Here is a 57671-nt window from a genome sequence, read left to right on the forward strand (position 1 = left end):
TATTAGGGTTGGTTTCGCTGCTGGACACTCAGCGGCGTTTCCAGTTTGTTTAATGAACCGCCGTATGCGGAACCGCATGTACGGTGGTGTGAGAGGGCGGTGAGGGCAACTTCACCCCCTACTCGATTGGGGTTCCGGGATGGTGCAGTGCGCGCTTACCTGATCGGCGAGAGCAGCCGGTTGTCGGTGACGAGGTTGCGCACGCCGTGCGCGTGGTCTTCCTTGAAGACATTGGCCGTGCACCAGGCGCCGACGGATTCGGCATTCACCTTCAGCACTTTCGGACGCACGCTCCACGAGACCTGCAAGGGCGAACCTTTTTCATTGTAGCTCGGGCCGGTGGTCGAACCCGCGTATTGGATGGGTTTGCCCGTGCGTTTGGGGATGCGCTTGGCCTGCTGGTAGCCGTTGACTTCGCCGAGCTCGGTAAGTGCGGCAAAATCGGCCGCTTTGGCGTCATTGACCAGCACCAGAACCTGGGCTTCGACGCGCAGCTGGGGATTGGCATCGGCTTCGCTGAGGCAAGCGTTCAGCGTCGGACCAGGCATCACTTGCGCCGTGCTGTGCACGTAGTGAAGTTCGATCGTATCGCCCACCTGGAGGCCGCCGTGCTCGCTGGAGCAGACCTCGGCGCTCAGCGGGGTGGCCTCGGAGGGCGTCAATTTGCCTGCGTATTTGAACCCCGCATCGGCCGGCACCGAGAATTCGCCGCCTTTGTGTTCGGCATTCTTATGGAAATGAATATTGCAGAGATTCATTCTGGACGCGGCCGGCGCCGTGGTGAACACGCGCAGATTGCTGCCGCCTTTGGCGCTCAGGTCGCGCGGCGCTTGGGGGCCGTAACCTTTGCCTTCGGTGGCCTTGGCCAGGGCCTCGTTCTGGGCTGCCACCGTGTCGCTCCCAACATGGTGGGCGTCTTGGGCATAGGCGCTCGCGCCTAGCGTGAGCGCTAACAGGTTCAAGGCGAATGGTATTTTCATTGAACGTACTCCAAGTTTGGCAGATGTAAAAAACTTAATTCTAACTGCTTTGAACTGGGCAGTCGATCAGTCGTTCGGGCGGCTGGGTTTATGGCCGTCTGCGCCGTATCAATGTCGAAGCCAGCAGCAGTTCTATGCTCGGTCGGTAATCCTTAAAGGAGACCCGACATGAAACACCAGCCGTTTGTTGCCAGCCTGACCGCCCAGCCTGTGTATGCGCTGGGCGATCCCATCGTCATTACCGTTGACATCGAAAACACCAGCGCCGAAGCCTGCCAGCTGCTGACCTGGGGAACGCCGCTGGAGCCCACCCTCAGCGGCGACTGCTTCGTTGTCGAGCGCGACGGCCAGACCATCCCCTACGACGGCCGCTACGTCAAGCGCGGCGATCCGCCGGCCAGCGCCTATACGCTGATCGGTGCCGGCGAACGCCAGAGCTTCAGCGTCGATATTTCCGAGGTGTACGCGATCGACCAGGCCGGGCAATACAAGGCGGCGCTGAACGCCGTGTTCTTCGATGCCTTCATGGTGGCCGGCAACGTCAAGGCGGGCGCGCGCAAGCGCCAGGCGCATGAGGCGCACGCGGCGCCGCCGGCCGAGGTGCAGTTCGAGGTGGTGGCCGGCGCCACACCCAAATCGACCTCCGGCCAGCTGGCGCGCAAGGCCGAGGCGCAACTGGCCAAGAACAATGCCAAGGCGCCCAGCTTCAACGGCGGCACGGCGACCCAGCAAGCCGACACCATCATCGCCCACGGCAATGCGCAGTATTTCGCGGCGCTGTCCTCAGCCCAACTTGCCGCCGGCCCGGCCAGCAGCAACAGCCTGTACCAGACCTGGTACGGCGCCTTCAACCAGGGCCGCTACGACAAGGTCACCGACGACTACAACAAGATCGCCAACACCCTGGCCAACGAACAGGTGACCTACGATTTCACCGGTCAGGGACACGGCAGCGACACTTGCCAGCCCGGCTATTTCGCCTTTACCTACAAGGGTTCGCGCACGGTCTGGCTGTGCAGCAGCTATCTGAGCGCGGCGCAGATCGGCACCGATTGCAAGTTCGGCACGCTGGTGCACGAGTGGAGCCACGCGGTGGCCAACACCGACGACATCCAGTACGGCGAGACGGCCTGCCTGGCGCTGGCCACCAGCGATCCCGGCAAGGCCGTCAACAACGCCGACAGCCACGAATATTTCGCCGAGCACCTGGCCCAGTCGGACTTCGGCAAGAGCTTCACCTTCATCACTGACCGCAGCACCTTCGGCAAGGACGAGATCGATACGATGCCGTCGCCGGCCGTGATCGACAAGGCGTTCTACGTCGTGGCCGACGGCTTCTGGCCGGACAAGCTGGGCATCACCGCGGGCACGCTGGGCAATTCGCCGACGGTGAAGCCCACCATCACCTTCAATCCGGCGGTGCCGGGCATGTCGGTCACGGTGACGTCGCTGGAGGCCGAGGATAGCAGCCTGCCGATCGCGCCGCAGCGCTTCACCTGGGTCTGCCGTATCACCTTCGCCGACAGCAGCGGCTTCCCCGCAAGCGCCGGCCAGACCCTGGCGGTCGATATGACGGCGACCCTGGGCGGCCTGAGCGCGAACGCCCAAATCCTGCTGATACGCGACCCCAATCCGTGGGAGGTGGACGGCCCGACGTCCTGGCTCAGCACCGACTTGCGCGTGTTCAAGATAGGCGATGGCGACGCCCGTTTCGGCGCCACCATCAGCGGCGATGCCAATGCCTACATCAAGCAAGTGCTGGCCAACCTGAATGCCGGCACGGCCGGCGAGAGCTTCGACAACCTGTCCACCGACGCCACGCTGGAGCTGTCGCAAAAAGTCAACGGCACGGCCATGTTCAACTTCGCCATTGCCCGCGTCCACTATCGCGGTTCGACCAACATCAGCAATGTGCGCACCTTCTTCCGGCTGTTCCCGGCCAGCACCACCTCGACCGAGTTCGACGCCGGCACCACCTACCGCCGCGCCACCAATGGCAGTGAGGCGATCCCCTTGCTGGGGCTGAGCGGCGGCGGCGACTTGCTGACGATACCGTGCTTTGCCGAGGCGCGCGTCGACTCGTCCAACACCGCGCTGACGGAACAGCACGATCCGGCCAATGTGCGCAGCATGAACGGCAGCGGCGGCGAGGTGTTCGCCTACTTCGGCTGCTGGCTCGACATCAACCAGACCCAGGCGCAGTTCCCGACCCATCCATCGCCCGCCAACGGGGCGTGGGGCTCGGGCCGCAAGAGCATCCAGCAGCTGGTGCGCAACGCCCACCAGTGCCTGGTGGCGGAAATCGCCTTCGATGCCGATCCGGTGCCGGCCGGCATCTCGCCGGCGGCGTCGGACAAGCTGGCGCAGCGCAATCTGTCCATCATCGAATCGCCCAATCCGGGCTACGCGTCGTCGCGGCGGATATTGGGAACGTTCGAGCTGCGCCCGGCCAGGGGCGCCGAGCAGTTGCCGGACCGCCAGCCCGACGAGCTGCTGATCGAGTGGGGCAACCTGCCCAGGGACAGCATCGCCAGCATCTACATACCGGAGGTGGCGGCCAGCCAGATCGTCGCGCTGGCCGGCGCGCGCTACGTCAACCACGGCCTCACCTTGCTCGATGAGCAGACGATCCAGTTGAAGATCGGCGGCATTTCCTACGTGCCGCTGCCGCCGGGCGCCGCGTTCGGCCTGACCGGCTTGCTGTCGGTGCAACTGCCCGACACCATACACAAGGGCGAGCTGTACACGGTGATCGTGCGCCAGGTCAGCGACACTTTTGCCTTGCCGCCGGTGGTGATCGGCATCCGCGGCGAAGCGCGCGCCGCGGCGGCGCGGGAGCAGGCGCTGGACGTGATCCGCTGGCGCCGCGTGGTCGGCAGCTACCAGTTGACGATACCGGTGCGCACCAAGGAAGTGATCGTGGGCGCCGAATCGCGGCTGCTGTCGGTGTTGCGCTGGATACTTGAGGCGGTGCCGGCCGGCGACCGCTGGCAACCGGTGTTCAGCCGCTACGTCGCGCTGATCGGCGACCGCGTCGGCGGACTGGGCGGCGATCCGGACCACATCAAGCCATCGCCCGACGGCTCCGGCGGCGAGGCGGGCGGCGGCCAGCACGGGCATCCGCCCGGACACGGCCACGGCCACGAGCACACGCACCGCTACCACGGCAAGGTTAGCGGCCTGATCTATGATTGCTTCGGCGACTTCGCCGGCTTCCTGCTGGATACCTGCGGCAAGGAACGGGAGTTCTGCTCCCACGAACAGCAGATCGAAGCGTTGGCGCGCTGCGCCTGGCGCGAGCGGATGGCGATCACGGTGGTGGCGTGCTCTTCCCATCCGCAGCGGCCGGTGAGCATCATCCTGCAGCGGGCGCCTAAAATCTGCGGACAGGAGGCGTAATCCGGGCGTTGTAGTCAGTCCTGCAAAAAGGCCCAGGCTGCGCAGCTTGGGCTTTTTTGTTTTTGCGGCCGGGCTGGATGTACTATGTTGCTTTCCTCGCCTGGATGGATGGCGCAGTTCCGGTGGGCGGGCGCAACGATGCCAAGGAATTCCAGATGAAGCTCATCGCCTTCGATAAGCTGCTGATCGCCGCCTGCTGCGCGATGCTGGCCCTGTATCCCGTGGTCGCCCGGGCGACGTGGCACAGCAGCAGCGACGTGCATGCCGTGCTGGAATTCGCTTCGTCGCTGGTGGCCGTCACGGCCGGCGTGATGGTGCTGTTGCATTTCCTGACGACGGGGCGCTGGTTCTTCCTGTTCATCTCGGTTGGCTTTGTGCAGGTCGGCGCGGAAGAGTTTGTCCATGCGCTGTTTTCCTTCGACCGCCTGTGGCCGGCCAATTTGCCGACCGCGAGACTGGCGATATCGACCACCTGGCTGGCGGGGCGGTCGGTTTTCGTATTGGCCCTGATCCTGGCGTTTTGCTGCGGTCGTCGCGAAGTGGCGCCGGCCACGCGGCGCGGCGATGCACTGCGCTTCAATTTTGCCGGCTTCCTGTTGTCGGCGTTGCTGGCCTATGCGATCTTCGGGGCGCAGCACTTGTCGTCGTCCCTGCGGCTGGGACAGCCATTGAAGCAGGCATGGGAGGCGGGCATTGCCGGCCTGTTCCTGCTGGTCTTCGTGCTCTATTACCGGCGGCATGCGCGGTTGCGGTCGTACAGTCCGCTGATGCTGAGCATCCTGGCCTGTATCGCCGTGCAAGTGATGCTGCATCTGTATTTTTCCGGCGCGCGGGAGTTTTACGATGCCCGCTGGGATACAGCGCATTTGTTGAAATTGCTCGGCTATTTTTTTCCGATCTTCGGCGTCTGGGGCGAGACGATCGCGACGCATCGGCTGGCGCGACAGCAATACGAGGCGCTGTGCAAGGAAATGGCCGAGCGCCGCCGCTCCGAGGCGGAACTGGCCACCTACCGCGAACACCTGGAGGAGCTGGTTGCCGAGCGTACCGCCGAACTGGAGCAGACCTTGAGCAATTTGCGCAGCGCGCAGGATCAGCTGCTGCAGGCTGAAAAATTGTCGGCGCTGGGTTCGATGGTGGCGGGCGTGTCGCACGAGCTCAACACGCCGCTGGGCAATGCCCAGATGGCGGTCACCACGTTGATTGGCCGCATCGCCGACATCCATGCCAGCTACGCGGGCGGGGGCTTGAAGAAGACCCAGGTCGACCACTTTTTCGACGAGGGCCGCAAGCTGTCCGAACTCGCGCGGCGTTCGATCGAGCGCTCGCTCGAGCTGGTGACGTCGTTCAAGCAGGTCGCCGTCGACCAGACCGACGAACAGCGCCGCGCCTTCGACCTGGCCACGGTGGTGTGCGCAACCATCGACGCGCTGCGTCCCAGTTATCAAGACCAGCCCTGGGAGTTCGCGGTCGACGTGGCGCCAGGCATCGCCATGGACAGTTATCCGGGCCCGCTTGAACAAATCATTTTGAGCCTGGTGCAGAACAGCATCCGTCATGGCTTCGAAGGGCGCGATCGCGGTTGTATCCGCATAGCGGCCCAGGTCGGCGCCGATGCCGGCGCCGCCCATGTCGTGCTGAGCCTGTCCGACGACGGCAACGGCATCGCGCCGGAACATGTCGGGCGCATATTCGATCCCTTCTTCACCACCACCCTGGGACGGGGCGGCTCGGGCATCGGCTTGAACATTACGCACCGGATCGCCACGACCCTGCTGGGCGGAACGATTTGCGTGCATTCGCCGGAGCGGCGCGGCGCCACCTTCACGCTGCGCATACCGCAGCGTGCGCCGGCGTTGTTGTAGCTAAATTGGCATGGTTCCCGTGTTATATTCTGGACACTGAATTTGTCCGGAGGAAGATGATGTCGAGAAAATGGCTGCTGGGAATGGGCGTGGCGATCAGTTGGATGGTGGCTGTGCGCGCTGAGACGCCCTTGCCGGTGCAGGAGCGCCTGACGCACGTGGCGCCCGATACCTGGCGCGCCGATTACCGGTTTTCGCAGCCGGTGACGTCACTCCAGTTTGTACCGGTGGCCGACTTCCGCAAGTCCGCCTGGAAGGTGTTGACGCCCGGCGTGACGCTGACCACCGGCGGCGAGCATGACACGCTGGCCGCCGCCAGCGGCAAACCGCTGCGGCAGCTCAGCATGGAAATCTCCACCTTCGATCGACTGCTGGAGAAGCAATACGTCGCCATGGACCGTTTCTCCGATGGCGGGCGCCTGATCTACCTGGGCTTCCTGCAAGGCGAGGCCCGGCAGGGCAAGCTGGTGCGCGATATCGCGGCCAACTTCACGCTGGCAGGGCTCGGCAAGGAAACCGTGCTGGTGCCCGCCACCCCGGCCGCGCCGTCCAACAGCGCCACGCCGTATGCCTACTTCGGCCCGCAGTCGCCGGTCACCGCCGGCGATGCGCAGGTGCTGCTCGACCCCGGCCTGTCCGCCTGGGCCAGGGAAACGCTGCTCGACACCACGGCCAAGATGTCCACCTACTACCGCGCGGCGTACCGGCAACCGCTGCGCCAGCCTTTGCTGTTGCTGGCGGCCGTCAGCGATACCGCCTCGCCGGGCCTGTCGATCAAGGGCGGCGTGGTCGGTGCGCAGATCGTCTACCGCTTCGGCGGCACCGCGCTGCTGACCGCCGAAAGTCCCAAGAAGCGGGAGATGGTGGCCAAGGTCGTGGCGCATGAAATGGCGCATCTGTGGCAGAACAATGCGCGCCGCGGCGGTACCAGCGAGCTCTCGCCGCCGTGGGTGCACGAGGGCGGCGCCGAAGCGATGGCGCTGGATGGGTTGCTGCGCACCGGCATCTGGAGCGAGGAGCAGGGCCAGGCGTTCACCGCCGCCACGCTGGACGAGTGCGCGAAGCTGGAACACAGCTTCGACAGCTATCGCGGCATCTACGCCTGCGGCTTCGAGCGCTACCACCAGCTGAAGGTCGACATTGTGCCGCTGTGGCGCGACATGATCGGCGCCGCCGACAGCAAGGGCGAAATCTACAGCGAGGCGATGATCAACTCGCTTGTCGAGCGCGCGGGTAAAGCCGCGCCTTGATGTGCGTCAAAGGAGGGGATGGGGCGCTTCTTATCATGGTAGTCCAACCACTTGAAGGAGGCTGCCATGGCTAACAGTTTGATGCGTATCGATCCTTTCCGCGAGCTTGCCCGTTTCGATCCCTTCCGCGACATGGACGACATGTTCCGCGACTTCGCGCCGGCGGCGTGGCGCGGCGCCGACGTGGTGCCGCGCATGCGCATGGATGTGAGCGAGACCGACAAAGAGTATCTGGTCAAGGCCGAAATCCCGGGCGTGCAGAAGGAGGACATCAAGGTGGCCGTCAACGGCAACCAGGTGTCGCTGAGCGCCGAGATCAAGGACGAACAGCAGGCCGGCGCCAACAAGACCGGCGCCCTGCGCAGCGAACGCTACTACGGACAATTGCAGCGCAGCTTCACCTTGCCGCAGGACGTGGATGACGACCAGGCCGAGGCGCGCTACGAGAACGGCGTGCTGCACCTGACCCTGCCGAAAAAAGTCGGCACCGGCGGCAAGCAGCTGTCCATCCAGTAATCAGTGCGAGGGGGCGTTGCAGGCCGGGTCGGCGTCCCAGCGGCCCGAGCAGATGCGCGAGCGGCACAGCATGCCTTCGATTAGCCCCAGCTGCTTGCAGCGCGCCAGCAGCTGCGCCGTGCTGTCGCCTTCCTGGCGCTCGACCACGTCGCGGCTGCGCTCCGGCAGCACGGCGGCCGGCTTGTTTGAGTGCGCGACCAAAGCCGCGAGCAGGGCGACGTCGGTGTCGCCGGGAGCCGCTGCGGTTGCGGCGACGGCGGGACGCGCCACTGGCAGGCGCGCCGCGGGCGCGGCGGCGGTGCTGGCGGCGCCTGCCTGCCTGTGTGCCGGGCCCGCCGCGTGTGGCGCTTCGGAGCTTGCCAGCGTGTGCGGGGGCGGCGCGGTCGCCGTGGATGGCGGATGAGACGCCGGCGCCGGCGTGGGGACCGGCCGGGTGATCGATTCATTGACGATCGCCGCCGCCTGCACGGCCGGTGGGCTGGCCGCGGCTTGCGGCTCCACGGCCTCGATGGGCCGCCGCTCGAAATGCGTGCGCACGCTGCTGCGGCTGTGCGCGAATGAGCTGGGGGTGAGCGTGTCATCGTGCACCAGCCAGGCGACCATGCAGATGGTCAGCACCAGCAGGCCCAGGCCGATGGTCCAGCCATCGATGGTCCAGCCGCTGGTGCGGGCTGGCTTGGACGCTGTCTTCGGACCATGTTCCAGATGCGCCAGTATGCGTTTGCCGCCGTCCGCCGCGACGCGGTTGGAACTCATCAGGTCGGGTTTTTGCTTCGACGTATCCACGGTATTTCCTCCGAATTTGATCTGGTCTTTCACGCCGCTTGCTGGAGCGCCTACGATGAAGCGTTCTCGCACCTCAGTGTCCGATCTGTGGCGCGACCTTGCTTTGACGGAGCGCACCATGTTTCTCTTTTCAGTCTTGCTGTTTTTCATCTTGGCTTGCGTGGGTGCATGGCTGGCGCTGTTTCCCGCCGGACGCGACGTGGTGGCGCAGTCGATGTCAGCGATCGGCCGGCGCATCGAACACGGGCTGCGCGGTGGCTACCGGCAGGGCACGCAACAGGCGGCGCTGGCGGGGCGCAGCGCCGGCGGCGGCGTGCTGCGCGCGCTGAGGTTCTTGCAGCGCCGCTATCTGCTGGTGCTGTCGGCCGCGGTGCTGCTGACCGTGCCGCCAATGCTGGCGCTGGTGCTCAGCGGACGCAATATGCTGGGCGGCTACGACGGCGACAGCCACGCCGTCAACGACCAGGTCGCGGATCTGCTGAAGGGCGAGCAGCTGGCGGCGCCGGCGCCGTTGCCGCCGCCGGTCTTCACGACGGCGGAGGTGACGCTGGTGCGGCCGCTGCTCGACGGCGCCAACCGCAACTGGCAGCTGCTCGATCCCGACTTCGCCCAGCGTCTGCTGCTGGTGTTCAGGATCATGAAAGAGAACCACGGCTACGACATGGCGATCCTGGAGGGCTACCGCAGCCCGGAGCGGCAGAACGCGCTGGCCGCCGCCGGCCCCAGCGTGACCAACGCCAAGGCCTTCCAGAGCTATCACCAGTTCGGCCTGGCGGCGGACTGCGCCTTCCTGCGCGATGGCAAGTTGCTGATCTCCGAAAAAGACCCGTGGGCGATGCGCGGCTACCGCCTGTACGGCGAGGCGGCGGAAGCGGTCGGCCTGCGCTGGGGCGGCCGCTGGACCATGATGGACTTCGGTCATACGGAGTTGCGGGTGGCCGGCACCGTGCGCAAATAGCCGGGCGTGGGGCGATGATTGTGCTGCCTCAAGTAATCCCTGCTTTGTTGGTGGCAACATTGATCGGTCCGCTTGCTGCTCAGGCGCTGTCGTTCAAGCCGGCCCACACCTATGATGCGAAGAATCTGGATCTTCCTCACCGATACCCGCCACCTGACCATCATCGGCCTGACCGCGATGGCGGCCCTGTTCTACCTCGGCGCGCAAGTGCTGGAGCTGGCCCTGATCTGGGCGCTGGCGGCCACCGCGCTGATGCTGCTGCTGGCCGGCCTGGTCTGGCTGTGGCGGCGCCGGCGCGCCCGTCGCGAATCCGAACAGCTGGGCGCGGCCATCGGCGCCCAGGCCGCCGCCGAGACGCCGCCGCAGGACCAATCCGGCGCCGAGGTCAAACTCATCCGCGACGACATGCTGAAGGCGATCGACACCATCCGCGGCTCGAAGATGGGCCTGGTGTCCGGCACGCGCGCCTTGTACGAGCTGCCGTGGTACATGATCATCGGCAACCCGGCGGCCGGCAAGAGCACGGCCATCACCAACTCCGGCCTGCAGTTCCCCTTCGCCGACGGCAAGATCGTGCAGGGCGTGGGCGGTACCCGCAACTGCGACTGGTTCTTCACCACCGACGGCATCCTGCTCGACACGGCGGGCCGCTACTCGGTGCAGGATGAGCACCGCGCCGAATGGTTCGGCTTCCTGGACCTGCTGAAGAAGTACCGCCGCCGCGCGCCCATCAACGGCATCCTGATCGCGGTCAGCATCGCCGAATTGCGCGGCGACGATCCCGAGCTCGGCATCAAGCTGGCGCGCAGCCTGCGCAAGCGGGTGCAGGATCTGATCGAGCGGCTGGAGGTGTTCGCGCCGGTGTACGTGGTGTTCACCAAGGCCGACCTGATCGCCGGCTTCGGCGAGTTCTTCGCGCGCGCCGAACGCGCCGAGCGCGAACGCGTGTGGGGCGCGACCATGCCCTACAAGCGCAACAGCGGCAGCCAGCAGATGATGACCTTCTTCGACCACAGCTTCGATGAGCTGTGCGCCGGCCTGAAGGAACTGAGCCTGGCCAATATGGGCCAGCAGCGGCGCGACCGCATGGAACCCGGCGTGTTCACCTTTCCGCTAGAGTTTGCGACGATACGCGCGCCGCTGCGTAGCTTCCTCGCCACGCTGTTCGAGGAAAACCCGTTCCAGTTCAAGCCCGTGTTTCGCGGCTATTACTTCACCAGCGCCTTGCAGGAGGGCGTGGCGGTCAGCGAACAGTCGCAGCGGCTGGCCAAGCGCTTCGAGCTGTCGCTGCCGGACGCGCCCCCAATCGCCGGCAGCGGACAGTCGGGCTTCTTCCTGCTGAATTTATTCCGCAAGGTGATCTTCGCCGACAAGGACCTGGTATCGCAGTACGCCAGCAAGCATAAGGTCAAGCTGACTTACGCGGCGTTCTTTGCGGCGGCGGTGTTGCTGGGTGTGTCTCTGGGCGGCTGGAGCTGGTCGTATCTGGGCAACCGGCAGCTGGTCAGCAATGTGCAGGCGGACCTGGACAAGGTGATCAAGCTGCAGGCCAAGCGGCTCGATCTGCAATCGCGGCTGGAGGCGCTGGAGATCCTGCAGGACCGCATCGAGCAGCTGGACAAATACCGTGAAGACCGTCCCTGGTCGCTGCGTATGGGCCTGTATCAAGGCGAACTGCTGGAGCGCAAACTGCGCGAGGAGTACTTCGCCGGCGTGCGGGAAGTGATGCTCAAGCCGGTCGTCGCCAATCTGGAAACGCTGCTGTCGGAGATGAACGCCCATGCCGACCAGTTGCAGGCGCCCGGCGCGCCGCCAGCCGCCGGCTCGCCACCCGCCGCCGCACCGGGACGCCAGTTCCAGGAAGCCTCCGCCGTCAACGTCGAAGACGCCTACAACGCCTTGAAGAGCTATCTGATGCTGGCCGATACCGCGCGCGCCGAACCTGGTCACCTGAACGACCAGCTGACCCGCTACTGGCGCGGCTGGCTGGAAAACAACCGCGGCGCCATGCCGCGTGAGCAGATGATACACAGCGCCGAACGGCTGATGACCTTCTACCTCGCGCAGATCGCCGACCCATCCTGGCCGCGCATCGAGCAGAAGCTGGCGCTGGTCGACCAGGCGCGCGAGAACATGCGCCGCGTGGTGCGCGGCATGCCGGCCAGGGAGCGCGTCTACGCCGACATCCGCGCCCGCGCCAACACGCGCTTCCCGGCGATGACGGTGGCGCGCATGGTGGGCGAGCAGGATCAGGCGCTGGTCACCGGCAGCTATGCCATCGCCGGCGCCTACACCCGCGAGGCTTGGGAGAAGTATGTGCAGGACGCCTTCCGCGAAGCGGCCACGCACGAACTGCAAAGCGCGGACTGGGTCCTGAAAACCGCCGCCCGCGATGACCTGACCTTGGAGGGCAGCCCCGAACAAATCCAGAAGGGGCTGACCGATTTGTACAAGGCCGACTACGCGCGCGAATGGCAGAAGTTCGTCCAGGGCGTCACCATCGCCAACCTGAATGGCTTCGATGCGGCGGTCACCGCGATGAACCGCCTGGGTGATCCGCAATCGTCGCCCATCGCCAAGCTGCTGACCACCATCCACCAGCAAACGTCGTGGGACAATCCCGCCATCATGAGCACCGAGTTGAAGGAGGCGCAGACCGGCTTCGTCAACTGGGTCACGAACAGCGTGCTGCGGCGCGGGCCTTCGCAGGTGAACGTCAACGTGCAGCTGGAGCAGACCCGCAGCGACAAGCCGATGGGGCCTATCGGCCGCGAGTTCGCCGGCGTCGGCAAGCTGGTGGCGCCCAAGGACAAGGATGCGTCGCTGATGCGCTCCTACATGGAGGCGCTATCCAAGCTGCGCAGCCGCCTGAACCAGCTAAAGAACCAGGGCGATCCCGGCCCCGGCGCGCGCCAGTTCATGCAGCAGACGTTGGAAGGCGGCGGCTCGGAACTGGCGGACGCGCTGCGCTACGTCGACGAGCAGATGCTGACCGGGATGGGCGACGCGCAGAAGCAGGCCATCCGTCCCATCCTGGTGCGGCCGTTGATGCAGACTTTCGCCGTGCTGGTCGGCCCGGCCGAGGCGGAGATCAACAAGACCTGGCTGGCGCAGGTCTACGAGCCGTTCCAGCAATCGCTGGCCAACAAGTATCCGTTCTCGCCCAACGCCCGCATCGAGGCCGCCAACGCCGAAATCGCCCAGTTCTTCGGGCCGGACGGCTTGATCGCCAAGTTCGCCACCGGCGCCATGGGGCCGCTGGTGCTGCGGCGCGGCGACGTGCTGGCGCCGCGCACCTGGGCCGACATGGGCATCACGCTGTCGCCGCAGACCGTGGCGCGCTTCCCCGGCTGGATCGCACCGATAGGCGCCGGCGGCGTCGCCTCGTCGTCGGCGGCCGCGCAGACCATCTTCCAGATCCAGCCGATGCCGGCGCCAGGCACGCTGGAATACACGGTCGACATCGACGGCCAGCAACTACGCTATCGCAACACGCCGGCGCAATGGGCCAACATGGTACATCCCAGTCCGCAGGGGGCGCCTGGCGCGCGCATCACGGCGGTGGCCTTCGATGGCCGCAGCGTGGAGGTGTTCAATGAGCCTGGCCAGTTCGGCCTGAAGCGCATGATCGACGCGGCGGCCAAGCAAAAGCGCGACGGCGGCGTGTTTGAGCTGCGCTGGACCAGCGGCGCGATCACGGTGGCGATGGGCCTGAAAATCGTCAGCAGCCCTGACAGCAGCGGCGCGGCGCCGCAGGAGCAGGGCTTCCGCGGCATGAAGCTGCCGGAAACGATAGTCGGAGCCGCGCCATGAAGCGGCCGCCGCAAACCGCGCGCATCGGCTACTTCGGTAAACTGCCCACGCGCGCCGACTTTATCAAGGCCGCCGACAACCTGGCGCTAGCCAATTTGTTGGATGGCTGGCTGGCCGAGGTCATGAACCTGCTCAGCATCGATCCCCGCTGGAAACTCAACTACGACGCTATGCAGCCGCTGGATTTCGCCTTTGTCGGCACGCGCAGCAAGCGCGCGATCGCCGGCCACCTGCGGGCCAGCAGCGACCTGTCGCAGCGGCGCTATCCCTTCCTCAGCATGAGCGCCATCGAGATCGACGACCCGCGCAGCTTTGTCGCGCGCAGCCCGCTGGTACTGGCGCCGTTGTGGGAGCTGTTGGAGCCCTTGGCCGACGACGTGTTCGACGCAGCGGAGCCGGAAGCCGGCTTGCAGGCGATCGCCGCCAGCACCGTCGATATCGATCCTGCCGCCGCCGACCATCAGCAGCTGTTCATGGACTTCCTCGATCGCCACAGTGTCGCCGGCCTGGAGGCGATGCTGGGCCGGGCGTCGGTGCGGCGGATGATACTGGCGATCGGCCTGTTGTTGCAGCCGGTGCGCCGTTGTGGCGCTGCGCGGCTGGATAAGAGCCTGGTGCTGCCCTTGCCACCGGCCCCGCGCCAGCGCTACCTGGTGGCGGCGTTCTGGCTCGATCTGATCACGCCGTTTTTGCAGCAGGCCGACTTCGAGTTAAGCCTGTTCTTCGGCGAGCAGCGCGAACAACAGGTGCTGGTGGTCGGCTTTGGTGGCGCCGCGCCGGAGACGTTGCAGGCAGTGATCGATCCGCTGTATGCGGCCGAACAGCAGATCACCTTCGAGTACGCGGGCTGGGTCGATGAACTCATCTCCGGCGACGCCAATGTGCAGAAGCTGTCGGCCTATCTGGACCAGGGCCAGTTGTCGCTGCGCTCGGCCCACGCGCTGTTCCACGAAACCTTTGCCTGATAAGGAGCCAAGCGATGCGCCAGCGTATCCACTGGCCGGCGGTGATGCCGGCTTTGCTGTCCACCTCACTCCATTGCGCCGCGCAGGCGCCGCAGCCGGTCACGCCCAGGCCGGGGCAGATACTGGTCAGCGGCGCCGTGCCCGATGAGTCGAGCAAGGCTGCCATGCTCCAGCGCCTGCGCGATCTGTATGGCGCCGACCGCGTGGTCGACCAACTCGCGATCTCGCCGGTGTCGCTGCCGCCCAACTGGAACGGCTACGTGCAGAAGCTGATCCAGCCTAACCTGAAGCTGATCAGCAAGGGCGAGTTGAAAATCGACGGCACCAACGTCACCGTGCGTGGTGAGGTGGCCAACGAGGCGCAGCGCCAGCAGATCGCCAGCGACATCGCCACCAGCCTCAATCCCAGCTACACCGTCAACAACGGCTTGCGCGTCAGCGCGGCGGAGCAGAACCTGCTGGATGAGACGCTGGCCAAGCGCATCATCGAATTCGAGAGCGGCAAGGCGACGCTGACCGTGTCCGGCAAGGGTATCCTGGACGAGATGGCGGCCGCGCTGCAAAAGGTCAAGGGCAAGAAGGTAGAGGTGATCGGCCACACCGACAACGTCGGCCTGCGGGAGAGTAACCTCGCGCTCAGCCAGGCGCGCGCCGAAGCCGTGCGCACCTACCTCGCCGGCAAGGGCATTCCGGCGGAGATGGTCACGGTGTCAGGGCAGGGGCCGGACCGCCCGGTGGCCGAGAACAGCAACGCGGAAGGACGCGCGCGCAATCGCCGCATCGAGTTCCGCGTTGCCCAGTGAAGTTCACGGCAGGGTGATGGTAACGTAGGCTGGGCGCGGCGCCAGCTTCACCAGGTCGCTGTAGCCGGCCAGCGTGTTCTGCGTCGAATGCGACAGCGACGACGACAGCCCGATGTAGGCGCTCAATCCGATCAGCGCGAACACCGCCGACATCGCCCACAGCGGCGTATTGCTGCGCAGTTTGTGGACGATCTGGTCCGGCCGTTCGGCCTGCGGCGCGAAGCCCTTGCTCTTGCCCTGGATGTGGGCGATCTCGTCGCCCACCCGCGCCGTCATGTAGGCCAGCTTGTCGCCGGAATCGAGCGCATACTTGCCGCGAAAGCCGATCAGCAGGCACATATGGAACACCTGGAGGGCCGGCAGGCGCGCACCGCCGCCGCTGCGCAAAGCCTCAAGGCGGTCGAAGAAATGCTCGCCGGCCAGCTGGTCGCCAAAGATCACCAGCTGCAGCGGGCGCCGTTCCCAGGCGGTGCGGATCGGGAAGGATGACGACAGAATGATCTCGTCCAGCGCCGCGCAGAAGGCGTATTTGGCGGCGTCGATGTCCTCGCCCTGGGCGCGCAGCTTGCGCGCCTCGCGATCGAATTCCGCCAGGTAGGCGGTGATCGTGTCGAGGAAGTGCGCCTCTCCCGGCGGCACGCTGCCGTTCTTCAGCATGAACAGCAGGTAGAAGCCTTCCTGGAGCAGGTCCACCAGCGTCTGTACGTGGCCATAGCCTGGCTGCTGCTGGCGGCGCTGGCCTCCCATCAGCGTGGGAATGGCGCGGCGTTCGACCTGGGGCGTCATGCTGTCACCGCGATCAGGCCAAGGCGCAGGTCGCGTATGCCTGCCGGGACGTAGATTGAAATCGACTGCGCCTTCAACATCTGCTCATACAGCATGCCTTTGCCTTCCAATGCGAAGTAGTAGGTGTCCGGCTGCACCGGAATCGCCGCCGGGACCTGCGGCGCGTGCGTGATTTTCACGCCGGGCATGGCGGACAGCACGCATTTTTCCACGTCGTCGGGCGCTCCGACCTTGACACGCAGCGGCACGATTTCCACCAGCTCCAGCGCCGACAGCGATGCGCTGACCGCCAGGTACAGCGTGGTGCGCTGGTCGATCTTGCCGGAGTCGAGCTTGCCCAGGTGGTAGCTGGGTTTGTCCTCGGACAGCGCGATCGAGAAGTACTTGGTCGAGATGACCGTGTCCAGCAGGTCGCGGATGATGTGATCCAGTCCGGAGAAGCACTGCGCCAGGTCGTCATGGCGGTAGCCGGGCAGGTGCGTCAGCGAATACTGTTTGGAGTACGTCATCATGGCGCCGGCCAGGCCAAGCAGTCCCTCGAACAACCGTTCCGGATGCAGGTCGGGATTGCGGACGTAGTGCATCAGCGCCGCGGCGGACGTGCTGACCGTGTGCAGCAGCCAAAAAGATGAAACGTCGCCCGAGCGGAACTCGATCACGTTGCGGCTAGGCTCGCGCATGTGGCCTTGCAACGATTGCACCTTGGCCTGCAAGGCGTCCATCAAGCGGTCCAGCAGCGCCTTCAGGCCTGGCGCGCTGGCGATCGAAATCGCCGGCGGAATGAACTGCGGATCGGGCTCGAAGCCGCCTGTGACCACGCGCCGCAAACGAATAACGGGAATGCAGTCGAAGGCGCCCAGCGGCTCCTGGTCCGACACCAGTCGCGCGGATTTTTTCAGATAGCTGACATCGGTGCCGACAGCCCGCGTGTACAGGTCCGCCGTTTCACGCGTGGTTTGGCGATAGCGCGCGCCGTTTTGCTGTTCCTCGGTCGCGGCGTTGCCGCCGCCGGGCGATAGCGTGGGCAGGGCGATGTAGAAGGTCAGCTCCTGCAAGGCCGCCGGCAGCGTGGACAGATCGATGTCCACCGGCAGGGGATCGCTGGCCGGCGCATCGACGATTTCGCCATCGTGGAAAATCGCCGACAGCGACTGCAAGCGCAGGCGGTCGGTCTTCAGCGCATCCAGGTCCCACTCGATTTTTCGCACGCCCCACAGATAGGGATGCAGCGCGCGGGCGGTCTGCTGCAAGCGCGCTTCGTGATACTGGTCCTGCTGCTGGAAGTGCTGCGGCCGCAGGAACAAGCCCTCACCCCAAAGAACCTTGGACGGAATACTCATGCTGTCTCCAATCTTATTGACAACGAACAGAGGCCAACGCCTTGCCGGCCTCGCTGGAAGCTGCCGCGCCGGCGCCCACGCTCATCGCGCATGCATGCAGGCCGACAGTGATGCCGGATTTTTCCGCATCGCTGGCGGCGAAAGCCAGCCGCCAGCGCTGTTCGGCGGGGGAACGGAACAATGCCACCACGCCGATGAAGTAGGCTTCACGCGTGACCTTCTCGACGATCTCGTAACGCTGGCCGGGAATCAGCATCACCTCTTTGACCTCCAGCAGATCGTTGCCGAGCAAGTCGCGTTCTTCCTGGGTGCTGAGGAAGCCGTTGAACGGCATCTGCTGAAACGCAACCGTCTGCCGCAACTTGTAGATGCGCGCCGCCAGCGCCAAAGGCTGGGAACCCGCGCCGGCATTGAGGTTCTGGCTCGCGTGCAAACGGATCGCCACGCTGCGCGGTGGTTTTTGCGCATCCGGCAGTTCGGGTGGTTTGCGGATGCCGGCGATCTCCAGCGCCGCGCTGGCGATGGAGCCTGCGGCGCAGCCCTGCAACGCCAGCAACCCTGCGATCACGATAGTCTTCTGCGCGTTCATATTTTCTCCAAGCGATTCCGCCATTAGAGCGAAATGCGCGCCGCTGAAAGTTGAGGCGGCGCAAGCTAAGCCGAAAAGAAACAGTCATTGAGTAAGCGCAATGGCGGGCATCAGCATTCGGGAATAATGGGACCCTTCATGACCGCATACGCAAGAGGAGACATTGATGATCACTCCAAGAACGTGGTTGCCCTGCATGGCGAGCTTGTTGCTGCTATCGGCATGCGCGACGGACGGCGACTCGGTCCGCAGCGACAAGCTGCAAGCTTCGACTCTGGAGCATGCGCTGGCCGAAGCGGATACCGCCCTGGCGTCCGGCCAGAGCGACAAAGCCCAAAGTATCCTGAAGAGTGCTGCGACCAGCTACCCGGCCGACAAGACGCCCTGGCTGCATATGGCGCAGATCAAATTTGACCGCGCCAGCTATGGCGAAGCGATCATGAATGCGCTGGAAGCCTTGCAGCGTGATCCCAACGACAAACTCGGTAACAGCATCGTCGCCGTCAGCGGCCTGCGTCTCTCCACCAAGGCGCTGGCGGACTTGAGCCAGCAAAATAATCTCAGTGGATCGTTGCGCTCGGAAGCGCAGGACCTGGCCAAGCTGCTGCGCAGCAGCCTGGGTGAGGATGTGCTGGTGCCCACCGCGAGCAGCACCGGACGCAGGGCGGCTCCTGTGACCACTTTCGGCAAGAGGACCACCGCCGCGCCGGCGACACCGCAACCCAAGGCGAGCAATCAATCCAACAGCAGCGACCCTTTCGGCGGCTTGAAGTAAGTCCGTCGCCCGCGTTTTCCTTTTCGATGGAGTGTGTATGGCTAACGGAGACAGTGTACAGAAGCGCCTGACCAAGGTGCGTCCGCCACGGGTGCAGATGACGTATGACGTGGAAATCGGCGACGCGATGGAAAACAAGGAGTTGCCATTTGTCGTTGGCGTGGTGGGTGATTTTGGCGGCAACTCGGAGGTGGAAAAGAAGCGCCTGAAGGACCGCAAGTTCGTCAGCATCGACAGCGGGAATTTCGACGAAGTGCTGAGCGGCGTTGAACCTGTGGCGCGCTTCCAGGTGCCCAATCAACTCAGTGGCGACGACACCAGTTTCAATGTGGAGCTGCGTTTCAAGGCGATGTCGGATTTTCGTCCCGAGTCCGTGGTGCAGCAGGTCGAGCCGCTCAACAAGCTGCTGGAAGCGCGCAGCAAGCTGGCCGACCTGCGCAATAAACTGGCCGGCAACGACAAGCTGGAAGACATCCTGAGCGATGTCCTGACCAACACCGACAAGCTGGCCAGCTTGAAATCTGCCAAGGGAGGCTGACATGTCCGCACAAATGAACCCGGTGCAGGAAGCCGCGCCTGCGGTGGAAGGCGCCAGCTTGCTGGACCAGATCGTAGAGCAAAGCAAGGTCGCCAAGTCCAATGTGGAGCATGCGCGCGCCAAGGACATCATCTCGGAACTGGTCAGCCAGGTGCTCGATGGCACGGTGGTGGTGTCCAATAATCTGTCCGCCACGCTCGATGCGCGCGTGGCGGAACTGGATCGCCTGATTTCCAGTCAGCTGAGCGCCATCATGCACGCACCGGCTTTCCAGAAGCTGGAACAAAGCTGGACCGGCCTGCATTACCTGGTCAAGAACTCCGCCACCGGCCAGGGCCTGAAGATCCGTATGCTCAACGCCACCAAGCGCGAGCTGGTGAAGGATTTCCAGTCCGCGCTGGAGTTCGATCAGAGCGCGATGTTCAAGAAGGTCTACGAAGAGGAATTCGGCACCTTCGGCGGCGCGCCCTACGCTGCGCTGTTGGGGGATTTCGAGATCTCGCGCCAGCCGGAGGACATGTATTTCATCGAGCAGATGTCGCACGTCGCCGCCGCCTCGCATGCGCCGTTCATCGCCTCGGCCGCGCCGGAGCTGTTTGGCCTGGAGAGTTACGGCGACCTGGCCAAGCCGCGCGATCTGTCCAAAGTGTTCGATACAGTGGAATACGCCAAGTGGAAGGCCTTCCGTGAATCGGAGGACTCGCGTTACGTCGGCCTGGCGCTGCCGCGCTTCCTGGGCCGGCTGCCATTCAACCCGGTCGACGGCACCACGGTAGAAGGCTTCAACTTCGTCGAGGAAGTGGACGGCAGCGACCATCAGAAGTACCTGTGGTGTAACGCCGCCTACGCCTTCGGCGCCAAGCTGACCAAGGCCTTCGACGATTTCGGCTGGTGCGCCGCGATCCGCGGCGTCGAAGGCGGCGGCCTGGTGGACGACCTGCCCACCCACACCTTCAAGACCGACGAGGGCGAGGTCGCGCTCAAATGCCCGACCGAAGTCGCGATCACCGACCGCCGCGAGAAGGAGCTGAGCGACCTGGGTTTCATTTCGCTGGTCCACTGCAAGAACACTGCCTACGCAGCCTTCTTCGGCGCGCAGTCGGCGCAGAAAGCCAAGAAGTACAACTCGGAAGCGGCCAACGCGAACGCCGTGCTGTCCTCCCAGCTGCAATACATCTTCGCCGTCTCGCGCATCGCGCACTACATGAAGGCCATGATGCGCGACAAAATCGGCAGCTTCGCCGCCGCCTCCAACGTCGAGGACTTCCTCAACCGCTGGCTGATGAAGTACGTCCTGCTGGACGACAACGCCAGCCAGGAGCAGAAGGCCCAGTTCCCGCTGCGCGAAGCGTCGGTGCAGGTGCACGAGGTGGCGGGGCGGCCGGGCGTGTACCGCGCCGTGTCCTTCCTGCGACCGCATTTCCAGCTCGATGAGCTGTCCGTTTCCCTCCGTCTGGTCGCGGAGCTGCCGCAGTCGACCAACAACTGATGTTCACTATAACCTGAGACAGGAGCATGCAATGGCAATCGACGTCTATCTGTACATTGATGGTATCAAGGGCGAGTCCAACGACGACCGGCACAAGGACTGGATCGAGTGCAAATCGGTCAGCTTCGGTGTGGAGCAGCCGAAATCAGCCACCGCCTCCACCGGCGGCGGCCACACGGCGGAGCGCTGCGAGCATCGCGACATCGTGCTCTCCAAGCTGGCCGATTTGTCTTCGCCCATCCTGCTGCAAACCTGCTCGGCGGGCCGCACCATCCCCAAGGCCAAGTTCGAGTTCATGCGCGCCGACGCCCAGGGCGAACGCGTGAAGTACTTCGAGATCGAGATCGAAAATGTGCTGATCGGCGCCGTTTCGCCGGCCGTTGAGGAAGGCGACATCCTGACCGAAGACGTGGCGCTGAAATTCTCGAAGGTCAAGTGGAAATACACCCAGCAGAAAATCAGCGGTGGCGCCGGCGGCAACACCTCCGGCGGCTGGGACCTGGCCAGCAACCGCATCGTCTGAACCTTGTTCCCCTGCGCCTGCGGTGGATCGTGCGGCGATCCGTCGTGGTGCGCGTTTTGTGGCCAGGCCGGCCTGGCCTGGCCTTTTTTTGAAAGCATGCGATGAATGGCTTTACTCCCGGCCTGTTCGACCGTTTGCTGGACCCGCAGGGCAGCCATGCCCGCAACGGCGCGGGCATGTCGCTGGAGCAGTGGAAGGACGCCGTGGCGCGCGACCTCGAGGACTTGCTCAACACCCGCTGCGCGCTATCCGAGCACCTGCGGGACGCCTATCCCGAATGCGCCAGTTCCATCGTCAACTATGGACTGATCGACTTTGCCGGCATGTGCCTGAGCAGCAGCGAGGACCGGTCCCGCATTTGCGCCTGCCTCAAGGCCGCCATTGAACGCCATGAACCCAGGCTGCGCAACGTGCAGGCGCACCTGGAACGCGAGATCGGCTCGATCAACCGCGTCAGCTTCGCCATCAGCGCGACGCTGGCCGGACTGCCGATGCGCGAGGCGGTCAATTTCGACGCTGTCCTGCAACCCTCATCGCTGCATTATTCAATCAACCGCAGCACCCGCGGAGCATGAGCATGAATCTCAACCTGAAAACCCTGATCGGCAAGCTCAATGACACCACCCGTCTGGCCGCCACGCGCGCCGCCAGCATCTGCGTGGCGCTGGGCCAGTATGAAGTGGAGGTAGAACACCTGTTGCTCGCCTTGCTGGAGCAGGAGCGCTGCGATGTGGCGCTGATCGCCCGCCAGTGCGGCGTCAGCACCGAGGCGCTGGAGGCGGACCTGCACCATGAAGTCAGCCAGTTCAAGACCGGCAGCACCCGCACACCGGTGTTCTCGCGCCAGCTGCCGCTGCTGCTGGAGCACGCGTGGCTGATCGCATCGCTGGCCACGCCGCAACCGGACCGCATCCGCAGCGCCCACCTGCTGGTCGCTTTGCTGACGGAGCCGGAACTGTCGCAGCTGGCCCTGCGCGCCTCGCCGCTGTTCGGACAGATTCCCATCGATGAGGTCAAGCACAAGCTGGAGAAATACACCCATGGCTCGCAGGAAGAAACGGCCGCAGCCAACGCAGCCACCACCACCCCGCTTGCCGACCTGGCGCCGCAAGGCGGCCCGCGCACGCCGGCGCTCGATCAATACACCACCAGCCTGACGCAGTTGGCGCGCAGCGGCAAGCTCGATCCCGTCATCGGCCGCGAGGCCGAGATACGGCAGGCCATCGACATCCTGATGCGCCGCCGCCAGAACAATCCTATCCTCACTGGCGAGGCGGGCGTCGGCAAGACGGCCGTGGTGGAAGGACTGGCGCTGCGCATAGCCGCCGGCGACGTGCCGGACGTGCTGAAAGGCGTGGAGATCCGCACGCTGGACATGGGTCTGTTGCAGGCCGGCGCCAGCGTCAAGGGCGAATTTGAAAACCGGCTGAAGAACGTCATCGACGAGGTCAAGCAAAGTCCGCACGCCATCATCCTGTTCATCGACGAAGCCCACACGATGATAGGCGCGGGCGGCCAGGCGGGCCAGAACGACGCGGCCAACTTGCTCAAGCCGGCGTTGGCGCGGGGCGAGTTGCGCACCATCGCGGCGACCACCTGGAGCGAGTACAAGAAGTACTTCGAGAAGGATGCCGCGCTGGCCCGGCGCTTCCAGGTGGTCAAGGTCGATGAGCCGAGCGAGGAAATCGCCAGCGCCATGCTGCGTGCCATGACGCCGCTGATGGAACGCCATTTCGGCATCCGCATCCGCGACGAGGCCGTGACCGAGGCGGTGCGGCTGTCGCATCGCTACATCAGTGGCCGCCAGCTGCCGGACAAGGCGGTCAGCGTGCTCGATACCGCCTGCGCCCGGGTCGCGCTGGCGCAAAGCGGAACGCCGGCCCTGCTGGAGAACGCTGCCAGGCGCATGGAACGCCTATGCGTTGAAATCGCCGCCCTGAAGCGCGAAGACGACAGCCATGCGCACGCGCCGCGCCTGCGCCAGCTGGACGAAGCACATGCCGCTCTCAAAGTGGAACATGCGCAGCACGGCGAGCGCTGGCAACGCGAGCAATCGATCGTCGCCGCCATCGCGCGCGAGCGCGCAGCCGCGAACGGCGCGGCGGATACGCAGGCGCTGCGCGCGGAGCTGGCGGCGCTGCAAGGCGAAACGCCGATGGTGCCGGTCGACGTGGACGCCGCCACCGTTGCCGCCATCGTCTCCGGCTGGACCGGCATCCCGCTGGGGAAAATGGTCAAGGACGAAATCCGCACCGTGCTCAAACTGCAGGATGCGCTACAGGCGCGCATTCTCGGCCAGGACCACGCCATCGCTGCCGTGGCTCAGCGCGTGCGCACCGCGCGCGCCAACCTGGACGACCCCAATAAGCCCAAGGGCGTATTCCTGTTCGTCGGCCCGTCCGGCGTCGGCAAGACCGAAACGGCGCTGGCGCTGGCGGACCTGCTGTACGGCGGCGAACGCAAACTCCTCACCATCAACATGAGCGAGTACCAGGAAGCGCACAGCGTCTCCGGCTTGAAGGGTTCACCGCCGGGCTACGTCGGCTACGGGCAGGGCGGCGTGCTGACCGAAGCAGTGCGACGCAATCCCTACAGCGTAGTGCTGCTGGACGAAATCGAAAAGGCCCACCCCGACGTGACCGAGCTGTTTTTCCAGGTCTTCGACAAGGGCGTGATGGACGACGCGGAGGGGCGCGAGATCGACTTCCGCAACACCATCATCATCGCCACTTCCAACGCCGGCTCGGCCGCCATCATGCAGGCTTGCCTGAACCAGGAGACGCCGCCGACCGAAACCGCGCTGGAGGAACTGCTGCGGCCCCACCTGGTCAAGCATTTCAAGCCGGCCTTCCTGGGCCGCCTGAAAGTGGTGCCGTACTACCCGATACCCGACGCGGTGCTGGTGCAGATCATCGCGCTCAAGCTGGAGCGCATCGGCCAGCGCATCCGCGATCACCACCACGCGGAGTTCAGCTACGACCAGGCGCTGGTCGAAGCGGTGCTGGCGCGCTGCACCGAGGTCGATTCCGGCGCCCGCAATGTCGACCATATCCTCAACGGCAGCCTGCTGCCGGAGATCGCCGAGGCGGTGCTGCAGCGGATGTCGGAAGGCGCCGCCATCGGCAAGATCAAGGTCGGCGCCAGCAAGCAAGGCCAGTTCAAATACACCATCAGATAGCCCGGAGGCGGACCATGTTCAGCATCGCTCAACTGCTACAACCCATCAGCGCAGCACAGCCCTGCGGCGAGGACGTCGGCTTCAGCGCGGAGGTGGACCAGATCGCGCAGGCCCGCATGCACGACGACCCCACGCTGGATCAGGGCGAATGGATCGCCGCCCTGAAGGAGGCCGATTGGCCGCTGGTCGCCAGCCGCAGCGCCAGCATGATCGCCAGCCGCAGCAAGGATATGCGGCTGGCGGTGTGGCTGGCCGAGGCCTGCGCCAAGACGCGCGGCCTGCGCGGCCTGGGCGACGGCTATGCGGTGCTGAGCGGGTTGTGCGAACACTATTGGGACGGCATGTACCCGGTCGACGACGACGGCGACTATGAACAGCGCATCGGCAACCTGTTTTGGCTCCTGGCCCGCACGCCGTTGCTGGTCAAGGAAACCCCGCTGACGGAAGGCGCGGCGCTGCTGCAGGACGCGGAGTACTGCCTCGCCATGCTGACTGGCCTGGAAGCCATCGTCGACCAGCGCCTGGGCGCGGACGGCCCAGGCTTCAGCGCCGCCAAGGACTGCTTGCAGGCTGTGATCCGGAGCGTGGCTCCGGCGGGCAGTCTGCCTGCACTGGCGGCCCAGGGCGACACCTCGGCCGGCCAGGTAACCATGGTTGCCAGCGGAACGCCGCAGGACCGTCGCCAGGCGCTGGCGCAGCTGCGGGTGGTGGCCGATTTCTTCCGCCGCACGGAGCCGCACAGCCCCGTCGCCTACCTGGCCGACAAAGCCGCAAGCTGGGGCGACATGCCGCTGCACGTGTGGCTGCGCGCCGTGATCAAGGACCCGGCCGCGATCTCCAGCGTCGAGGAGCTGTTGGGCGCGCAAACCGCCGGCGACTGAGTAATATCCTTGAGGAAATATTTCCTTTGAGGCTATAGTTTTCCCCAAATTGGTGCTAGAGTGGATTGAAAGGCCCATCCATCTCCATTTTGAGGACTGCTATGAACAACCTGAAAATCGGCACACGCCTCGGTTTCGGCTTTTCACTCATCCTGTTGATGCTGACGGCGATGACCATCATCGGCATCCTTCGACTGAGCAGTGCCAGCGCGCTGACCGACCACATGATCAACGAGAAGATCCGCGACGAGCGGCTGATCGCGGAGTGGGGCAAGATCATCGAAGTGAACGCCGCCCGCACCACCGGCGCCTGGATGGTCGCCGATCCGGCCGACCAGAAAAAGTTGGAAGGCATGATGGCCGAGTCCTCCGGCCGGGCGACCAAGATCCAGGACCAGATCGGCGCCGGCATCGAGGACGAGGAGCTCAAGCCCTTGTTCAAGAAGGTGCTTGATACGCGCAAGACCTACACCGAGATCCGCAAGGCCGTCTTCGCCGCCAAGAATGCCGGCGATCTCGAAAAGGGCAGGAGCCTCTACGAAGGCGACATGGCGCAAAGCCGCGTGCTCTATCTGGACGCGCTGAAAAAATTCGCCGACAAGCAGTCCGACTTGCTGGACCAGGCGGCCGTCGAGATCCAACAGCAGTACACCAGCGGCCGCACCTTGCTGGTGCTACTGGGCTTGGCCGCGATAGTCATGGGCGTGTTCGCCGCGTGGTGGATCACGCGCACCATCACCCATCCAATCAACGAAGCGGTGAAGGTGGCGGAGACGGTATCGTCGGGTGACCTGACCAGCGACATCCAGGTGAGCAGCAGCGATGAAACCGGCCAGCTGATGAACGCCCTCAAGACCATGAACACAAGCCTGGTCAACATCGTCGGCCAGGTGCGCAATGGCACCGACCTGATGGCCCACGCCTCCACCGAGATCGCCGCCGGCAACCACGACCTGTCATCGCGCACCGAGCAGCAAGCGAGCTCCTTACAGGAAACCGCATCCTCGATGGAGGAGCTGACATCGACCGTGCGCTTCAACGCCGAGAACGCGCGCGAGGCCAACAAGCTGGCCGTCACCGCGTCGGAAATCGCCAGCCGTGGCGGCGCCGTGGTGGGGGAAGTGGTCAGCACCATGGGCTCGATCAACGACTCGTCGCGCAAGATCGTCGACATCATTTCGGTCATCGACAGCATCGCCTTCCAGACCAATATCCTGGCCTTGAACGCGGCGGTGGAAGCTGCACGCGCCGGCGAGCAGGGACGCGGCTTTGCGGTGGTGGCATCCGAAGTGCGCAACCTGGCGCAGCGCTCGGCCGCCGCCGCCAAGGACATCAAAGGCTTGATCGACGATTCGGTGCTGAAGGTGGCGCAGGGTTCGGACCTGGTCGACAAGGCCGGCCAGACCATGAGCGAAATCGTCGTTAGCATCGGACGGGTCACGCAGATCATGACGCAGATCAGCCACGCCAGCGAAGAACAGAGCATCGGCATCGCGCAGGTGAACGACGCGATCACGCAGATGGACCAGGTAACGCAGCAGAACGCGGCGCTGGTGGAGGAGGCCGCAGCGGCGGCTGAGTCGATGCAGGAGCAATCGGCCAAGCTGGCCGACGTGGTCAGCGTATTCAAGCTCGATGCGTCGCAGATGGCGATACAAGCCCGTGCCTTGCCACCCGCACGGCCGCGCGATGCGCTACGGCCCCTGCGTCCGGCGCCGGCGGTGAAGGCTCCGGCCCGCAAGGCGCTGGCCGCGGCGCCCAAGCGTGCGGCAGTCGCTTCCGCCAAGGACGGCGACTGGGAAGAGTTCTAAGCGCGGTCCGCGCCTTCGGTACAATGGCGGCCTATGACGACCAGTACCGACGGCGGCGCCGCACCATCCATTCCACGTTCCACGCGCGCGCTCTGCGCTGCCTGCCTGCGTCCGCGGCAGACCTGCATCTGCCGCTGGGTTGCGGCGCTGCCGAACCAGGTTGAGGTGCTGATTCTTCAGCACCCGATAGAAGTGAACAATGCCAAGGGCAGCGCGCGCCTGCTGCATTTGAGCCTGGCCAGCAGCCGCCTGGAAGTGGGGGAGGCCTTCGAGCCGGAGCGCTTGCAGGCGCTGTTGTCGCAGGAGCGACGCAGCGTGCTGCTGTATCCCGACACGGCAGCCGATGAGTCGCTGGGCCTGGCCGCAGCGCAGCCGTTCGATGCGGACTGGTTGCGCGAACCGCAGCTTCTGCGGCTGGTGGTGCTGGACGGGACCTGGCGCAAAAGCCGCAAGATGCTGTACCTGAATCCTGCGCTGCAAAGCTTGCCGCGCCTGCCGCTGCGGGACACGCCGCCGTCGCACTACCTGATCCGCAAGGCGCACTTGCCTGACCAGCTGTCCACGCTGGAGGCCACGGTCTACGCGCTGGCCCAATTGGAAAACGATATAAACAAATTCAATCCGCTGATCGACGCCTTCGACGGCTTCGTGGCGCAGCAAGCTGGCTACGTTGCGCAGCCGCCGTCAGGCGATCAGCTTTAAGCCCGGCGGCAGGGCTTCGCCCAGCATGCGTTTTTCGTCGGCCTGATCGAGCTGCACCACCTCGTGCACCATCGCGCTCCAGTTGGCCGGCGCGCCAACGGCTGCAAGGCGCCGCAGGATTTCCGCCCGCAGCGTTGCGCCGATATCGCGGGTACGGTCGCCCGTCATGCGCGCCAGGTGGGTTGCGGCGAAACCGGCCGGCTCCACCTTCTTCCAGTCCAGTGACAGGATCGTGGCCAGCCATTGTTCGACGACGGCTGTTTCCACAACATCGTGCGCGCTGCCGTGGAAGGGCTGGCGCGCACCGACCCGGCTCAAGCCCCACAGGAAGCGCGCCTGCACCGCTTCGGCTTTGCCAACTTCGGCGGCGCCGCCACGGGTTTTGTTGGACGCGGCTTTGACGGCGGCCTTGGTCGCCGCTTCCAATTGACCCAGCATCCACGCGCCGATTTCGGCCTTGTAGTTGCCGGGTATGCGCTCCAGCGATGCACCCAGGCGCAGCATGTCTTCCTCGCTGCCGTTGACCAGCGTTTGCGGACGGCGTCCGCGTTCCTGTGCGTCGGCTTGCACGTTGAAGGCAAAATCGTCCAGCACGCGCAACTGCGCTTCCACACTCAGGCCGCCGGCTACTCGGCGCCATAACGTCCACCATTCGGCGCAGACCTGGCTGTCCTTGTGGTGCTGGATGCCGGTGTCGAACATGGCCCATAGCTGCTCGATGCGCCATTCGTCCAGCGTGTAGCCGAAGCCGGGGCGCAGGCAGTAACCGCCCAGGTTCAGCCACGCGCGTTCGTGTTCGGACGAGCGACGGCGGCCTTTGGCACGCTGCATCAGTGCGTCGAACAGGCGGCGCAGCAGCGGCGTGGCCCAGCTCTCGCGGCCGCCCAGCAGGTGTTCGAGCTGCGTGCGCAGCTGCTTGACTTCCTTGATGTCGACCTGCTGCGCGCGACTGCCGAAGATGCGGTCGATCTTGTCGATCGCGGCGTCGAAACCGGCCGGCATCGGCGCTTCCTTCGGCGCTGCTGCATCGGCTTCTCCATCATCGACGGCGGATTCGCCGCGCAGCTGGAACTCCAGCAACCAGCGCTGGGCGCCTTCGATGGCGACGCAGTGCACATCCAGCGTGCCGACTTCGCTCAGCGTGGCGGCCAGCTGCACCGGGATTTCCTTGCGGGTGTCGACGCTGCTGCTGTCGCGCAGCACGGTGGCGATCGGCGGCAGCTGGATGTATTCGTCGGCTTGCAGTTCGACCAGTTCGCCGGCTTGCGGCGGCGCGGCTTCGGATATTGACGAAGCCAGGTGGAAGCGTACCGGCCGGCCGAGGCGCAGCGCGAAGGTGCGGTCGGCCAGCAGGATCTCGCGGTTCTCGACGCTGCCGCGCGGCAGGATGCAGATTGCACGGCGCGGCTTGTCTTGGCGCGCTTCGTCGTCGAGCAGCAGGAAGTAGCTGCGCGGCGAACCACCGCCGATCACCGGCGCTTGTCCGGCCTGGCCCAGCGCGTAGGCGACGCCGCCGCGCGCCACCGCCACATCCGGATTGTCGTTGTGGAGAACCTGCAGCGGCTGTCCGCGCCAGTTGGCCAGCGTGGCCTCAAGGCGGCGGGCCAGCGCGTTGGCGCGGAACACTCCGCCGTTGAGCAGCAGCGTGTCGGGGATAGGGATGGCGGCGCTATCGTCCGCCGCGATGCCCAGCGCCTCGCGCGCGGCCGCCGCGTGCTGGCGCAGGAAGCTGGCGAGGTGGCGCGTGATCGCTGCGTCGCTGGCGTAGGGCAGGCCGAATTCGACGATGGCGCCACGGCCGCGCCGCGCGGGTTCCTGCGTTTCATTGAGAGGGAAGAAGCCATCCACCACCAACGCTGCGACTTCCTCGCGCGTCAGGTCGGCCGAGCGCGAACCGCCGATCAGGCGCGAGCCAGGGCCGAGCAGGGTGACGGTGGTGCGCTCCGGCGCATCGGCCGCCAACAGCAGCTCCTTCGCAGCCCTGCAGCGTTCGGCCAGTTGCGACAGGCTGCTGGCGGACAAACGTGCCGTAGCGCCGCCGGCATTCGACGCCATGCGCGACTCAACCAGATGCGCCAGCGCCAGGTCCATATTGTCGCCGCCGAGTATCAGGTGGTTGCCCACGCCGATGCGGCTGATTTGCGGTTGGCCTTCGATCATCTCGACTTTGATCAGACTGAAGTCGGTGGTGCCGCCGCCGACGTCGCACACCAGCACCAGGCGCGTGTCCGCCAGGTCCGTGGACAGCGTCGCGCGCTGGCGGAACAGCCAATCGTAGAAAGCTGCCTGCGGTTCCTCCAGCAAGCGCAGGCCAGGCAGGCCGGCCAAGCGCGCCGCCTCCAGCGTCAGCGCGCGCGCGACTTCGTCAAAGGACGCGGGTATCGTCAGCACCAGCTGTTGGTGTTCCAAAGGATGCGCAGGGAAGCGGGCGTTCCACGCCGCCCGCACATGCGCCAGGTACGACGCGCTGGCGGCCACCGGCGACACCTTGGCCACGTCGGCTTCCGCGCCCCACGGCAGTATCGGCGCCATGCGGTCCACCTGGGGATGCGACAACCAGCTCTTGGCGCTGGAGACCAGCCGCCCCGGCACCTGTGCGCCCAGCTTGCGCGCCAGGCGGCCGACCACCACTTGCGATAGGCCCGCGACATCGGCCGAGGACCACGGAAGTTGCAGGTCGCCGTCAGCCAGTTCGCCCTGCGCCGGGTGATAGCGCAGCGAAGGCAGCAGCGCACCGGCGCCGACTTCGCCGGGCGCCACCAACTGCTCGATCTCGAACAGGTGGATCTGCGTGCTGCCCGGCTCGGAATAAGCCAGCACCGTGTTGGTGGTGCCGAGATCGATGCTGACGACGTATTGACTCATGCTCAGGCGGCGCGTACGTCGAACTCCACCTTCCAGCGCTGGCCGTCGTTGGATACCGCCTGCAGCTCCAGCGTGCCCGACTCGGTCGCCATTGCGTGCAAGCGAACCTGCACCACGTCGCTGGTCTGGCGGCCTTCCGGCGACAGCGTCGCCTGAATCTCGTTCAACTCGATCAACTCATCGGCGCTCCAGAAGTCCAGCAGGTCGCCGATCTGGTCCTGGCGGCGCACCGACGAACCGAAGAAGCGGAACTGCACCGGCTCGCCGACCACCAGGCCGAACTCCTGGTTCGGCAGTTCGATCTCGCTGCCTTCCTCCATGCCGAACGGCGCCACGCACAGCGCCTGGATCGGCGGCTCCATGCCGGGGATGGCCGGCATCGAGGATTCGATCGCCACGTAATAGGAACGCGCCGTGCCGCCGCGAATTCGCACACCGCTACCGCGACGCACGTAGCTGTAGTAAGCCGCGCCGCGCGCCACCGCCAGGTCCAGGTCCGCGCCGTCCAGCATGCGCGCAGGCTCGGAGCCCTCCAGGTACAGCCAGTCGTTGATGGCGCCCATGATGCGCTGCGACAGCAACTCCGACTTGAACACGCCGCCGTTGAACAGCACCGCCGTCGGATGCAGGAAGGTCGCGTCGGCGGTTTGCTTGCCGACGTAGCCTTCCAGTTCGCTGGTCGCGTCCAGCTGGCGCGCCAGGAAGGCGGCCAGATGGCGCGTGATGCCCGCGTCCTGCGCATACGGCAGGCCAAGCTGCATCAGGCCCGAGCGCGTGCGCACCGCCGGACGTGCCGACGCTTCCACCTGCGGGAAGAAACCGTCGAGGATGAAGGTGGTCACTTCGTCGCGTGTCAGTTCGGTGCGGATCGAACCGCCGATCAGTTTCGAACCACGGCTCGGTACCACGATAGGCCAGGTGTCGACGCTGGCATCGGCCAGCAGCTTTTCCTTGGCGCTGCGGCAGCCGTAGGTCAGCGCGCGCATTTGCCAGGCGTCGAGCTGGGTGCCGTTGGCGGCCAGCTTGCGCGCCACCAGATGCGCCAGCGCCAGGTCCATATTGTCGCCGCCGAGCAGAATGTGGTCGCCCACCGCGATGCGGTGCGGTTCCAGCACGCCGTCGCGTTCCAGCACGGCGATCAGCGAGAAGTCGCTGGTGCCGCCGCCGACGTCCACCACCAGGATGATGTCGCCCGGCTTGACTTCCTTGCGCCAGCGGCCTTCGCTGCCCTGAATCCAGCTGTACAAGGCCGCTTGCGGCTCTTCCAGCAAAGTGAGGTTGGTGTAGCCGGCGGCGCGTGCCGCGTCGGCCGTCAATTCACGCGCGCCTGGGTCGAACGATGCGGGGATCGTCACCGTCACCGCCTGCTCGCCGAACGGCGCGTCAGGGTAGGCCTGCTCCCACGCCTTGCGCAGGTGCGTCAGGTAGCGGGTCGAGGCTTCCAGCGGCGAGACGCGCGACACTTCTTCCGGTGCGTCGTTCGGCAGCAGGGCGGAGCGGCGGTCGACGCCAGGATGGCTCAACCAGCTCTTGGCGCTGGAGACCAGGCGGATAGGCGTGGTGGCGCCACGGCTGCGCGCCATCTCGCCGGCGATGGCGGTCAGCTCTTCCGGCGACTGCTGCCATGGCAGGCTCAATTCGCCCGGCGCCAGTTCGTCCGCGTGCGGCAGGTAGAGGAAGGACGGCAGCAGCGGCAGTTCTTCCACCGTGCCCGGTGCGGTCAGCTGTGGAATGGCCAGTACGGCGTGCTGGGTCTTCTCGCCATCGCTGGCGGCCAGGTCCACATAGGACAGCGCGCTGTGCGTGGTGCCAAGGTCGATGCCGATGGCGTAGCGTGGATCGCTCATAATTCCACCTCCGCCGGCGCCAGGATGGCGGCATCGTGTGCTTCGGCCAGTTTCGGCAGGCGCACGTTGGAGGCGCGCCAGCCGCGATGGCTCAAGGCGCCGCGGAACGGCGCGCTGCCGACTACATTGCCGGTCAGGCGCACGGCGCTGGCGTCGAAGCCTTCTTCCAGCACCACGCGGCTGCCTTCGGCCTCGCTGCGCACCGCTTCGATGGTGAAGTGCTCGCGCAGCACTTTGCTGCAGCCTTCATGCACCACGCGCGCGGCGGCGCCGATGTCGGCGTCGGAATAGGCGCTCAGGTTCTCCTGCGTGAAGTCGATCAGGCGCGCTTCGCGCTGGAACAGGCTCAGAAGCTGCAAGGCGGCGTCCGGCGTGGCCACGCGCAGCGTCTGCGCTGGCGCTGGGGCAGGTGCTGGCGTTGCCACGGGAGCGGCGGCCGGCTGCGGCGCGTCGTCGATGCGGGTCAGGCGGGCGGCGTAGTCAGCGTCGGACAGGGCGCGGAAAAACGCGCCGATGGCGATGGAGATCCTGCTAAAAAACGACGGCAATGGTTGGGTCGAATTGTTCATATTGTTTGCTCGTATCGGGTGAGCCGGGACGCCGCATCGGCGACATCCTGGCGAGGTGTGGGTTGGGGGCGCGCGTGGCGCGGGGAAATTCCATCCCCCGGAACCCCGCATGATACCAGCTTGACCACTTGGTTCCCAAGAAGGCAAGCATGCACCTTTGATATTTCGCTTGATATCGTCATTTCAAGGGCATAGAATACTGTACATGTATACAGTAGTTTGGTGCCGCGATGTCTGACGATGAAAATAATCAAGAGCATGTGATGCTGCCGCCGCCGTCGCTGAAGGCGCAAAAAGGCCGTGGCGCGGTGTCGAACCTGCAAGGCCGGTTCGAGGTCCACGCCCGCGAGGCGTATGACGACGGCTGGGAGCGCGAAGAGGAGGAAGCCGCGCCCTGGAAGACGCAAGTCACGGACGAGCTCTGCAAATCCATCCTGAGCCGCAACGCCTCGCCGGACTTGCCGTTCAGCGTCTCGCTCAATCCCTACCGTGGTTGCGAGCACGGCTGTATTTATTGCTTCGCGCGGCCCACGCACAGCTATCTCGGCCTGTCGCCAGGCATGGACTTCGAGAGCAAGATCTTCGCCAAGGTCAACGCGCCGGAAGTGCTGCGGCGCGAACTGGCCAAGGCTGGCTACGAGCCGTCGTCGATCGCGCTGGGCGTCAACACCGACGCTTACCAGCCCTGCGAGCGCGAGCGCAAGCTCACGCGCCGCGTGCTGGAGGTGCTGCAGGAATGCCAGCACCCGGTCGGCCTGATCACCAAGTCCTCGCTGATCGAGCGCGATATCGACATCCTGTCGGCGATGGCGGCAAGGCAGCAGGCCGGCGTCGCCATCACGCTCACCACGCTGGACCCGGCCATCGCGCGCACGCTGGAGCCGCGCGCCGCCGCGCCGGCCCGCCGCCTGCGCACGATACGCACGCTGACCGACGCCGGCATCCCGGTCGCGGTCAGCGTCGCGCCCATCATTCCCTTCGTCACCGAGCCCGATCTGGAGCGCATCCTGGAGGCGGTGAAGGAGGCCGGCGCCGTCAGCGCGCACTACACGGTGCTGCGCCTGCCGTGGGAAGTGGCGCCGCTGTTCCACCAATGGCTGCAAGCGCATTTCCCGGAGCGGGCCCAGCGCGTGATGAACCGCGTGCGCGAAATGCGCGGCGGCAAAGACTACGACAGCAACTTCGGCGCCCGCATGAAGGGCGAGGGCGTGTGGGCCGAGCTGATACGCCAGCGCTTCAAGATCGCCACCGAACGCCTCGGGCTGACCGGGCGCGGCAGCCGCTTCCACAACATGGACGCGTCGCAGTTCACGCGTCCGCTGGTGGTGCCGCCGCTGGGCACGCGGGCCAAGGCGGCGGCCGATGCCGGTCAGCTGGACTTATTTTGAGGAGGCCACCACACCGATGTTGACGGACAGTTCGACATCTTCCGCGAACGGCAGGGACATGAACCCGGATGCAGGCGAGCGCACCAGCGCCATGTAGTCCGGATTCATGTCGGCGTTGTCCGCGATGACGAGCGCGCCCGGCCGCAACCGGCTGCGCACCAGGCCGAGGATCTCGGGGTAGAGCGCCTTGGCGCCGTCGAGCAGCAGCAGGTCGATCTGTTCCGGCAGATCGTTGGCCAGCGTTTCCAGCGCATCGCCGGCGCGGATGTCCACCAGGTCGAGCAGGCCGCCTTGCTGCAGGTGGTCGCGCGCCCGCGCCACCTTGGACGGCTCGAACTCGCTGGTGATCAGGTGGCCGCCGCCGTTGTCGCGCAAGGCAGCCGCCAGGTACAAGGTCGAGACGCCAAACGACGTCCCGAACTCGACGATGTTGCGGACACGGCAGCTGCGCGCCAGCATGTACAGCAGTTCGCCGGTCTGGCGCGACACCGGCAGCGGCACGTCCTTCAGTCGGTGGTAGAGGTTGAGGTATTCGGTCTTGCTGCGCAACAGGCGATCGCGCTCGTCCTTGGACAGTTCGGCGACGGCGGGAATCGCGGCGATCTGCACGGCGTCGGCTTCGTCAAACAGGCGGTCGAGCAGCGATGCCACGGGATGATTGGTCAGGGTTGTCATGGTGATTCCTTTCGAATGAAGAATGGATATAATATGAAGAATCCTTCATGTTTCATATTCGCATTCGGAACCACTCCCATGGCAGACCCCGCAAAAGCCGCTATCTCCTCGCGCAGGAAGCCCAAACAGGCGCGCTCGGCCGACCTGGTTTCTGCGATTCTCGAAGCGGCTATTCAGGTTTTGGCGAAGGAGGGCGTGCGCCGCTTCACCACCACGCGGGTGGCGGAGCGTGCCGGCGTGAGCGTGGGATCGGTGTACCAGTACTTTCCGAACAAGGCGTCCATCCTGTTCAGGCTGCAGGCGGATGAGTGGCGGGAAACGACGGAGATGCTGGTCAACATCCTGCAAGACACGCAGAAGCCACCGCTGGAACGGCTGCGCCTGCTAGTCCATGCCTTCCTGCGCTCGGAGTGCGACGAGGCCGAGGTTCGGACCGCGCTCAACGATGCGGCCCCGTTCTACCGCGACACGCCCGAAGCGCATGAGACGCGCTCGACCGCCGACCGCATCATCGAGGTCTTCATGCACGAGGCCCTGCCAACAGCGCCGGCCAGCGTGCGCACACTGGCCGGCGATCTGGTCATGACGACCTTCAGCTCGGTTGGCAAACAGTTCTCCGAAACGCCGCGCACGGAGCAGGAGATACATAGCTACTCGGAAGCGCTGGCCGACATGCTGTGCTCCTACCTCGCCAGCCTGAACTAGCGGTTTCAAACCCCATCCAGCACAAAGCCGGCAGCCTGGAAATCCCCTTCCAACACGACATCGATCCCGCGCCCCATCCAGTAAGCGCCGCTGGCACGTTGCGGCGTCTGCGCTGTCGCGCTGCCGGAAATCGCCCGGAGCGCATAGTTCCGCTGCGGATCGAGCCCGCGCAGCTGGATGCGCGGCTGCGGATCGCGCCTGCCGCTGGAGTGCAGGAACGCGAACAGCACGGCCTGCTTGCCATCCTGCGCCACGGACAGCGTGGCCGAGCGCGCCGCTCCGCGCTGCGGCGACACCAGACGGTACAGGTTCCCCCGCTGCACCGTCGAGCGGATCGTCTTGTATTCCGCGACCAGGCGCTTCGCTTTCGTGAAATCCTCTTCCTGCCAGTGATTCAGATTGGCGCCGATACCCAGCGCACCCTGCATCGACGACAGGAAGCGGTATTCCAGCGACGTGACGCGCTTGTTGAGGTAGTTCGGCGCATCGGTCACCCAGGCCATCATGATCCCCGGCGCATAGGCGTGGCTGAAGCCGTCCTGGATCAGCAGCCGGTCGAAGGGATCGGTATTGTCGGATGTCCACACCTGGTCGGTCAGCGCCATGATGCCGAGGTCCACGCGACCGCCCCCGCTGGCGCAGGATTCGATCTCGAGCTTCGGGTGGCGCCGGCGCAGTTCGGCCAGCAGCTTGTACAGGTTCTCCACGTAGCTGACATACAGCTTCTGCTGCTCGCCGGGAGCCGCCTCCGGCCAGCCAGGCTCCGACCACGCGCGGTTGTGGTCCCACTTGAGGAAGGCGATGTCATGCTCCACGAGGAGCTTGTCGAGCACGGTCAACAAGTGCTCGTACACATCCTTGCGCGCCAGGTTCAGCACCAGCTGGTTGCGTGCCTCGCTGCGCGGCCGGCCCTTGAAGTTGATGACCCAGTCCGGGTGGGCGCGATACAAATCGCTGTCCGGATTGACCATCTCCGGCTCCACCCACAGCCCGAACTCCATGCCGAGCGCATTGACCCGCCTGATCAACGGCGCCAGTCCGTTCGGGAATTTTTGCCGGTTGACGACCCAGTCGCCCAGGCCGGCCTTGTCGCTGTTGCGTGCGCCGAACCAGCCATCGTCGACAACGAAACGTTCGACGCCGATGCTTGCCGCCTTCTCGGCCAGCGCCACCTGTCCCGCTTCGTCGACGGCGAAAGTGGTCGCTTCCCACGAATTGTAGAGAATGGGACGCAGCCGCGGCTGCGGCGCGCCAGGCAGGATGCGTTCGCGCTGGTAGCGGTGGAACAGGCGCGACGCGCCGCCGAAGCCGCCCTCCGAATACCCGACGTGAAACACGGGCGAGGCCAGGCTCTCCCCCGGCTTCAGGCGATAGGCGAAGTCGAAAGGATTGTAGCCGGCGGTCGTACGGACGCCGCCCAGCGCATCCATATCCACATGGATGCGCCAGGAGCCGCTCCATCCCAGCGCACCGAACCACACGGGGCCGGATTCCTCTTCCGTGCCGGCATGGCTGATCGCGATCCAGGGATTGGCCTGGTGGGAGGTAACGCCCTTGCGGCTTTCAATCACGATGGAGCCCGGCTCGATCGGGCGCGTCTGCAAGGCAAATTCGCCGCCCCAGCGTCCCGTGAGGTAGGAAAGGCGGTAGTCATCCCTGTATGGCAGGCTGATGCTCGCAGCCGCCAGCTGGTCGAGCTGGATCCAGCTGGCCGTGCGGTTTTCCACCACGGCCGAGCGGGCCAGGATGCCTGTCGTCGCATCCATTGCATACGTGAGGGTCACGTGCACGGCGCGGCTGGCGTCTTTCATCCGCACCACGATGCGGTCCTTGTCGAGCTGGTGGTTCACGTAGCGCAAGACGAGGTCGCGCACGCCGTCCGGGAACGTCACCTTCAGGGCCGGTTCCACGGTCAGGCCGCCGCCAAAGCCCGGATATTCAAACGGCGTGATCGTGACCGGCATTTCATTCGAGGAGTTTTCGGGCACTGGCACAGGCGCCGCCAGCCTGTCCGCGCCCGACAAGGCGCTGCCCCAGTACATCGACTGCAACTGCCCGTCGCTGTTGACGCCGAACGCGTAGGTGACGCCCGCGCCATCGAGCCGGAAGACCCTGGTGGCTTCGTCCGCGGAAGGCTGGGCCTTGACGGAGCCATCGAGCGCGATACCGGCGAGGCCGCCGAGCAGTTGCATGCAGAGGGTGCGGCGGCGCTGGTCGATATGGCTCATAGGGTGTGGACTCGCGATCGTTATGGTTGGTGGTTGTTCAGCGCGGCCAGATGGCGTTCGATCTCGAACACATGCTGGTCATGACGGCCCAGTTCGCGCAGCGCGTGGGCCAGATGGTTGAGGTAGTCGCTGTTCGGCCCGCTGGGCCCGGTGGAGCGGGCGATATGCTGCGCAATCTCCTGCTCGGAGGCGGCGCCGAGGAAGGCCGTGTTGTCCGGCGTGGCGATGTAGACCAGGCCGTCGACGCTGTCGCCGTCATCAAACGCGATGGCGATCGCCAGCCGCAGGTAGCCGTTCTTCTCGCGATGATCGAGGTGCGCGAACACTTCCGGCGTCACCAGGTAGGCCATGCCGTGGCACACTGCGCCGGGCTCTTCGATGATGGTCACCACCCGGCCCGGCGCCTCCGGCGTGCCGCGATGGTCGTGCGAGCCTTGCCAGAAGCGCCGCGTCCAGTTGGCGATGCTGGCCGGGCGGCGTTCGAGGTAGGGGAAGTCGGCCTTGTAAATCAGTGAGCCGTAGCCGAACAGCCAAACACTGTGGAGGCCGTCGAACTGGTCCATCTTCTGATTGATGGCGATGGTGTCTGCTGTCATAAGTCAATTATAAAACGTTCAGCCCTGCGGCACATTCCACTGATGCGCCGCTGCAAATTCCTGCAGGAAGGCGACGAAACTCTCGGCCGCAGGGGACAGCGCCCGCGCGTTGCGCGTGTAGACGAAGAAACGCCGCGTCAGCGCTGGCGATTCCAGCGGCCGCATCTGCAAGCCATACAGCTGCACCATTTTTTCCGCATACGGCAGGCACACCGTGATGCCCAGCCGCGCGTGCACCATGGCCAGCGCGGTGGTCATGAAGGTCACCTCGTTGTACGGACTCAGCGACTGCTCGCGGAACGACGCGTGCATGTCGCGCAACAGCCGTTCGGTGAACTGGCCCTGCAAGGAAATCAAGGGAAACTCGTTGGCGTCGGCCCAGGTGATGCGCTTGCGCCGCTCCAGCGGATGGCCGGGCGGATACACCACCACGAACGGCATCTCGAACAGCGGCTGCGCTTCGATCTCGGCGGTGGTGTCGCGGTCCGGGCCGATGCCGAAGTCGGCCTCGCCGCTGAACACCCGCGCCGACACCATCTCGACCGGGCTATCGGCCAGCCATACCTGCACATCTGGATAGCGCGCCTTGTAGGCCGCGATCACCTCCGGTATTAGCGTGCAGGACAGCATCTGCGGCGCCGCCACCCGCACCGAACCCTGCTTGAGCGCCTTGCGGCTGGCGATGTCGGCCATGGCGCGGTCCAGGTCTTGCAGCATCTTCTCGAACAGTGGCGTGAGCTCGCGGCCGATCTCCGACAGCTGCGCCTTGCGCGTGGTACGCTCGACGACGCGCACCCCCAGCATCTGCTCCAGCTCCTTGATCTGCCCGCTGAGCGCGGATTGGGTCACATTGAGATGCTCGGCGGCCAGCGTAAAGCTGCCGGTTTTGGCGAGCGCCACCAGGGCGCGCATCTGGCGCAAACTAGGATTCATCGGGAAATCTGATAAGTGGGCTGGAAAATATCGTTTGTATGATATCTGAAATTCGCATTTAATGCGGAATGACTCAGTTGGAGACAAATATGAAAATCAAGCAAATACACCACGTGGCCTACCGCTGCATCGACGCCAAGCAGACCGTCGAGTGGTACGTCAAACACCTGAACATGGACTTCGTGCTGGCCATCGCCGAAGACGAAGTGCCGTCCACCAAGGCCCCGGACCCGTACATGCACGTGTTCCTGGACGCCGGCCACGGCAACGTGCTGGCCTTCTTCGAGCTGCCGACCCAGGCGCCGATGGACCGCGACCACAACACCCCGGCCTGGGTGCAGCACCTGGCGATGGAAGTCGAGACCATGGACGAACTGCTGGCCGCCAAGGAGCGCCTGGTCGCCGCCGGCATCAGCGTGATCGGCCCGATCAACCACACCATCTTCAAATCGATCTACTTCTTCGACCCGAACGGCCACCGCCTCGAACTGGCGGTCAACACCGGCACGCCGGAGATGATGCAGCGCCTGGACGCCGTCAAATGGGAGATGCTGGAAGAGTGGTCGCAGACCCGTAAGGCGCCCAAGCACGCCGCCTGGATGCACGCACCGGAGGTGAAGGCATGAAGCTCGCAACCCTGAAAGATGGCAGCCGCGATGGCCGCCTGGTGGTGGTCAGCCGCGACCTGTCGCGCTACCAGCACGTACCGAAAATCTCCGCCACGCTGCAGCACGCGCTGGACAACTGGGACCTGGTGTCGCCAGCCCTGGAGCAGGTCTATGCCTCGCTGAACGCAGGCGACGCCATCGACACCCATCCGTTCGACCAGCAGTACTGCCACTCGCCGCTGCCGCGCGCCTACCAATGGGCCGACGGCTCGGCCTACATCAACCACGTTGAACTGGTGCGCAAGGCGCGCAACGCCGAAGTGCCGGCCTCCTTCTACACCGACCCGCTGATGTACCAGGGCGGCTCGGACAGTTTCATCGGCCCGCGCGATCCGATCTTCGCGCTGTCGGAAGAATGGGGCATCGACCTGGAAGCCGAAGTGGGCGTCATCACCGGCGACGTGCGCATGGGCGCCAGCACCGGCGACTGCGCGAAAGCGATTCGCCTGGTCATGCTGGTCAACGACGTTTCGCTGCGCAACCTGATCCCGAACGAACTGGCCAAGGGCTTCGGCTTCTTCCAGTCGAAGGCCGCCAGCGCCTTCTCGCCGGTGGCCGTCACGCCGGACGAACTGGGCGCGCACTGGGCCGACACCAAGCTGCACCTGCCGCTGCTGGTCGATTTGAACAAGCAGCCCTTCGGCAAGCCGAACGCCGGCGAAGACATGACCTTCAACTTCGCGCAACTGGTGGCGCACGCCGCCGCTACGCGTGAGCTGGCGGCTGGCACCATCATCGGTTCCGGCACGGTGTCGAACAAGCAGGGCAACCTGCACGGATCGAGCATCGCCAACGGCGGCGTGGGCTACTGCTGCCTGGCCGAAGTGCGCATGTACGAGACCATCGAAAGCGGCAAGCCGCAGACCGCCTTCCTCAAGTTCGGCGACAGCGTGCGCATCGAGATGAAGGACGAGCAGGGCGCCAGCATCTTCGGCGCCATCGAGCAAACCGTCACGCACTACCAAGAGCGCAGCTAAGGCGCCGGCGAGGCAGGAGGAGACAAGCATGGAACAAGCAGTAGATATCCCCGCACTCATCGACAAGAACAAGATCAGCGCTTTCCAGATCGGCGTCTATGTGCTGTGCGGCCTGTGCATCCTGATGGACGGCTTCGACGTGCAGGCGATGGGTTACGTGGCGCCGGCCATCATCCAGGAATGGCACGTCAGCAAAGCCAGCCTCGGGCCGGTGTTTGGCGCGGGCCTGTTCGGCATGCTGGCCGGGTCGCTGGTGTTCAGCGTGATGGCCGACAAAATCGGCCGCCGTCCGGTGCTGATCGTCGCCACCATGTTCTTCTCGGTCTGCATGCTGCTTACGCCGTCGTGCACCACGCTGGAGCAGTTGCAGTGGCTGCGCTTCGTCACAGGCATAGGCTTGGGCGCCATCATGCCCAACGTGATGGCGCTGGCGGGCGAGTACAGCCCTGCGCGACGCCGCGTCACGCTGATGATGCTGGTCTCCTGCGGCTTCACCGTGGGCGCCGTGGTCGGCGGCCTGGCTTCGGCCGCGCTGATACCGTCGTTCGGCTGGCAGTCGGTGTTCTATGTCGGCGGGGTGATGCCGCTGGCGATCGGCGTGCTGATGATCTTCATGCTGCCGGAGTCGATGCAGTACGTGGTCCTGAGCGGCAAGCGCGTCGAGCGTGTGGCGCAGTGGCTGCGCCGTATCGATCCATCGTCCACCGTGCACGCGGGCAGCCGCTACCTGGTGCACGAGAAGGCCGGCAAGCGCGGTTCGGTGACGGAGCTGTTCCGCGAAGGCCGCGCGCGCACCACCGTGCTGCTTTGGCTGGTCAACTTCCTCAACCTGCTCAACCTGTACTTTTTATCGAACTGGCTCCCGACCATCCTCAAGGGCGCCGGCCTGTCGACCAGCATGGCCGTATTGGCCGGTACCATTCTGCCGATTGGCGGCACCATCGGCACGCTGATGATGGGTCAACTGATCGACCGTTCCAGCTTCCGCCGCGTGCTGATACCCGGCTTCCTGGTGGCCGCCGTGGCGATCATGCTGATCGGCCGTCCGGAAGCGTCGCTGGCCTTCCTGTGCCTGGCGATTCTGGTGGCCGGCTTCTGCATCGTCGGCGGCCAGCCCGCCGTCAATGCATTGGCGGCCAACTACTATCCGACCACGTTGCGCTCCACCGGTATCGGCTGGAGCCTGGGCGTGGGGCGGGTCGGCTCCATCATCGGCCCGGTGCTGGGCGGTGAACTGATACGCATGAACTGGCCGAACAGCACCATCTTCATCATCGCCGCCGTGCCGGCGCTGCTGTCCGCCGCCATGCTGTGGATGATGGAGCGTCCGCAGGCAGCCCCAATTCTTGAACGAGATTTTGTATGAAGCTTTATACCTACTTCCGCAGTACCGCCGCCTACCGCGTGCGCATTGCGCTGAACCTGAAAGGCCTGGCCTACGATGCCATGCCGGTGCACCTGCTGCGCGACGGCGGCGAACAGCTGGCCGAATCCTATCGCGCGCTCAATCCATCGGCGCTGCTGCCGACGCTGGACGACGACGGCAGCGTGATTGGCCAGTCGCTGGCCATCATCGAATACCTGGAGGAGACGCGTCCGCAAGTGCCGCTGCTGCCCGCCGTCGCGGCCGACCGCGCCCGCGTGCGCGCGCTGGCGCTGACGGTGGCTGCGGACACTCACCCGCTGGGCAACCTGCGCGTGCTGAAGTACTTGAAGGGGCAGTTGAAGGTGACCGAGGAAGTCAAGGTGGAATGGCAGCAGCACTGGCTGCGCACCGGCATGGCGACGCTGGAGCGCCTGCTGGCCGACGATGCGCGCACTGGCCGCTACTGCCACGGCGACACGCCGACGCTGGCCGACTGCTGCCTGGTGCCGCAGGTCTTCGGCGCCCAGCGCTTCGGAGTCGACCTGGCGCCGTACCCGACCATCATGCGCATCTTCGAGGCCTGCGCCGAGCTGCCCGCCTTCCAGCAGGCGCACCCGTCGCAGCAGCCGGACGCCGAGTAGGCGCCGGCGGAATCAGAACCGGCTGGTCAGCGTCACGCTCGCGTTGCGCGGCGCGCCCGGCTGGATCTGCACGTTGTTGATGGCCGATTCGTAGAAGCGCGCATTGCCGACGTTATTCAACTTGAACCGCACGTCGTAGCGCTTGCCGCGATAGCCCAGCGCCGCGTCAACGCGGCCGTAGCCGGGCAGACGCACGGCATTGTCGGACAGCGCGAACTGGCTGCCGCTGAACAGCACGCCCAGGCCCGCGTTCCACGCTCCGCCCAGTTCCTGGTCCACCCAAAGCGAGGCGCGATGACGCGGCGTCATCTCCGCCCGGTTGCCCCTCGGGATATCGTTGGACGCCACGACGCGCGCATCGTTGTAGGTATAGGACGCGTTCAAGCGTCCGCCTTGCCACAGCGCGCCTTGCAGTTCCAGCTCCACGCCCTGGTTGCGTTGCTTGCCGACTTGTAGCTGGCGCAGGCCGGCGGCATCGGTGGGGTCCAGCGTCAACTGGTTGCGCTGCTCGATGCGGAACAGCGCGGCGGTGGTGTAGAAGCGGCCGCCCATCCAATCCTGCTTGTAGCCCACTTCCTGCAAATCCGTCTGCAAGGGCTTGACCTGCGACAGCGGCGTGCTGCCGGTGTAAAGCAGGTCGCCGCCGCCCGGCTGCGACGAGCGGCTCAGGTTCAGGTACCACGATTGTCCGTCCAGCGGCTGGTACACCAGCCCCGCGCGCGGCGAGACGACGTTGTCGGTACGTTCGCTGAATACTTTGCTCAGGCGATTGGTTTGCTCCTGCTGGAAGCGGTCGTAGCGCACTCCCGCCAGCGCCTTCCACTGCGGTGCGATAGTGATCTGGTCCTGCAGGTACAGCGCCTGCGTCTTGGCAGTGAATGCGTTGTTCAGCGCGATCGGCAGGGCGCCCAAGTTAGGCGCCGGCAGCACGTGCTGCGGCGCGTACAGGCTTACCGGATAGGCGATGCCGGTCTGCGCGGTGATGACGTCGCGCTTCTGGTCCGACAGCTCCAGCCCGACCAGCAACGCATGCCGGTCCAGCGTGTACGCCAACTCGGTTTGATTGATCAGGTTACGCTGCGTCTGCGGGAAGTAAGTGATCTGGCGCGACACGGTGTTGTCGGCGTTGACGCGGCGGTTGCGGGTGTTCACGCCTTCAAGTTCGGTGCGGCTGTACTGGAAGGTGTTCTCCAGTTTCAGGCGGTCGTTGAAGCGGTGTTCCAGCTTCGCCTTCGCCATGTCGCTGTCGGTGCTGGTGTAGTCATAACTTTCGCCGTAATAGGTGGAAGGCGACACCGCGACCGGGCGGCCCGCCAGCGACGGCACGCCGCGATCCGGCGTGCGGTCTTCGCGCTGCACCTCGGCTTGCAGCAGCAGCGTAGTGGCCGGCGACAGCGCAAACTTCAGCGAGGGCGCCAGCAGCTTGCGCGTGTGTTCGACCACGTCGCGATAGCTGTCGCCGGTGTCGTACACGGCGATCAGGCGGCCGTTGATGCCGCCGCCCAGGGCGCCGCCGGCGTCGACGCTGACGCGCCGTTCGTTGTCCGATCCCAGCGTGGCGGAGACCTCGGTTTCCTGTTGGGCGCGCGGTTGCTTGCTGACGCGGTTGATCAGGCCACCGGCCGAACCGCGGCCATACAGCGCCGCCGCCGCGCCCTTGATCACTTCTATCTTCTCCACCGTCGCCAGGTCGCGCGAATACAGCGTGTCGTCGCGCACGCCATCGAGGCTGGTGTCGCGCAGCGAGTAGAAGCCGCGAATGTAGAATTCATCGCGCCGGCCTTCGCCCTGGCCAGCGACCACGCTGCTAACGTAGTCCAGCGCATCCTTGCTGGTCAGCGCGGCGCGGTTGCGCAGATTCTCCGCGGTGACCACGCTGACCGATTGCGGCGCGTCGAGCAGACTGCCAGGGGCCTTGGTGCCGCCGACGGTTGCGGCCAGGCCGTCGCTGGAGCCCATCACGGTCACCAGCTGCATGGTTTGGATGTCGTCCGCCTGGGCCGAGAAAACGAAGCCTGCCAACAGCAGGGGGAGTGGTTTGAGAACTGTTTTCATTGTTTTGAAGTGCTGTCGTTAATAAGATGCCGCCGCGCCGTTGACGACGCCAAGCGGGTGATACAAGGGAAGATAGCTGGCCTGGCGGTCGGCCTGGCGCAGGAAGCGCGTCAGCAGATTGCCTTTGGCCGGCAGGGGCTCGCCCGCCAGCAGGCCCCGGATGCGGCGGCTGGCGGACGGATTGGGGAACTTCGCCAGATAGTCCTGCAGCGTGTTGCGCAGAACTCCCCACAGGCCGAGGTACAGCGTGTGGTTGCCGTTGGCGATGCTGGCGATGACCTCGCACAGATTGTTGACGAACAGGCAGTAGCCGATGCGTATCCAGGCCCGCTCGTCGGTGCAGCACAGCGCGGACAGCGTGCCGGGTTCCAGCTGCATGGCGCGGGCCAGCGCGTGCGCCTGCGGTGCAAGCCGCGTGAGCTCCAGGTCGCGCAGGATGAAGTGGCTGGGCGCACCTTCGCCGTCAAGTCCGACGACCGTGTTTTGCATGTGCGGCTCGAACGCCACGCCGTGCTCGAACAGCAGGTACAAGATAGGGTGCACGGCGGTTTCCGCGTAACGCGCGAACCAGCGGCGCGCGGCTTGTTCCAGCGTATAGCCGCGATGCAGCGCATAGCGCTCGATCTGGGCGAAGACCTGCTTGCGTCCATGTTCGCCGTTGCCGAACAGCGCGGCGCACACGATCGGCTGCACGCCCTGTTGCAGCAGGCCGGCCACGCCCTCGCGCAGCAGCACGCCGAAGCCGTTGCTCAGCTCCGGATCGGCGCCGGGCAGGTCGGCGGTGACGTAGGCCTGTTCCTCCATCACGCGGAAGCCAGGGAAGCGGCTTTGCATGTCGGCCTGCACGGTGCGGTACAGCCGCGTGCCGGTCAGCGCGCTTTGCAGTTCGTGGCGGGCGTTGTTGCGGATGCAGTTGGTGATGCGCATATTGAGCGACAGCTTGACGAAAGACGCCGCGTCCTCGGCCAGCAGTGTGCGCACCGACGCCGTTGGATGGAAGGGCAGGCCGTGGGGGCCGAGGTCGAGGATCTCGCCGCTGCACAAGGCGCTGGCGATGCGCGGCTGCCGGCGCATCCAGCCGGCCTGCCACGGATGCAGCGGCAGGATCGCGCCGCCGTCGCCGGGCTGCAGGCCGTGCGCACCGAGTGTTTGCAGCGCGCCGGCGTCGATGCTGTCGCTGAGCAGCCACTCTTGCGGAAGCTGGAAGTAGTGCAGACGCATGCTGGCCTTGTGTTCCGGCGAGTAGTCGCGCTGCTCGGCGGGCGACCAGTCGGAGCGGCTTTTCGGCGCAGGATGGAAGGGGTGGCCAGTCAGCAGCCCCTGCTCGCTTCCGATATACGGCTGCAGAGGCGTGGCGCCGGCTGCGGCAGGTGGGAGCGCCGGCGCCGGACGGCGGTCCATCACGTCCTGCATGGTGGCGATGCTGTCGCCGATCTGTTGCAGCAGTTCTTCGTTGAACGGCGTCGCGGCGCGGCAGGACAGGTCTTCGATGATGAGCCGCGCCAGTTCTCGCCAGCCGGCGTCGCGCCAGGCTTCCTGCCCTGTGCGCAGGTAGACGCCGGTGGTGTAGTCGAAATTGGCGGTCGCCGACACGTGCAGCACGCCGACGCACAACTGGCTCCCCAGGCGGGGCAAGGCGATTTCCAGCACCTGTCCACGATAGTCGGCAGGCATCGCCGGATGGGCACTGCGGCTGGCCGGCAAGACAGCCAGTGTGTGCTCCTGCATTGCCACTTCGCGCGCATAGCAGTTGATCAGCAGCCGGCCGTGCTGCTGTTCGGCGAAGCTCTCGGTTTCGGAAGGGGCGGGCTGCAGATGCTTGGGTAACAGCGGTGAGTTCATAGAAGTTTCCATTTCATTGAAATAAACAGCGCGGCGACAACGGCAGTCCCCAGCCATAGCGGTGCGGCATAGCCGAGCGACGGCGCCAACAGGCTGGCCAGCAGGCCGGCGCTGACGGCGCCCCATTTGTTGGCCCCTTCCAGGCTGCCGAAGTGGCGGCCGGCGTGCTCGATGGTGGAGGTGGCCGCAGCCAGCGTGTTGATGGCCAGGTAGGCGCCGGTCATGCCTATGCCCATCAGGATGCGGCCGGCCAGCAGCAACGGCAGCGTGTCGGCCATGGCCTGCAGCAGCAGGCCGGCGCTGGTCAGTGCGGCGTACCATCCGAGCGCGGCACGGGCATTGGCGTAACCGAGCTTGCGTCCCAACGGCCACGCCAACAATAGGAACAGCGCGTGCGGCAGGCCGAACATCATTCCGGCCGTGGCGGCGCCGATCTGCAGCCGCTGCGCGAGGTCGCTGACAAAGTAGGGATAGGTGAGAACGGTGCCGATGGCGAACAGCGCCTGCAACCGGTACAGGTTGACGGCGCTGACGCCGCAACCGGCGGCGGCGATGGCCTGTGCGCCGGTCGATGCGACGGTGTTCGCGGCGGCCGGCGCCGGCCGGCGCGGCGCACTGGCGTCCGGAAGCAGGTACAGCACCACGCAAGCGACGCCGGGGAACAACGCCAGGTACAGGAACAGCTGCAGCATGTTGGCGTGCCCGCTCATCATGCCGATCAGTGCCGGGCCGGCGAACAAGGCGGTGCGCGCCGACGCCTGCATCACGCCGAGCAGTGTCGCCAGCCGCGCCGGCGGCAGTTGTTCCGCCAGATAGGCGTTGGACGCGGAGAAGGTCCCGCCCAGCAGCCCTTGCAGCATCAGGCCCAGTGCGAATTCCAGCGGCGTGCGCGCCAGGCCGGTGAGGATGAAGCTGAGGCACAAGCCAGCGTGCGCCCGCATCAGCGAGGCGCGGCGGCCGATGCGGTCGGCCAGGCGCCCCCAGGCCGGGTTGGCGATGGCTGCGGCCAGCGTCGGCAGCGTGAAGTACCAGCCGGCCAGCGCCGCCGACGGCGCGCTCGCCGGAAAGCTCGATTCCAGGATCTGCGCGTAAAACGGCGGCATGCACAAGGCGGCGAAGGCCGCGCCGAAGTGGCCGGCGACCGTGACCATCACCGCGCGCGTCGTCCCGGCCTGGCGCGCTGCGGTCTGCGCCAGGTTCATGTGGCGCCGCCGGTGTTAGCCGCCGCCAGGGGACTGCCGACCGTGCGCAGGCGCGGCGTGCTCCATCCAAGCAGGCGGCGCGCGGCCAGGCACTCAATCCGCAACTGCGCGCCGAGCAGGTCGAACTCGCGATGGCGCGCGGCGTGCGCAGGAAAGCGCGACAGATACGATTGAACGGTGTGCGCGGCCTGGGCCCAGAACAGTGCCTCCGCATAGCCGTGGTGGCACTGCAGCCGCCACGCCAGTTCTCCCAGGTTGATAAAGAACAGCACTTCCAGCAGGTAGTCGCGCGCCTCCGCCGGCGAGTCGAACATGAATCCGGCGCTGGCGTTGAGCGCGTTGCGGTAGGCCGGCGCGCTGCGCAGGCCGGCCAGTTGCGCTTCGTCGGTGGCGCCTTGCAGATAGTGCAGGCCGCCGGGCAGATCGCGGATGGCGATGCGGCGCGGCAGGCCGTCGTGCAGTATCAGCAGGGTGTTTTGCGCATGGCATTCAAGCAGTACGCCGTGCGCCATCATCAGGTGCAGCAACGGAGGCACGCTGGCCTCCAGCAGCGCGGCCACCCAGCGTTCCGCGCCATGCCGCGCCAGCCACGGGCCGATGGTCAGTTCGCCGTCGGCCGTCTGCGTGGTGAGGGCGGTCATCGGGAATATCTGTTCGCCCTCGGCCAGCACCGACTCCGGTGCGCTGCGCCATATCGCGCCCAACATGCCATAGGCGCCCGCGCGCTGGCGCGGTGCGGCGATCGTGATGCCGGCCGGTTCGGCCAGTATCGCCAGTCGCTGGCCGTCGGCGAGAAAGGCATCGTCGCGGCAGATGGCGTCCAGCCAGCGCGAGATGATGGGCGCGTTGTGCACATGGTGGTCGGAGAGGATGCGATCGGCGGAACTATTGGCGATGGCCAGCGGCAGCTTCAGGTTGCAGCGGTCATCGGCCGTCAGGCAGCTGAGCGAGCGTATTGATTGCTGCGCCAGCCATTCGGCGCGGCCCGCGCCCAGGTGCAGCAAGGTGCCGTCGGCCAGCCAGTCGGCGAAGTGTGGCGCCACGCCGTGCTCCCATTGCCATGGATGCACCGGCAGCAGGCGGTAACGCGCTGGCGCATGGCCCTGCGCTTCGATCTCGACTAGCAGGCGGCGGTATTCGGCCATTCCCAATTGCGACGCCACGAAGCTGTCGTAGTCGAGCTCCGGCAACTGGTGGGTTTCGCTGGCTTCGCGGTCGATCGCCAGCCAGGTCAACTCGATCGCTTGCGCGAATTCCGGCCCGTAGCGGCGGTGCTCGTCGATGCTGAAGCCGATGCGCGAACGGAAGCACGGATGGTAAGGGTGGCCGTCGCCCAGTTCCGCCTCCTGCAAAGCGTAGGACGATTGCAGCGTGGCCTGCGGCGCCGCCGTCATCGACCAGGCTTGTTTGAGCGCGGTCTGCTGCAGCTCGGCGACGAAGCGGCGCAAGGCATCCGCCTGCGGTTGCAGGTGCCGCACCAGCGCCGACACCACGGCGGCGAGATCGGCTTGCGTATCGCCGCCGCGCAGCTCACCGCGCAGCCGCAGGCGGTCGAATGCGCTGTGGCTGGCGATATCGATGTGGTAGACCAGCGGCGTATCGCGCTCGTCACGGCCCTCCAGCCGCAGGCGGTCCCGCTCCGGTGCGATGGCGCCGAGCAGGCAGCCCTCGTTCCAGAAGGCCTCGACGAATTGGCGCAGCGTGCGGGCGCGGGCGGCCGCGTAATGGGGAAGGAAGGCAAGGGTGTGGGGCATGGCGGCGTCTGTGGATTGAAAGCTTGTCTTAAATGCTATGCCGTCAGCTTATCCGCCGCAAAGGCGAATGTCAATACAAATGATAATGATTCGTATTTAAATATGAGGTCGGTGTAGGCCGCGCCTGCCGCGAGATCAGGCGCTGACCACCCGGTCGCGCCCTTCGTGCTTGGCCTGGTACAGCGCCTTGTCGGCGCGCGAGATCAGTGACGAGGCGCTGTCCGGCGCCCCCTCCGGCATCGAAGCCGCCACGCCGATGCTGACGGTGAGCGATATCTGCTCGCCGTTGTCGCCCTCGATGCGCAGGGCTGCGACATCGCTGCGCAGGCGCTCGGCGGCGCCGTTGGCGACATTGATTTCGGTTTCCGGCATCAGCAGCACGAATTCCTCGCCGCCGAAGCGCGACGCCATGTCGATATTGCGCATGCCGCCCGCCAGCGCCTTGGCCACCGCCACGATGGCGCGGTCGCCGGCCTCGTGGCCGTAGATGTCGTTGACGTTCTTGAAGTGGTCGATGTCGACCATCAACAGCGACAGCGGATGCTTGAAGCGGCGGCTGCGTTCAAGCTCCTTGTTGATCTGCTCTGTCATGCGGCGGCGGTTGCCGATGCCGGTCAGCGGGTCGGTGGTGGCCAGCTGTTCCAGCTTGGTGTTGGCCACCATCAGCTCCAGCGTGCGCTGCAGCACCCGCGCTTCCAGCTGGTTGCGTTCATCGTGCAGCGCGCTCAGCGTCTGGCGGCGCCCGCGCAGCGCGACGATCAGCGCCGAAATCAGTATCCCTTCCAGTACGATCAAGGTGACGCCGGCCAGTATCTGCCACAGGTATTGCTCGAACACGCTGCGTGGGCGGTTGAGCCATTGCGCCGTCGGTGGAATGTTCTGCAAGCGGAAGCGCTGCACCGCGCCGTAGTCGAACAGGTAGCCGGGTATGCCGGCGATATCGGGCTTCTGCTGCATCAGGATGGCGGCGATGGCGCGGCCTATGCGTTCGGCGCTGACCACGTAGCCGCCGACCACGCCGGGCACCACGATGGCCTCCCAGTTGGTGAACACCGGCACCTGCGTGGTGGCGGCCAGTTGGCGCGCGATGTCCACCGGCCGGCGCCGCGCGCCGGTGACGTCGTGGTAGGTGGGCAGCAGGAAGATGGCGCTGCCGGGCCGCAGCAGCGCGGCCTGGCGGAAGATCTGGTCGTAGCTGAGTTGATCCCAGTATTCGAAGCGCATCTGCTGGTCGTAGTTGGCGGCCGCCTGGCGCACGCCGACCACCGATTCCTGCATGCGTTCCGTGCTGTCGCCGATGACCACGATGTGCCGCACATCCGGCGCCACTTGCGGGATGACGCCAATGGCCCGTTCGAAATTCGCATGGACCTGGTAGGCGACGCCGTCGGACGGGGTCCAGGCCCGGCGTCCGTGGTTGACGTAGTGGCGCGGCACGCCGCGGAACAGGTCGGGACGCTCGCTGAGGAAGCGCGCCGCCACGTAGTTCTCGGTGATGATGGCGTCGAACTGGATGTGGGCGTACTTGGTGCGCAGGTATTGCTCCATGCCGGCCTGCGCCTGCTCGTCGCCGACACGCACGGCGTCGAAACGTTCTTCGAAAATGCCCAGCATGGAGGTCAGGTTCTTGGCGGCCAGTTCGGCCGACAGGCCTTTGTGGATCAGGCGCTGCCAGGCCGACGCGGAGTCGGAGCCCAGCGAATACAGCACCAGCACCTTGCGTTCGTTGGCGGCCCAGGCGGGCGCCGCCAGCATCGACATCAGCAGCGCGCAGCAAAGCAGTAGCCGGCGCCAGAGTTGGCGCGGCGCGTTTCCGTGCGCGGCAGGTGGGTGATCCTTGTGCGGCATGGTCGGCAGTGACTCCGAAGGCAAAAATGGCGCGGGTAGCGAAATTTGCATTCAGGCAAGTCTAGCATGCTTTCATTTACTATTGTTGCTGCCGCGGTGCGGTTTGCTGCGTCATTGCTCACGCGGCGCGCAAGGCGTCGACGATTTTCATGCGGGACGCGCGCAGCGCCGGCAGGAAGCCGCCGACCATGCCCATCGCCAGCGAAAACATGAGCGTTTTGACCACGATCGCCGGCGTCAGGCGGAAGCCAAAGGCCAGCTCGGAGAAGGATTGGAAATTGGTGGTCGAGAAGGACAGGAACTGCATCAGCGAAGCGCAGGCCAGGCCCAGCGCGCCGCCCAGCACCGCCAGCAGCATCGACTCGGCAAGGAAGGCGGCCAGGATGCTGCGGCGCTGGAAGCCCAATGCGCGCAAGGTGCCGATCTCGCCGACCCGATTGGCGACCGAGGCGTACATGGTGATGGTGGCGCCTATCATCGCGCCGATCGAGAAGATGATCGACAGGATCAGCCCCAGCACGCTGATGAAGGTGGACAGCGCCTTCGACTGGTCGGAGTAGAAGGTCTGTTCGCGCTTGGCGTCCAGCGTCAGGCGCTGGTCGCTTTCGATGTCCTTCTTGAAGCCGTCGAACAGCGAGGTGTCGGCCAGGCGCAGCACCATGGCCGAATAGGCGTTGCGGCGGAAGGCCGGCATCAGCTGGTCGGCGTCGCCCCAGATCTCGGAATCGAAGCCGCTGTTGCCGGCGTCGAACAGGCCGACCACGGTCCACTCGCGCTGGCCGAAGCGTAGCGTCTCGCCGATGCCGGCGCCCTCGAAGCGGCGCGCGATGCTGGCGCCGGCGATGATCTCGGAAGCGCCGGGGCGGAACATGCGGCCGGCCGTCAGCTTGACCTGCGGCCGCAGCATCAGCCCGCGCTGCGAAATGCCTCGGATGATGACGTTGGATGGCTTGGCCGAGCCGCGCTTGTTGAGCGAAATGAGCACCACCGTTTCCTTCGACAGCAAGGGCTGGCCGTCGGCGCCGAGCGCGATGGCCGGGTGGCTGGAGGCCACGCTGGCCTGGGTGCGGTCCACGCCGCTCTGCACCTCGGTGTCGGCCGAGCGGCGGATCAGGATCACGTTGTCGTATTCGCCGGTGGTGACCATGGTGTTGCGCAGGCCTTCGTCCAGCATCAGCACCGTGGCGAACACGAACACCACCAGCGCCAGGCCGGCGCCGGTCAGCGCGGTGGTCAGGCGGCGCGCCCACAGGTTGCGGGCCACGTAGGACAGGGGGATCTTCAACCTATGCTCCTCAAGCCGTCGACGATGTTGATGCGCACCGCCCGTATCGTCGGCGCGATGGCGGCGACGGCGCCGATGGCCAGCGCCGCCAGCACCTGCTGGACCACCGTCAGCTGCGACACCTCAAACACCGGGAACATGGTGCCCATCGCCTTGCCCAGGAAGGCCGCGAACGGGAACAGGATGACGATGCCGATCGCCGCGCCGAACGCCGACAGCAGCAGCGATTCGCCAAGGATCATCAGCGTCAGGAAGCCGGGCCCGAAGCCGAGCGCCTTCAGGGTGGCGTACTCGCCCAGCCGCTCGCGCGCGCTCATGGCCATGGTGTTGGCCATCACCGCCGCGATAATGATGATGACCACGAACGACACCACGCGGATCGCCACCACGATCGCCTCGGACATCGAGACAAAGCCCAGCTGGAACGCCTTCTCGGTCTCGGTCAGCGTTTCGGCCAGCGAGTTGGCGAACTCCTTGTCGACGGCGGCGGAGATGGCGGCGGCGTTCTCCGGCTGGTCGATCTGCACCACGTACACGCCGATCTGGTTGGAGCGGCGCGGCGCCACCTTCTTCATCGTCTCGTTGACGTAGTCCCAGTGGAAGAACAGGGTGGAGGTGTTGGTGGTGCTTTGCTTGCCGTCGTAGATGCCGCGCACCACCAGCTCCCAGTTGCCGGGGTAGATGGTGCCCTTGAGTGGAATGATGTCGCCGACCTTGAAGCCGTATTGGTCGGCCAGCTTGCGGCCGACGATGCAGCCCTTGCGGTCCTTGAGGAAGGCCACGCGGTCTTCCGCAGGCAGCAGGTAGTCGGGATAGATGTTCAGGTAGCTCTCGCCGGAGATGGCGAACTGCGCAAAGAAGTTCTTCGGGTCCTTGTAGGTGCCCTGGAACCAGTTGGCGAAGCCGACGCCGGACACGCCACGCACCGCGCGGATGCGCGCCTGGTAGGACAGCGGCAGCGGGAACACCAGCGAGGTCTTGTTGCGCGTGACCAGCGTGGTGTTGGACGCGCCCTCGGCGCCGGCGTACCAGGCATCGACCACCGTTTGCAGCAGGCCGAAGGAAAAGATCGCCACCACCAGGCCGAGGATGGTCAGCGAGGTGCGCAGCTTGTGGCGCATGGAGTTCTTGAAGATCAGCCGCAGCGTGTACATGGTGCTAGGCCGTAATGGCAGGTTCGCCGGCGATCAATTCGCCTTTTTCGAGATGGACCATGGTGCGTGCCTGCGCCGCCGCGTTGGCGTCGTGTGTGACCATGATGATGGTCTTGCCCAGCTGCTGGTTCAACTGCTGGAGCAGGGCCAGGATCTCGCTGGCGGAATTGCGATCCAGGTCACCGGTCGGCTCGTCGGCCACGATCAGCGTCGGGTCGCTGACGATGGCGCGGGCGATGGCCACGCGCTGCTGCTGGCCGCCGGACAGTTCGTTCGGCGTGTGGTCCATGCGGTCGGCCAGGTTGACCATCTCTAGCGTCAGCTCGACGCGCTCGCGCCGTTCGCGCCGCGACAGGGGCGTGAGCAGCAGCGGCAGTTCGACGTTCTCGAACGCCGACAGCACCGGCATCAGGTTGTAGAACTGGAAGATGAAGCCGACGTTGGTGGCGCGCCAGCGCGCCAGGTCGGTCTCGCCCATGCCGGCGATGTCGAGGCCATCGATGCGCAGCACGCCGCGATCGGGCTTGTCGATGCCGGCGATGAGGTTGAGCAGCGTGCTTTTGCCGGAGCCGGAAGGGCCCATCAGCGCCGTGAAATCGCCGGCCGGTATCGCCAGGCTGATATCGCGCAGCACCTCCACCACCTGGTCGCCGCGACGGTAGGACTTGACCAGGTGTTCTATCAGTACCAGTGGTTCGCTCATTATTTCTTCGCCAGGTTGACCGGCGCGCCGTCGTGCAGCTTGGCGTCCGGTGACATCACCAGCTTGTCGCCGGGCTTGACGCCTTTGAGTTCGACCAGTTCACCGATCTTGCGGCCCTGGGTGACGGCCACCTGTCTGACCTTGTCGCCGTCGACCACGAACACCACGGTCTTGCCGTCGCGCGTGGCGAGGGCAGTCGCCTGCACGGCGGTGACGGCCTGCTTGTCTTCTGGCGGCACGGCCTTCGACAGGAAGGCCACCTTGGCGCTCATGTCCGGCAGCACACGCGGATCGCGGTCGATGAAGCGCACCTTGACCAGCAAGGTCGCCTTGCTGCGGTCCATGGTTGGCACCATGCGCGAGACGGTGCCGGCCAGGTGCAGCTCGGGAAAGGCATCGAGCAGGATCTCGGTCGGCTGGTCGACGCGGATCTTGCTGAGGTTCGACTCGGAGACGTCGGCCTCCACCTCCAGCGTGTCCATGTCGGCGATGGTGACGACGGCGCCCTTGCTGTCGGCGGCGGAGGAGAAGGGCGTGATGTTGTCGCCGACGTTGGCGCTCTTGGTCAGGATCACGCCGTCGAACGGCGCCCGTATCACCGTCTGGTCCAGCGCCACTTGCGCCGACTGCGCGTTGGCCCTGGCGGCGGCGATGCCGGCGTTGTAGCCCGAGATATTGGCCTTGGCCTTGTTCAGCCGCGCCTGCGCGGTGTCGTAGGCCGAGGCGGTGATGAACTTCTGGTTGAGCAGCTCGGCGGTGCGCTTGAAGTTGGCCTGCGCGTCCAGCAGTTCGGCCTGGCCTTGCTCCAGGTTGGCCTGCGCCACCTTGATGTTGGCCTGCGCCAGGCCCAGCGAGGCGCTGACGTCGCGGTTTTCCAGCCGCGCGATCACTTCATCCTTCTTGACCTTGCTGCCTTCGAGCACGCCCAGCCACTCCAGCCGGCCGGTGGCCTTGGACGACAGCGCCGCCTTGCGCTGCGCCACCACGTACCCGGTGGCGTTGAGCAGGGTGTAGCTCTGCGCCGGATAGGTCTGCGCCACGGTCACGGTTTCCACGCTGGCCTTGCCGCCGAACTGGCCCATGGCGACCTTGCCGCCGACGCCGATGACGATCACCACCACGGCGATCTTGATCCAGCGGCGGCGCTTGAAACGCTGCCCTTGAACTTGCGCGGGAGCGCCGCGCTCTATTTTCAACCGGGAAATGTCGGGAGTCGCCACATAATCCTCACAAGTTCATATTGCATGAATGTTGACAATAAAGTCAGCAAATAAGTTGGCAAATAGTGCTGGAAAAACCCGTTCGCCGCAAGTTCAATTGCAGTAACATGTCGGCCATGACTTGGAATTGTTTATGAATGTGCTGCGGCTCCTGTTGCTACTGCTGATTTTTTGGCTGCATGGCGCTGCGCAGGCCAACGATATCGTCGACGCCGGCGCGCTGCCGCGCGGCATGCTGGTGCTGACCGCACACCTGGACGTGCTGGAAGACCCCGCGCAGAAGTTCTCCATCGACGATGTGCTGGGCGCCGGCGCGCGCTTCCAGGCCAGCGGCCAGGCCGATGAGGCGCTCAGTTTCGGCTACACCCACTCCGCCTACTGGCTGCGGCTGGACCTGCGCAATCCCGGCGCCGCGCCGCTGCAGCGCATGCTGGAGATCAGCAATGCCCGCCTGAGCTCGATTACCCTGTACACCCCCGGCGCCAACGGCCGCTACGTGGCGCTGCACACCGGCAGCGCGCAACCGTATGCGACGCGACCCTACCATAACCGTTATTTCGTCTTTCCACTCGAACTGGCGCCGCGTGCGCGGCAGGTAGTGTATCTGCGGATCGCCTCCAACGGCGCCAAGCTGATCCCTGCGCGGCTGTGGTCGCCCGAGGCTTACCTGGCCTACGAAGGACAGGATTATCTGCTGCAAGGCGTGTACTTCGGCATGGCGCTGGCCATGATGTTGTTCAACCTGGTGCTGTACGCCACGCTGGGCGACCGGCTTTACTTGATGTATGTTGCTTTTGTCGGCTGCGTCGCGCTCGGCCTGGCAGGGCAGAACGGCCTCGCGCACGAGTGGCTGTGGCCGGGGGCGCATGGCGCGTGGCCCAACCTGTCGGCGTCCATCCTGTTCTCCTTGTCGGCCGCGCTGCTGCTGGTGTTCATGCGCAGCATGCTGGGCACGCGCGCTCTGGTGCCCCGCCTGGACAAGGTGCTGCTCGCCTTGCTGGCCTTCTTCGTGCTGTCGCCGCTGCTCATGGTGGTGTTCTACACGCACGTCGCCAGGCCGATCACCACCATCTGGAGCGTGGCCTCGCCGCTGATCATGGTCGTCAGCCTGGTCTGCGCATACAAGCGCTCGCGCAGTGCCTACTATTTCAGCGGCGCTTTCTTCGTGCTCCTGATCGGTAATATGAGCAGCTCGCTGGCGGC

General features: G+C 65.5%; 45 protein-coding genes (1 of these 45 running past the window's edge). 24 read left to right on the plus strand and 21 right to left on the minus strand.

Annotated features, from left to right (window positions below):
- Window positions 1–155: 155 nt before the first annotated feature.
- Window positions 156–980: a delta-class carbonic anhydrase gene (locus KVP70_RS21305; protein ID WP_217944207.1), complete on the minus strand. Its 825-nt coding sequence runs from the start codon at window positions 978–980 to the stop codon at window positions 156–158.
- Window positions 981–1148: 168 nt separating this feature from the next.
- Between KVP70_RS21305 and KVP70_RS21310 the strand changes: the two genes are divergently transcribed.
- The 4 genes from KVP70_RS21310 (at window position 1149) to KVP70_RS21325 (ending at window position 8010) form a co-directional block, all read left to right on the plus strand.
- Entirely contained in the window at window positions 1149–4379 is a 3231-nt protein-coding gene (locus KVP70_RS21310) for a M35 family metalloendopeptidase (RefSeq protein WP_217944209.1), read from the plus strand.
- 155 nt (window positions 4380–4534) lie between these two features.
- Entirely contained in the window at window positions 4535–6244 is a 1710-nt protein-coding gene (locus tag KVP70_RS21315) for a sensor histidine kinase (RefSeq protein ID WP_217944211.1), read from the plus strand.
- A gap of 56 nt (window positions 6245–6300) precedes the next feature.
- Window positions 6301–7494, plus strand: coding sequence for a basic secretory family protein (locus KVP70_RS21320; RefSeq protein WP_229224998.1), 1194 nt, complete (start codon window positions 6301–6303; stop codon window positions 7492–7494).
- 66 nt (window positions 7495–7560) lie between these two features.
- Window positions 7561–8010, plus strand: a complete 450-nt coding sequence (locus KVP70_RS21325; protein WP_217944213.1) for an Hsp20/alpha crystallin family protein — start codon at window positions 7561–7563, stop codon at window positions 8008–8010.
- On the opposite strand, the gene KVP70_RS21330 is transcribed toward KVP70_RS21325, so the two are convergent.
- Window positions 8011–8796 carry a hypothetical protein gene (locus KVP70_RS21330; RefSeq protein WP_262311734.1) on the minus strand — a complete coding sequence of 262 codons (786 nt, stop codon included), beginning with the start codon at window positions 8794–8796 and terminating at the stop codon, window positions 8011–8013.
- A gap of 118 nt (window positions 8797–8914) precedes the next feature.
- Between KVP70_RS21330 and KVP70_RS21335 the strand changes: the two genes are divergently transcribed.
- From KVP70_RS21335 to KVP70_RS21350, 4 genes are all read left to right on the plus strand, one after another.
- The gene (locus KVP70_RS21335; RefSeq protein WP_217944215.1) at window positions 8915–9754 is read left to right on the plus strand and encodes a M15 family metallopeptidase; all 840 of its coding nucleotides are present in this window, start codon (window positions 8915–8917) and stop codon (window positions 9752–9754) included.
- 114 nt (window positions 9755–9868) lie between these two features.
- Entirely contained in the window at window positions 9869–13567 is a 3699-nt protein-coding gene (gene tssM, locus KVP70_RS21340) for a type VI secretion system membrane subunit TssM (RefSeq protein WP_229225020.1), read from the plus strand.
- Window positions 13564–14532 (plus strand): type VI secretion system-associated protein TagF, encoded by a 969-nt coding sequence (tagF, locus tag KVP70_RS21345; RefSeq protein WP_217944219.1) that lies wholly within the window; start codon window positions 13564–13566, stop codon window positions 14530–14532. Before tssM ends, tagF begins: the two co-directional genes overlap by 4 nt.
- A gap of 14 nt (window positions 14533–14546) precedes the next feature.
- Complete coding sequence (locus KVP70_RS21350; RefSeq protein WP_217944220.1) at window positions 14547–15335, plus strand: OmpA family protein; 789 nt, start codon at window positions 14547–14549, stop codon at window positions 15333–15335.
- A gap of 3 nt (window positions 15336–15338) precedes the next feature.
- On the opposite strand, the gene KVP70_RS21355 is transcribed toward KVP70_RS21350, so the two are convergent.
- The 3 genes from KVP70_RS21355 to tssJ are packed head-to-tail and all read right to left on the minus strand — an operon-like array spanning window position 15339 to window position 18050.
- On the minus strand, window positions 15339–16121 hold the full coding sequence (locus KVP70_RS21355) for a DotU family type IV/VI secretion system protein (protein WP_217944221.1): 783 nt from the start codon (window positions 16119–16121) through the stop codon (window positions 15339–15341).
- Window positions 16118–17461 (minus strand): type VI secretion system baseplate subunit TssK, encoded by a 1344-nt coding sequence (gene tssK / locus KVP70_RS21360; RefSeq protein WP_217944222.1) that lies wholly within the window; start codon window positions 17459–17461, stop codon window positions 16118–16120. Before tssK ends, KVP70_RS21355 begins: the two co-directional genes overlap by 4 nt.
- A gap of 13 nt (window positions 17462–17474) precedes the next feature.
- Window positions 17475–18050, minus strand: a complete 576-nt coding sequence (tssJ, locus tag KVP70_RS21365; protein ID WP_217944223.1) for a type VI secretion system lipoprotein TssJ — start codon at window positions 18048–18050, stop codon at window positions 17475–17477.
- A 166-nt stretch (window positions 18051–18216) separates the two neighbouring features.
- Between tssJ and KVP70_RS21370 the strand changes: the two genes are divergently transcribed.
- From KVP70_RS21370 to KVP70_RS21410, 9 genes are all read left to right on the plus strand, one after another.
- The gene (locus KVP70_RS21370) at window positions 18217–18825 is read left to right on the plus strand and encodes a hypothetical protein (RefSeq protein ID WP_217944224.1); all 609 of its coding nucleotides are present in this window, start codon (window positions 18217–18219) and stop codon (window positions 18823–18825) included.
- A 37-nt stretch (window positions 18826–18862) separates the two neighbouring features.
- Window positions 18863–19363 carry a type VI secretion system contractile sheath small subunit gene (gene tssB, locus KVP70_RS21375; RefSeq protein ID WP_217944226.1) on the plus strand — a complete coding sequence of 167 codons (501 nt, stop codon included), beginning with the start codon at window positions 18863–18865 and terminating at the stop codon, window positions 19361–19363.
- A gap of 1 nt (window position 19364) precedes the next feature.
- Complete coding sequence (tssC, locus tag KVP70_RS21380) at window positions 19365–20852, plus strand: type VI secretion system contractile sheath large subunit (protein ID WP_217944227.1); 1488 nt, start codon at window positions 19365–19367, stop codon at window positions 20850–20852.
- A gap of 31 nt (window positions 20853–20883) precedes the next feature.
- Entirely contained in the window at window positions 20884–21375 is a 492-nt protein-coding gene (locus KVP70_RS21385) for an Hcp family type VI secretion system effector (RefSeq protein ID WP_217944229.1), read from the plus strand.
- A 101-nt stretch (window positions 21376–21476) separates the two neighbouring features.
- Window positions 21477–21950, plus strand: coding sequence for a type VI secretion system baseplate subunit TssE (gene tssE / locus KVP70_RS21390; protein ID WP_217944231.1), 474 nt, complete (start codon window positions 21477–21479; stop codon window positions 21948–21950).
- A gap of 2 nt (window positions 21951–21952) precedes the next feature.
- Window positions 21953–24553 (plus strand): type VI secretion system ATPase TssH, encoded by a 2601-nt coding sequence (tssH, locus tag KVP70_RS21395; RefSeq protein ID WP_217944232.1) that lies wholly within the window; start codon window positions 21953–21955, stop codon window positions 24551–24553.
- A gap of 14 nt (window positions 24554–24567) precedes the next feature.
- Window positions 24568–25434 (plus strand): type VI secretion system protein TssA, encoded by an 867-nt coding sequence (gene tssA / locus KVP70_RS21400; protein ID WP_217944233.1) that lies wholly within the window; start codon window positions 24568–24570, stop codon window positions 25432–25434.
- A 101-nt stretch (window positions 25435–25535) separates the two neighbouring features.
- On the plus strand, window positions 25536–27245 hold the full coding sequence (locus KVP70_RS21405; protein ID WP_217944234.1) for a methyl-accepting chemotaxis protein: 1710 nt from the start codon (window positions 25536–25538) through the stop codon (window positions 27243–27245).
- A 33-nt stretch (window positions 27246–27278) separates the two neighbouring features.
- Window positions 27279–27947: a tRNA-uridine aminocarboxypropyltransferase gene (locus KVP70_RS21410; RefSeq protein ID WP_217944235.1), complete on the plus strand. Its 669-nt coding sequence runs from the start codon at window positions 27279–27281 to the stop codon at window positions 27945–27947.
- Here the strand turns inward: KVP70_RS21410 and KVP70_RS21415 are convergent.
- The 3 genes from KVP70_RS21415 to KVP70_RS21425 are packed head-to-tail and all read right to left on the minus strand — an operon-like array spanning window position 27930 to window position 33228.
- On the minus strand, window positions 27930–30812 hold the full coding sequence (locus KVP70_RS21415; RefSeq protein WP_217944237.1) for an Hsp70 family protein: 2883 nt from the start codon (window positions 30810–30812) through the stop codon (window positions 27930–27932). The genes KVP70_RS21410 and KVP70_RS21415 overlap by 18 nt on opposite strands.
- Before the next feature lie 2 nt (window positions 30813–30814).
- Complete coding sequence (locus KVP70_RS21420) at window positions 30815–32659, minus strand: Hsp70 family protein (protein WP_217944238.1); 1845 nt, start codon at window positions 32657–32659, stop codon at window positions 30815–30817.
- Window positions 32656–33228: a DUF2760 domain-containing protein gene (locus KVP70_RS21425; protein WP_217944240.1), complete on the minus strand. Its 573-nt coding sequence runs from the start codon at window positions 33226–33228 to the stop codon at window positions 32656–32658. Before KVP70_RS21425 ends, KVP70_RS21420 begins: the two co-directional genes overlap by 4 nt.
- Window positions 33229–33458: 230 nt before the next feature.
- Between KVP70_RS21425 and KVP70_RS21430 the strand changes: the two genes are divergently transcribed.
- Window positions 33459–34616 carry a PA0069 family radical SAM protein gene (locus KVP70_RS21430; protein WP_217944241.1) on the plus strand — a complete coding sequence of 386 codons (1158 nt, stop codon included), beginning with the start codon at window positions 33459–33461 and terminating at the stop codon, window positions 34614–34616.
- Here the strand turns inward: KVP70_RS21430 and KVP70_RS21435 are convergent.
- Window positions 34608–35291, minus strand: a complete 684-nt coding sequence (locus KVP70_RS21435) for an O-methyltransferase (protein ID WP_217944243.1) — start codon at window positions 35289–35291, stop codon at window positions 34608–34610. The genes KVP70_RS21430 and KVP70_RS21435 overlap by 9 nt on opposite strands.
- Window positions 35292–35369: 78 nt before the next feature.
- Here KVP70_RS21435 and KVP70_RS21440 point away from each other — a divergent pair, with 78 nt between their 5' ends.
- Window positions 35370–35996, plus strand: a complete 627-nt coding sequence (locus KVP70_RS21440; protein WP_217944245.1) for a TetR/AcrR family transcriptional regulator — start codon at window positions 35370–35372, stop codon at window positions 35994–35996.
- Window positions 35997–36001: 5 nt separating this feature from the next.
- On the opposite strand, the gene KVP70_RS21445 is transcribed toward KVP70_RS21440, so the two are convergent.
- Genes KVP70_RS21445 through KVP70_RS21455 form a run of 3 tightly spaced genes read right to left on the minus strand, consistent with a single transcriptional unit; the run spans window position 36002 to window position 39753 of the window.
- Window positions 36002–38224, minus strand: a complete 2223-nt coding sequence (locus KVP70_RS21445; RefSeq protein WP_217944247.1) for an alpha-galactosidase — start codon at window positions 38222–38224, stop codon at window positions 36002–36004.
- Window positions 38225–38244: 20 nt separating this feature from the next.
- Window positions 38245–38820 (minus strand): gamma-glutamylcyclotransferase, encoded by a 576-nt coding sequence (locus tag KVP70_RS21450; RefSeq protein ID WP_217944248.1) that lies wholly within the window; start codon window positions 38818–38820, stop codon window positions 38245–38247.
- Between the two features lie 18 nt (window positions 38821–38838).
- Entirely contained in the window at window positions 38839–39753 is a 915-nt protein-coding gene (locus KVP70_RS21455) for a LysR family transcriptional regulator (protein WP_217944249.1), read from the minus strand.
- Between the two features lie 89 nt (window positions 39754–39842).
- On the opposite strand from KVP70_RS21455, the gene KVP70_RS21460 reads away from it, so the two are divergent.
- The 4 genes from KVP70_RS21460 to maiA are packed head-to-tail and all read left to right on the plus strand — an operon-like array spanning window position 39843 to window position 43405.
- Window positions 39843–40379 (plus strand): VOC family protein, encoded by a 537-nt coding sequence (locus KVP70_RS21460; protein WP_020702047.1) that lies wholly within the window; start codon window positions 39843–39845, stop codon window positions 40377–40379.
- The gene (locus KVP70_RS21465; protein ID WP_217944250.1) at window positions 40376–41398 is read left to right on the plus strand and encodes a fumarylacetoacetate hydrolase family protein; all 1023 of its coding nucleotides are present in this window, start codon (window positions 40376–40378) and stop codon (window positions 41396–41398) included. Before KVP70_RS21460 ends, KVP70_RS21465 begins: the two co-directional genes overlap by 4 nt.
- A 28-nt stretch (window positions 41399–41426) precedes the next feature.
- Window positions 41427–42764 carry an MFS transporter gene (locus tag KVP70_RS21470; protein WP_217944251.1) on the plus strand — a complete coding sequence of 446 codons (1338 nt, stop codon included), beginning with the start codon at window positions 41427–41429 and terminating at the stop codon, window positions 42762–42764.
- A complete protein-coding gene (maiA, locus tag KVP70_RS21475; protein WP_217944252.1) occupies window positions 42761–43405 on the plus strand; it encodes a maleylacetoacetate isomerase in 645 nt (214 codons plus the stop codon). Before KVP70_RS21470 ends, maiA begins: the two co-directional genes overlap by 4 nt.
- A 12-nt stretch (window positions 43406–43417) precedes the next feature.
- On the opposite strand, the gene KVP70_RS21480 is transcribed toward maiA, so the two are convergent.
- The 9 genes from KVP70_RS21480 to KVP70_RS21520 all read right to left on the minus strand — a co-directional run bounded on the left by KVP70_RS21480 (window position 43418) and on the right by KVP70_RS21520 (window position 56468).
- Entirely contained in the window at window positions 43418–45460 is a 2043-nt protein-coding gene (locus KVP70_RS21480) for a TonB-dependent receptor (RefSeq protein WP_217944253.1), read from the minus strand.
- An 18-nt stretch (window positions 45461–45478) separates the two neighbouring features.
- Window positions 45479–47302, minus strand: coding sequence for an IucA/IucC family protein (locus KVP70_RS21485; protein WP_217944254.1), 1824 nt, complete (start codon window positions 47300–47302; stop codon window positions 45479–45481).
- Window positions 47299–48504, minus strand: a complete 1206-nt coding sequence (locus KVP70_RS21490; RefSeq protein WP_217944255.1) for an MFS transporter — start codon at window positions 48502–48504, stop codon at window positions 47299–47301. Before KVP70_RS21490 ends, KVP70_RS21485 begins: the two co-directional genes overlap by 4 nt.
- Entirely contained in the window at window positions 48501–50258 is a 1758-nt protein-coding gene (locus KVP70_RS21495) for an IucA/IucC family protein (RefSeq protein WP_217944256.1), read from the minus strand. Before KVP70_RS21495 ends, KVP70_RS21490 begins: the two co-directional genes overlap by 4 nt.
- Before the next feature lie 135 nt (window positions 50259–50393).
- Window positions 50394–52106: a GGDEF domain-containing protein gene (locus KVP70_RS21500; RefSeq protein ID WP_229224999.1), complete on the minus strand. Its 1713-nt coding sequence runs from the start codon at window positions 52104–52106 to the stop codon at window positions 50394–50396.
- Window positions 52107–52224: 118 nt separating this feature from the next.
- The gene (locus KVP70_RS21505) at window positions 52225–53391 is read right to left on the minus strand and encodes an ABC transporter permease (protein ID WP_217944257.1); all 1167 of its coding nucleotides are present in this window, start codon (window positions 53389–53391) and stop codon (window positions 52225–52227) included.
- Entirely contained in the window at window positions 53388–54545 is a 1158-nt protein-coding gene (locus KVP70_RS21510; protein ID WP_217944258.1) for an ABC transporter permease, read from the minus strand. The genes KVP70_RS21505 and KVP70_RS21510 overlap by 4 nt, the downstream gene beginning before the upstream one ends.
- 4 nt (window positions 54546–54549) lie before the next feature.
- Window positions 54550–55248 carry an ABC transporter ATP-binding protein gene (locus tag KVP70_RS21515; RefSeq protein ID WP_217944259.1) on the minus strand — a complete coding sequence of 233 codons (699 nt, stop codon included), beginning with the start codon at window positions 55246–55248 and terminating at the stop codon, window positions 54550–54552.
- A complete protein-coding gene (locus KVP70_RS21520; RefSeq protein ID WP_217944260.1) occupies window positions 55248–56468 on the minus strand; it encodes an efflux RND transporter periplasmic adaptor subunit in 1221 nt (406 codons plus the stop codon). The genes KVP70_RS21515 and KVP70_RS21520 overlap by 1 nt, the downstream gene beginning before the upstream one ends.
- 133 nt (window positions 56469–56601) lie before the next feature.
- Between KVP70_RS21520 and KVP70_RS21525 the strand changes: the two genes are divergently transcribed.
- A protein-coding gene (locus KVP70_RS21525) for a sensor domain-containing diguanylate cyclase (protein WP_229225000.1) crosses the window boundary here: on the plus strand, window positions 56602–57671 show its 5' portion. The gene runs 760 nt beyond the window's last position; 1070 of the gene's 1830 nt are visible here — the first part of the coding sequence; its start codon is at window positions 56602–56604; its stop codon lies off the right edge, out of view.

Origin of the sequence: Duganella violaceipulchra, from assembly GCF_019166075.1 — a bacterium.
In the GTDB taxonomy this organism is placed as follows: domain Bacteria; phylum Pseudomonadota; class Gammaproteobacteria; order Burkholderiales; family Burkholderiaceae_D; genus Rugamonas; species Rugamonas violaceipulchra.

Excerpts from the sequence above, each read along its gene's own strand:
- KVP70_RS21305 (WP_217944207.1), bottom strand. The coding sequence starts at position 980 with ATGAAAATACCATTCGCCTTGAACCTGTTAGCGCTCACGCTAGGCGCG.
- KVP70_RS21310 (WP_217944209.1), top strand. The coding sequence starts at position 1,149 with ATGAAACACCAGCCGTTTGTTGCCAGCCTGACCGCCCAGCCTGTGTAT.
- KVP70_RS21315 (WP_217944211.1), top strand. The coding sequence starts at position 4,535 with ATGAAGCTCATCGCCTTCGATAAGCTGCTGATCGCCGCCTGCTGCGCG.
- KVP70_RS21320 (WP_229224998.1), top strand. The coding sequence starts at position 6,301 with ATGATGTCGAGAAAATGGCTGCTGGGAATGGGCGTGGCGATCAGTTGG.
- KVP70_RS21325 (WP_217944213.1), top strand. The coding sequence starts at position 7,561 with ATGGCTAACAGTTTGATGCGTATCGATCCTTTCCGCGAGCTTGCCCGT.
- KVP70_RS21335 (WP_217944215.1), top strand. The coding sequence starts at position 8,915 with ATGTTTCTCTTTTCAGTCTTGCTGTTTTTCATCTTGGCTTGCGTGGGT.
- tssM (WP_229225020.1), top strand. The coding sequence starts at position 9,869 with ATGCGAAGAATCTGGATCTTCCTCACCGATACCCGCCACCTGACCATC.
- tagF (WP_217944219.1), top strand. The coding sequence starts at position 13,564 with ATGAAGCGGCCGCCGCAAACCGCGCGCATCGGCTACTTCGGTAAACTG.
- KVP70_RS21350 (WP_217944220.1), top strand. The coding sequence starts at position 14,547 with ATGCGCCAGCGTATCCACTGGCCGGCGGTGATGCCGGCTTTGCTGTCC.
- KVP70_RS21355 (WP_217944221.1), bottom strand. The coding sequence starts at position 16,121 with ATGACGCCCCAGGTCGAACGCCGCGCCATTCCCACGCTGATGGGAGGC.
- tssK (WP_217944222.1), bottom strand. The coding sequence starts at position 17,461 with ATGAGTATTCCGTCCAAGGTTCTTTGGGGTGAGGGCTTGTTCCTGCGG.
- tssJ (WP_217944223.1), bottom strand. The coding sequence starts at position 18,050 with ATGAACGCGCAGAAGACTATCGTGATCGCAGGGTTGCTGGCGTTGCAG.
- KVP70_RS21370 (WP_217944224.1), top strand. The coding sequence starts at position 18,217 with ATGATCACTCCAAGAACGTGGTTGCCCTGCATGGCGAGCTTGTTGCTG.
- tssB (WP_217944226.1), top strand. The coding sequence starts at position 18,863 with ATGGCTAACGGAGACAGTGTACAGAAGCGCCTGACCAAGGTGCGTCCG.
- tssC (WP_217944227.1), top strand. The coding sequence starts at position 19,365 with ATGTCCGCACAAATGAACCCGGTGCAGGAAGCCGCGCCTGCGGTGGAA.
- KVP70_RS21385 (WP_217944229.1), top strand. The coding sequence starts at position 20,884 with ATGGCAATCGACGTCTATCTGTACATTGATGGTATCAAGGGCGAGTCC.
- tssE (WP_217944231.1), top strand. The coding sequence starts at position 21,477 with ATGAATGGCTTTACTCCCGGCCTGTTCGACCGTTTGCTGGACCCGCAG.
- tssH (WP_217944232.1), top strand. The coding sequence starts at position 21,953 with ATGAATCTCAACCTGAAAACCCTGATCGGCAAGCTCAATGACACCACC.
- tssA (WP_217944233.1), top strand. The coding sequence starts at position 24,568 with ATGTTCAGCATCGCTCAACTGCTACAACCCATCAGCGCAGCACAGCCC.
- KVP70_RS21405 (WP_217944234.1), top strand. The coding sequence starts at position 25,536 with ATGAACAACCTGAAAATCGGCACACGCCTCGGTTTCGGCTTTTCACTC.
- KVP70_RS21410 (WP_217944235.1), top strand. The coding sequence starts at position 27,279 with ATGACGACCAGTACCGACGGCGGCGCCGCACCATCCATTCCACGTTCC.
- KVP70_RS21415 (WP_217944237.1), bottom strand. The coding sequence starts at position 30,812 with ATGAGTCAATACGTCGTCAGCATCGATCTCGGCACCACCAACACGGTG.
- KVP70_RS21420 (WP_217944238.1), bottom strand. The coding sequence starts at position 32,659 with ATGAGCGATCCACGCTACGCCATCGGCATCGACCTTGGCACCACGCAC.
- KVP70_RS21425 (WP_217944240.1), bottom strand. The coding sequence starts at position 33,228 with ATGAACAATTCGACCCAACCATTGCCGTCGTTTTTTAGCAGGATCTCC.
- KVP70_RS21430 (WP_217944241.1), top strand. The coding sequence starts at position 33,459 with ATGTCTGACGATGAAAATAATCAAGAGCATGTGATGCTGCCGCCGCCG.
- KVP70_RS21435 (WP_217944243.1), bottom strand. The coding sequence starts at position 35,291 with ATGACAACCCTGACCAATCATCCCGTGGCATCGCTGCTCGACCGCCTG.
- KVP70_RS21440 (WP_217944245.1), top strand. The coding sequence starts at position 35,370 with ATGGCAGACCCCGCAAAAGCCGCTATCTCCTCGCGCAGGAAGCCCAAA.
- KVP70_RS21445 (WP_217944247.1), bottom strand. The coding sequence starts at position 38,224 with ATGAGCCATATCGACCAGCGCCGCCGCACCCTCTGCATGCAACTGCTC.
- KVP70_RS21450 (WP_217944248.1), bottom strand. The coding sequence starts at position 38,820 with ATGACAGCAGACACCATCGCCATCAATCAGAAGATGGACCAGTTCGAC.
- KVP70_RS21455 (WP_217944249.1), bottom strand. The coding sequence starts at position 39,753 with ATGAATCCTAGTTTGCGCCAGATGCGCGCCCTGGTGGCGCTCGCCAAA.
- KVP70_RS21460 (WP_020702047.1), top strand. The coding sequence starts at position 39,843 with ATGAAAATCAAGCAAATACACCACGTGGCCTACCGCTGCATCGACGCC.
- KVP70_RS21465 (WP_217944250.1), top strand. The coding sequence starts at position 40,376 with ATGAAGCTCGCAACCCTGAAAGATGGCAGCCGCGATGGCCGCCTGGTG.
- KVP70_RS21470 (WP_217944251.1), top strand. The coding sequence starts at position 41,427 with ATGGAACAAGCAGTAGATATCCCCGCACTCATCGACAAGAACAAGATC.
- maiA (WP_217944252.1), top strand. The coding sequence starts at position 42,761 with ATGAAGCTTTATACCTACTTCCGCAGTACCGCCGCCTACCGCGTGCGC.
- KVP70_RS21480 (WP_217944253.1), bottom strand. The coding sequence starts at position 45,460 with ATGAAAACAGTTCTCAAACCACTCCCCCTGCTGTTGGCAGGCTTCGTT.
- KVP70_RS21485 (WP_217944254.1), bottom strand. The coding sequence starts at position 47,302 with ATGAACTCACCGCTGTTACCCAAGCATCTGCAGCCCGCCCCTTCCGAA.
- KVP70_RS21490 (WP_217944255.1), bottom strand. The coding sequence starts at position 48,504 with ATGAACCTGGCGCAGACCGCAGCGCGCCAGGCCGGGACGACGCGCGCG.
- KVP70_RS21495 (WP_217944256.1), bottom strand. The coding sequence starts at position 50,258 with ATGCCCCACACCCTTGCCTTCCTTCCCCATTACGCGGCCGCCCGCGCC.
- KVP70_RS21500 (WP_229224999.1), bottom strand. The coding sequence starts at position 52,106 with ATGCCGCACAAGGATCACCCACCTGCCGCGCACGGAAACGCGCCGCGC.
- KVP70_RS21510 (WP_217944258.1), bottom strand. The coding sequence starts at position 54,545 with ATGTACACGCTGCGGCTGATCTTCAAGAACTCCATGCGCCACAAGCTG.
- KVP70_RS21515 (WP_217944259.1), bottom strand. The coding sequence starts at position 55,248 with ATGAGCGAACCACTGGTACTGATAGAACACCTGGTCAAGTCCTACCGT.